This is a genomic window from Bacillus sp. FSL K6-1003, from assembly GCF_037964945.1.
Taxonomy (GTDB): domain Bacteria; phylum Bacillota; class Bacilli; order Bacillales; family Bacillaceae; genus Bacillus; species Bacillus mojavensis.
In genome coordinates, this window is record NZ_CP150176.1 from 1,494,589 (window position 1) to 1,552,259 (window position 57,671).

The window sequence follows — 57,671 nt, forward strand, 5'->3', positions numbered from 1 at the left end:
GATTATGGACCAATTTACAGCGTTAAACGAAGAGGGAACAACAATTGTACTTGTTACCCACGAGCCTGAAGTTGCAGATTGCACGAACCGGGTCATCATGGTGCGAGATGGAGAAATTGTTCCTCCGGGCTCCGGACAAAGGAGCGTGGGAGAATGAGTCTGTTAGAAAACATCAGAATGGCTTTGAGCTCTGTTCTTGCACATAAAATGCGTTCCATTTTAACGATGCTCGGAATCATCATTGGTGTTGGCTCTGTTATTGTTGTCGTTGCTGTAGGGCAGGGCGGCGAGCAGATGCTTAAGCAGTCCATCAGCGGTCCGGGGAATACGGTTGAACTATACTACATGCCGAGTGACGAAGAGCTTGCAAGCAATCCGAACGCCGTAACGGAGTCAACTTTCACAGAAAACGATATTAGCGGATTAAAAGAGATAGATGGGATAAGACAAGTAGTTGCATCCACTTCTGAAAGCATGAAGGCGCGTTATCATGAGGAAGAAACCGATGTAACCATTAACGGAATCAACGACGGATATATGAATGTGAATTCCTTAGAAATAGAAAGCGGGAGAACCTTTACTGATAATGACTTTCTTGCAGGAAAAAGGGCGGGCATTATATCACAAAAAATGGCCGAAGAGCTGTTTGATAAATCCTCTCCTCTCGGTGAAGTTGTCTGGGTAAACGGACAGCCTGTTGAAATTATTGGTGTACTGAAGAAGGAAACAGGTTTGCTGTCTTTCGGACTCAGTGAAATGTATGTGCCGTTTAATATGATGAAATCGTCTTTTGGTACAAGTGACTTCAGTAATGTGTCATTGCAGGTCGAATCGGCTGATGACATAAAATCTATCGGAAAAGAAGCGGCACAGCTGATGAATGACAATCACGGCACTGAGGATTCATATCAAGTAATGAACATGGAAGAGATTGCAGCAGGAATTGGAAAGATCACAACAATCATGACCACAATTATCGGCTCAATTGCAGGCATATCGCTTGTAGTCGGCGGAATCGGAGTCATGAATATTATGCTTGTGTCAGTGACAGAACGAACGCGGGAAATCGGAATTCGGAAGTCTCTCGGAGCGACTAGAGGACAAATTTTGACCCAGTTTTTAATTGAATCTGTGGTATTAACGCTCATCGGCGGACTAATTGGGATCGGGATCGGATATGGAGGGGCCGCGCTGGTTTCTGCCATCGCCGGCTGGCCGTCATTAGTATCCTGGCAGGTCGTATGCGTAGGCGTGCTGTTCAGTATGCTTATTGGCGTAGTGTTTGGAATGCTTCCTGCAAATAAAGCTGCTAAGCTCGATCCGATTGAAGCGCTGCGTTACGAGTAACCTCATGCATATGCATGAGGTTTTTTAATGCTTGGTGTTTTTTACTATGAATATAAAAGACTTTTTACATTAAGATAAGGAGAAAAAGTCATACAATTGTCCTTGTTTTTGTCGAATTTACAGTTTACAAACCCTATATACATACGTTAATATGGAGAAACGTGAAAGATTTTGATAGTTATTGAATGAATTTGAATGATTTCAGTTGCCTATTGTAAAAAAAGCGTTTACAATGAAATTGTATTCAAAATGAATACGTTTTCATTAGGAGGTGAAGCATGCTAACTCCTGAAAGATATCAATTGATTATTGATCAAATAGAAAAGCATGATGTGGTAAAGATTCAAGAGCTCATAAATCTAACAAATGCTTCTGAATCAACAATCAGAAGAGATTTATCGACGCTTGAAGAACGCGGTTTTTTAAAGCGTGTTCACGGGGGAGCTGCCAAGCTTTCCGATATCAGACTTGAACCCGATATGCTTGAAAAATCATCCAAAAACCTTCACGATAAGTTGAAGATTGCTGAAAAAGCCGCTTCACTTTTGGAGGATGGGGATTGCATTTATCTCGATGCGGGCACGACGACTTTGCACATGATTGATTTTATGGATAAAAGCAAAGATATCGTTGTGGTCACGAATGGGGTTATGCACATCGACGCATTGATAAGGAAAGAAATATCTTTTTATCTGCTTGGAGGATATGTAAAGCACAGAACAGGCGCGGTTATCGGGGGCACTTCACTGATTGCCATGGATCAGTACAGATTCGATAAGAGTTTTCTGGGGGCAAACGGTGTGCATACAGAGGCTGGCTTCACAACGCCTGACCCTGATGAAGCCCTTTTGAAAACGAAGGCTGTCAAACAGGCAAAACACGCTTACGTCTTAGCGGACCCTTCGAAATTTGGAGAAATTTCATTTTCGGCTTTTGCCGGCATAGGCGACGCAACAATCATTACGACTGACGCTGAAGAGCTTACATTCGATAATTACCAAGAAAAAACTGTCGTAAAGGTAGTGAAACCATGATTTATACTGTAACACTTAATCCATCTGTCGATTATATTGTTCACGTTGAAGATTTTACTGTAGGAGGCCTGAACCGTTCCGCATATGATACAAAGTATCCAGGGGGAAAAGGCATCAACGTATCGAGACTGCTGAAAAGACATCATGTTCAGTCAAAAGCGCTCGGATTTGTCGGCGGATTTACAGGAGAATATATCAAAACATTTTTGCGGGAGGAAAATCTGGAAACAGCTTTTTCTGAAGTAAAAGAAGATACCCGCATCAATGTAAAACTGAAAACTGGTGATGAAACGGAAATTAACGGTCAGGGACCAACGATTTCAGACGAAGATTTCAATGCCTTTTTAGAACAGTTTACATCTTTGCAAGAGGGGGATATTGTCGTTCTTGCTGGCAGCATTCCTTCTTCACTGCCTCAAGATACCTATGAAAAAATCGCAGAGGCTTGCAAACGGCAGAACGCGCGTGTTGTGTTAGATATCTCTGGCGAAGCGCTTATGAAAGCAACAGAAATGAAACCATTTTTGATGAAGCCGAACCATCACGAGCTTGGTGAAATGTTCGGAACGACAATTTCATCTGTTGAAGAAGCTGTTCCTTATGGGAAAAAGCTTGTAGAACAAGGCGCTGAGCATGTAATCGTATCCATGGCCGGTGACGGAGCGCTTCTGTTTACAAAGGATGCCGTCTACTTTGCAAACGTACCAAAGGGGAAATTGGTAAACTCTGTCGGAGCAGGAGATTCTGTTGTTGCAGGTTTTCTTGCCGGTGTTTCCAAGCAGCTGCCGCTTGAAGAGGCATTCCGCTTAGGAGTTACATCAGGCAGCGCTACCGCGTTTTCTGAGGAACTTGGTACAGAAGAATTTGTCCAGCAGCTTCTTCCTGAAGTTAAGGTCACACGTCTATAGAGGAGGAAACAAAAGTGAAAATAACTGAGCTTTTAACGAAGCATACGATAAAGCTTAATATTGAAAGCAAAGAAAAAGAAAACGTTATTGACGAGATGGTCACAGTTCTTGATAAGGCTGGTAAATTAAATGACAGACAAGCCTACAAAGAAGCCATTTTAAATCGTGAAAGCCAAAGTTCAACGGGTATCGGTGAAGGAATCGCTATTCCGCATGCGAAAACGGCAAGCGTTATCAACCCGGCGATTGCCTTTGGGCGTTCAAAAGACGGTGTCGATTATGAATCACTAGACGGCCAGCCGGCTCACTTGGTCTTCATGATTGCAGCGACTGAAGGCGCAAACAACACCCACCTTGAAGCGCTGTCAAGACTGTCTACTCTGTTAATGCGTGAAGAAATTCGCAAACAGCTGCTTGAAGCTGAATCAGAAGACGCAATTATTGACATTATCAATCAGCATGATAAAGATGATGATGAAGAGGAAGAAGAAGAAGAAGAAACGGCACCAGCACCAGCCGGAAAAGGAAAAATCCTAGCGGTCACAGCTTGTCCGACAGGTATCGCCCATACTTTCATGGCAGCGGATGCCCTTAAAGAAAAAGCAAAAGAGCTTGGTGTTGAGATTAAGGTTGAAACAAATGGTTCAAGCGGTATTAAGCACAAGCTAACTGCCCAAGAAATTGAAGATGCACCTGCAATCATTGTCGCAGCGGACAAGCAGGTTGAAATGGAGCGCTTCAAAGGCAAACGGGTGCTTCAAGTTCCGGTAACGGCAGGTATCAGACGCCCGCAAGAGCTTATCGAAAAAGCGGTGAACCAAGACGCACCGATTTATCAAGGCAGCGGCGGCGGTTCTTCTGCTCAGAGTGATGAAAATGAAGCAAAAGGCAGCTCCGGCGGTATTGGAAACGCGTTTTATAAGCACCTTATGAGCGGTGTCAGCAACATGCTTCCATTCGTAGTGGGCGGCGGTATACTCGTTGCAATTTCATTCTTCTGGGGGATCCATTCTTCAGATCCAAATGATCCTAGCTACAATACGTTTGCTGCAGCATTGAACTTTATCGGCGGCGACAACGCATTAAAACTGATTGTTGCAGTTCTGGCCGGTTTTATTGCGATGAGTATTGCAGATCGTCCGGGATTTGCTCCTGGTATGGTCGGCGGGTTTATGGCCACTCAAGCGAATGCGGGATTCTTAGGCGGCCTGATTGCCGGATTCCTTGCTGGTTATGTCGTAATTTTATTGAAAAAAGTATTTGTGTTTATCCCTCAGTCACTTGATGGATTGAAGCCTGTATTGATTTATCCGCTGTTTGGTATTTTTATCACTGGCGTATTAATGCAATTTGTAATCAATACACCTGTGGCAGCATTTATGAATTTCTTAACAGACTGGCTTCAAAGCCTTGGTACAGGAAACCTGGTGTTAATGGGTATTATTTTAGGCGGTATGATGGCGATCGACATGGGCGGTCCGCTTAATAAAGCAGCCTTCACGTTCGGTATCGCGATGATTGATGCAGGCAACTATGCGCCTCATGCAGCGATCATGGCCGGCGGTATGGTTCCTCCATTAGGTATCGCACTTGCAACAACAATTTTCAGAAACAAGTTCTCTCAGCGTGACCGTGAAGCAGGTATTACGTGCTACTTCATGGGTGCGGCTTTCGTAACAGAAGGCGCAATCCCGTTTGCTGCGGCTGATCCGCTTCGCGTCATTCCAGCTGCTGTGGTCGGTGCAGCGGTTGCCGGCGGATTAACTGAATTCTTCCGTGTAACCCTTCCTGCACCTCACGGAGGCATATTCGTAGCCTTTATTACAAACCATCCGCTCCTTTACTTATTAAGTATTGTAATTGGTGCTGTGGTTATGGCGATTATCCTAGGTATCGTGAAAAAACCTGTAACTGATAAATAAGGAAAAAAGCGTCCTGTTACTAAAGGACGCTTTTTCTCTATCTTCTTGCAGCAGCGCGGTTAAGTTATGTATTTTATAATAAATTATGATAAAGTAAAAGAAGGGAAACAACTGATATAGCAATCGTCTAGGAGGAAACACTTTGACCGAAGAAAATCAAATAAAAACTGAAAAAGCGGGGAAGAAAAAAACCAATACGTATTGGGAATGGGGAAAAGCGATTGTCATTGCTGTCCTGCTGGCACTCATTATCCGCCACTTCCTATTTGAACCGTATTTAGTCGAAGGTTCATCTATGTATCCCACTTTACATGACGGCGAAAGGCTGTTTGTCAATAAAACGGTACACTATATCGGTGAGCTGAAGCGGGGAGATATCGTCATTATCAATGGTGAGACTTCAAAAATCCATTACGTCAAACGATTGATCGGTAAGCCTGGAGAAACCGTGGAAATGAAGGATGACACGCTTTATATAAACGGAAAAAAAGTTGCCGAGCCTTATTTGTCTAAAAACAAAAAAGAGGCAGAAAAGCTTGGTGTCAGTCTTACAGGCGACTTTGGCCCGGTGAAAGTACCGAAAGGCAAATATTTCGTCATGGGGGATAACCGGCTAAACTCCATGGACAGCAGAAATGGCCTCGGACTGATTGCGGAAGATCGGATTGTGGGTACGTCGAAGTTTGTATTTTTCCCGTTTAATGAAATGCGCCAAACCAAATAAAAACGCCTTGCTGGCCTTTGGACAGCAGGCGTTTTTTAATTGGAAAAAGAAGCGACCAATGCAATGCATAATACAGTGACAAATACTGAACCGATAATGGCCAGCACACTGAAGAAAAGGTGCACTTGTTTGTTCTCTTTGCCGCGTTTTTCTAATAACCGTTTAGAGAAGATATGTGAGAAGATATAAATCAGGGCGATCCCGATATATAAGCCGATATCTTTGGCGGTAAAGCCAGTTACGGCAAGATAAAAGCCTGTAAAAAAGATCAATAAGCAATATTCAGTCAGTGTTAAAAGCCTCAATGTGTTCCTCCGAGTAAGAATGTATGATTTTCCATCTGGATGCATCCTCTTTGCCTTCAATTGTACCACAGCTTCTCCCCTTTAGTGTAGAAGTGTTTCTGCCTGCTTTTATCAGGGAAGCATTTCTCTTGTCTTCCATTCATGGTATACTTTTAATGATGATAGACATGATGGAGGATATTAAATGATTGCTGTAAATAATGTGAGCTTGCGGTTTGCGGATCGCAAGTTATTTGAAGATGTAAATATTAAATTTACCCCAGGCAACTGTTACGGGTTAATTGGTGCCAATGGTGCTGGTAAATCAACGTTTCTGAAAGTGTTATCAGGAGAAATTGAGCCTCAGACAGGCGATGTTCATATGAGTCCTGGCGAGCGTCTTGCCATTCTGAAACAGAACCACTTTGAGTACGAAGAGTATGAAGTGCTAAAAGTTGTGATTATGGGACATAAGCGTTTATACGAGGTCATGCAGGAGAAAGACGCAATTTACATGAAGCCTGATTTCTCGGATGAAGACGGAATTCGTGCGGCAGAGCTCGAAGGTGAATTTGCAGAGCTGAACGGATGGGAAGCAGAAAGTGAAGCTGCGATCCTCTTAAAAGGTCTCGGCATCTCAGAAGATCTTCACACGAAAAAGATGGAAGATATTGGAGGTTCCGAAAAAGTAAAGGTTCTCCTGGCCCAGGCATTATTCGGCAAGCCCGATGTCCTGCTTCTTGATGAGCCGACGAACCACTTGGACCTTCAGGCAATTCAGTGGCTGGAAGAGTTTCTGATTAACTTTGACAATACTGTGATTGTTGTATCCCATGACCGTCACTTTTTAAACAAAGTGTGCACACATATTGCTGACCTTGATTTTAACAAAATCCAAATCTACGTTGGAAACTATGATTTCTGGTATGAATCAAGCCAGCTTGCTTTGAAGCTTTCACAAGATGCGAACAAGAAAAAAGAAGAGCAAATTAAACAGCTGCAAGAGTTTGTGGCTAGATTCAGCGCGAATGCGTCTAAATCAAAACAGGCGACTTCAAGAAAGAAACTTCTTGATAAAATTTCTCTTGATGACATTAAACCGTCTTCACGCCGTTATCCTTACGTCAACTTCACACCGGAACGAGAAATTGGTAATGACGTTCTCCGGGTAGAAGGATTAACGAAAACAATTGATGGTGTAAAAATTCTCGACAATGTCAGCTTTATTATGAATAGAGAAGATAAAATTGCTTTTACAGGACGTAACGAATTGGCTGTTACTACTTTGTTCAAAATCATTTCCGGGGAAATGGAAGCTGACAGCGGAACGTTTAAATGGGGCGTGACGACATCTCAAGCGTACTTCCCTAAAGACAACAGTGAATATTTTGAAGGCAGTGATTTAAATCTTGTAGACTGGCTTCGCCAATATTCTCCTCATGATCAAAGTGAAAGCTTTTTACGTGGCTTCTTAGGTCGCATGCTGTTTTCCGGTGAAGAAGTACACAAAAAAGCAAATGTATTATCTGGGGGAGAAAAGGTTCGCTGCATGCTTTCGAAAGCAATGCTTTCTGGCGCCAATATTTTAATTTTGGATGAACCGACCAACCATTTAGACCTAGAATCCATTACAGCGCTCAATAACGGCTTAATCAGCTTTAAAGGCGCTATGTTGTTTACATCACATGACCACCAGTTTGTACAGACGATTGCCAACAGAATCATAGAAATTACGCCTAATGGCATCGTTGACAAGCAAATGAGCTATGACGAGTTCCTTGAAAATGCTGATGTGCAGAAAAAACTGGCTGAACTATACGCGTAATAAAAAAAGCAGAGAATTCTCTGCTTTTTTTTGTACATAGAAAAGAAAGGGGACATTCACTTGAAATTTTTAATTGTCGGAGCAGGTGGAGTAGGCGGTTATATTGGCGGACGGCTTGCAGAGAAAGGGAATGCGGTGACGTTTCTTGTCCGCCAAAAAAGAGCTGAACAGCTAAAACAAACGGGACTCGTTATTCATAGTGAAAAGGGTGACGTGTCCTTGGACCCAGCAGTAATCACTGCAGGAGAAAGAGGACAGTTTGATGTGATCATCATCGCTTCTAAAGCATATTCACTCGGTCAGGTGATTGACGATGTCAAACCTTTTGTCCACAGCGCATCAGTCTTTATTCCTTTCTTGAACGGTTATCGCCACTATGAGCAGCTGTTTACGGCATTTTCGAAAGATCAGGTGCTGGGCGGGCTGTGTTTCATAGAAAGTGCTTTAAACAAGCAGGGAGAAATCAACCATACAAGTGCGTCGCATCGTTTTGTGTTTGGTGAATGGAACGGTGAGCGTACGAAACGGATAAAAGAGCTTGAGAAAGCAATCACAGGAGTGAAGGCGGAGGTCATCATTAGCGAGCATATCGAGAAAGACATCTGGAAAAAATATCTGTTTATTGCAGCGCAAGCAGGAATGACAACCTTATTTCAAAGACCGCTTGGACCAATTCTTGAAACAGAAAGCGGACGGCACACTGCGCAAACACTCATTGGGGAAATCGGCATGATCTTGCGCAAGGAGGGGGTGCCCGCTGATCCAGAGCTTGAAGAAGATAGCTTCCGCACGATGACAAAAATGTCTTATCATATGAAATCCTCCATGCTCCGTGATATGGAAAATGGTCAAACGACTGAAGGTGATCATCTGCATGGCTTTTTGCTTGATAAAGCAAAGCGTTTATCTCTTTCAACACCAGTATTAGAAACGGTTTATGCCAATCTGCAAATGTATGAAGCAGAAAAATAAGAAGGAGGCGAAAGCCTCCTTCTTATTTTAAAAAGCCCAATTTCCATTTCTAAAGATCGGTTCTCTTTTTCCGTCTTCAGTAATTCCATCAATGTTCATATCCTTAGAACCAACCATAAAATCTACGTGGGTAATGCTTTCGTTTAAGCCTTCTTTGACAAGCTCTTCACGAGACATCTGTTTTCCGCCCTCAATGTTAAAAGCATAGGCACTGCCGATTGCCAGGTGATTTGATGCATTTTCATCAAATAAAGTGTTATAAAAAAGAATATTTGATTGTGAGATAGCTGAATCGTAAGGGACAAGAGCTACCTCACCAAGATAGTGAGAGCCTTCATCTGTTTCGACCAATTCTTTTAATATGTCTTCTCCTTTTTCAGCTTTGATATCAACAATACGGCCGTTTTTGAATGTGAGCGTGAAGTTTTCGATAATATTCCCGCCGTAGCTGAGCGGTTTTGTGCTCGATACAAACCCGTCAACCCCGTCTTTTTGCGGCAGCGTGAATACTTCTTCTGTCGGCATATTAGCCATAAATTCATGTCCGCTTTCATTTACGCTTCCGGCTCCTGCCCAAACGTGTTTTTTCGGAAGCTTGATTGTTAAATCAGTTCCTTCTGCTTGATAATGTAAAGCGGCGTAATGTTTTTGGTTCAAATGATCAACTTTTTCATGAAGGTTTTGATCATGATTGATCCACGCTTGGACCGGATTTTCTTCGTTTACGCGTGTTGCTTTAAAAATTTCTTCCCACAGAAGCTGTGTCGCTTCCTCTTCTGATTTGTCAGGGAACACTTTCTGAGCCCAACCTGCTGATGCAGCACCGACGACAGTCCAGCTCACTTTATCTGATTGAATGTATTGTCTGTATGTATGTAACGCTTTTCCTGCTGCTTTTTGGAAGGCGGCAATCCGTTTGGAATCTACACCTTGCAGTAAGTCTGGGTTTGAGGATACGACTGAAATAAAAGCAGCTCCTTTTTTGGCGAGCTCTTCTCTGCCTTTTGCTTCCCATTCAGGATACTCTTCAAAGGCTTCAAATGGCGCCAGTTCATATTTTAATCTGGCTACTTCATCATCCTGCCAATTCACTGTTACATTTTTTGCGCCTTTTTCATATGCATGTTTCACAATCAGACGGACGAAATCACGTACCTCCGTCGAAGCATTTACAACCACATACTGGCCTTTTTGGACATTAACGCCGACCTCAACCGCCAGCTGGGCATATGTATTTAATTTCTCTGAAAATGTATCCATCAATCTTTCCTCCTCGTGCTTTTTTCTCATCATATCAAATAATCTCCAATAAAGAAAAGAAAGGAGTGCAAAGAAAAACCCAACACAAAATTGTCTTGGGTTTTTCAATACTTATGGATGATTCATTTTTACAGGGCCTTCAGGCGCATGAGGCATGTTTGCCAGTGAAATGCTCATGCCTCCAAGAATGATTCCGCTCAAAATGGCTGCAATCGCTACCCGTCTTCCTAAATCTCTAAGCATCTGTTTCCTCCTTATCGTTTCTCCATTTCCCACAATATGAAGAGAGAGAGGAAAAAAGAAGCAGGAATTTCAATTACTTTCTGAGATTTTGCGAGAAAAGGATTATTTAACCGCTTTTTGGAGCTTATCAATCACCTCTAAGGAACGTCCGGTGCCGATTGCCACGGATTCAAGCGGGTTTTGCGCAACGTGTACGGGTACAACGATTTCTTCTGACAGCCATTCTTTTATTCCTTTAAGAAGCGCCCCGCCGCCTGTTAAAATGACACCGCGATCGACAATGTCTCCGCTTAATTCAGGAGGACAGTCCTCAAGTGTGGCTCTAATCGCTTCAAGAATATGAAGGAGAGATTCACGCATCGCATTTTGAATTTCATTTGATTGAAGCAGAATGGTTTTTGGTAGCCCTGTTACAAGGTCACGTCCGCGAATTTCCATTGCATCCGGCACATGCTCAATCAATGCATGGCCAATTTCCATTTTAACCTGCTCAGCTGTGCGTTCACCGATCAGCAAATTGTACTTTTTCCGCACAAAAGCAACGATATCCTCATCAAGCTGGTCTCCGCCGATTCTGATTGAATGGCAGGAGACAATGCCTCCAAAGGAAATAATCGCGACTTCCGTCGTGCCGCCGCCGATATCTACCACCACGTTAGCAACCGGCTCGTCAACCGGCAAATCCGCTCCAATCGCAGCTGCCACCGGTTCTTCGATTAAATGGACGTTTTTCGCTCCGCAATTTTTCACCGCGTCACTGATGGCGCGGCGTTCCACTGCAGTTGAGCCTGATGGTGTGCACACAACGACACTCGGCTTTCTAAACGACATGCCGATGCTCTTTCCGGCTTTTTTCATGATGTGCTTTAACAAATCAGTTGTCATGTCGTAGTCAGCGATAACGCCGTCTTTCATCGGTCTGACAGCGACAATTTTTCCTGGTGTTTTACCGATCATATTTTTCGCGTCAGTCCCGATCGCAAGCACTGCTTTCGTCGTTGTATCTACTGCGACAACAGAAGGTTCATTTAAGATGATTCCTTTATTTTTGCTGTAAACAAGTATATTAGCTGTTCCTAAGTCAATTCCAATTTCAGTTGATTGAAACATGTTTTCACCCAATCTTTATCCTGATTTAATATGATTCTACATTTAAAGTTTCTAAGAAAAGAAGTGATTTGTGGGGGTGTGCGTCGGGAAAGAAATGTTTTTGTAAAAAAATGCGGAAGGGTGTAACAGAAGTAATACATTTATCGGTTTTATGGGAAAAATTTCGAGCAATTCTTCAAGAAAGCGGGAAACTTTTTCTAAGTTTCGTACGTCTACGATATATTGAGGGACAACCTTTAATATTACATGAAAAAAGAAACGTTTAAGGAAGAAGGGTTTTTATGAAATCAATAGGTGTTGTAAGAAAAGTAGATGAATTAGGCCGTATTGTTATGCCGATCGAGTTAAGACGGGCACTGGACATTGCTATTAAAGACAGCATTGAGTTTTTTGTCGACGGTGATAAAATTATTTTGAAAAAGTACAAACCTCATGGCGTTTGTTTAATGACTGGGGAAATCACTTCAGAAAATAAAGAATACGGCAACGGTAAAATTACGTTAAGCCCTGAAGGTGCACAGCTGCTTCTCGAAGAAATCCAAGCCGCTTTAAAAGAATAATATATGTTAAAAGGCGGAATGTGTAATCTCCGCCTTTTTTTGCGTGCCGATTCCTGATTACCGCCGCCTAAGATATGACATCATGAACAAAAGGTAATGAATGATTTGGGATACTTTACATATTTTACTCAATTATTTGTCGAAGAATGGTACAATAAACAGAGAAACACAAGCGGCAGGTGGTCATATGAGAAAATATCAAGCACGTATCATTTCCATTATTTTGGCAATGATTTTTATTATGTTTTGGGATTATTTATTTTATTTTATAGGCAAAAACCCGATTAATTGGCCTGTTGACATTGTGTATACAGCAGTCACGATTTTCAGTGTCTGGATGCTGGCGTATTATGTCGATGAGAAGAAACAGCTGGTCAAGAAAATGAAAGATAATGAATGGAAGTATAAACAGCTTTCTGATGAGAAGAACCGCATCATGGATAATTTACAGGAGATCGTTTTCCAAACAAATGCAAAAGGCGAAATTACATACTTAAATCAAGCGTGGGCAGCGATCACAGGTTTTTCGATCAGTGAATGTATGGGAACAATGTATAATGATTACTTCATAAAAGAAAAGCATGTAGCTGATCACATTAATACTCAAATCAAAAACAAAGCGTCCTCGGGAATGTTTACGGCAAAATATGTGACAAAGACCGGGACGATCTTTTGGGGTGAGGTCCACTATAAACTTTACTATGACCGAGATGAGCAATTTACCGGAAGCTTAGGTACAATGTCAGACATCACTGAGCGAAAAGAGGCTGAAGATGAGCTTCTAGAGATTAATGAACGACTTGCGAGGGAGTCGCAGAAACTGTCGATCACGAGTGAACTGGCTGCCGGCATTGCCCATGAGGTCAGAAATCCCTTAACGTCCGTCAGCGGATTCCTTCAAATTATGAAAACATCATATCCGGATAGAAAAGATTATTTTGATATCATCTTTTCAGAGATTAAAAGAATTGATCTGGTGCTCGGCGAGCTTTTGCTGCTGGCGAAGCCGCAGGAAATTACATTTAAAACGCACCCAATTAATGAAATTTTGAAACAAGTCACAACATTGCTTGATACAAATGCCATATTGTCCAATATTGCTATAGAAAAGAATTTTGATGAGACGGAAACCTGTATGATTAAAGGGGACGAAAACCAGCTGAAGCAGGTTTTTATCAATATAATCAAAAATGGAATTGAAGCAATGCCAAAAGGCGGTGTCGTTACGATTTCCACTGCTAAAACAGCTTCACATGTGGTAATAAGCGTAAAAGACGAAGGGAACGGCATGTCACAGGAAAAACTTGAGCAAATCGGAAAACCTTTTTATTCAACAAAGGAGAAAGGCACAGGATTGGGGCTCGCGATTTGTTTGAGAATATTAAAGGAGCATAACGGGGAATTGAAGATTGAAAGTGAAGCTGGAAAAGGCAGCATCTTTCAAGTTGTTCTGCCTTTAAAATCTGACAGCTGAGAGGGGAAAAACAAGATGAACTCGCTTCTGTTTGTATATGGGACCTTAAGGAAGCATGAAAAAAATCATCATCTGTTATCACAGTCGGCTTGTATCAGTGAGCAGGCACGGACAAAGGGATGTCTTTTTGATACGGCAGCCGAGGAACCTGCGGCCGTCTTAGAGGCTGATGGCTATATTTGCGGTGAGATTTATGAAGCAGATGAATCATGTATACATAAGCTGGATCTTTTTTATCAAGGCTATTACAAGAAATCTGTACATGTAGAAACTGATGCTGGAATTAAGAAAGCACTTGTGTATGATATGAAAAAAGATGATTGTGCTGACTTTGTGAAAATAGGCAGCGGTGACTGGAAAGAACATCAGATGATCAGCAAATCTAAAGGACCCGTGTACTATTTTGCCTACGGATCTTGTATGGACAATGCCCGTTTTCAAAAAGCAGGGGTTGATCATTATTTTCAAGATCCAGTAGGAGGAGCTGTTTTAAAAGGGTATACAACCCGCTTTACGTTAAAAAGACAAGACGGCTCAAGAGCGGATATCACTGAAGACGGAGGCACGACAGAAGGGGTATTGTATCGTCTTCCTTTTTCAGCTGTCGCCTATTTGTATAAAAGAGAAGGGGTTGAATCTCTTACCTATCGGCCGGCATTTGTAGACGTTGAAGCAGGGGGAAAGCTCTATACCGATTGTTTAACCTTTCTCGTCCTCCGAAAAGAAGCAGAAACAGCACCTCCTCAGCATTATCAAACCGAGATTGAACGGGGAGCCGAGCTTTATTTGACCCCGGGCTTTACTGAACGGCTTAAGCAGCATATGAATTCGCTGCCAAAGGGTTGATGAAATTAACACTGCTTCAAAAGAATATGATAAAATTTGATCAATATGATGTTAGGTAAAGGAGCACCACTATGAAAAAAGAATTTGCGGTAATTGGACTCGGCCGTTTTGGTGGAAGTATTTGCAAAGCATTGAGCGAAGAGGGCGTCGAGGTCATGGCGATGGATATTGATGAAGATAAAGTCAACGAGTATGCCAAAATTGCATCACATGCCGTCATCGGAGATTCGACCGACGAATCTGTTCTGAAAAATTTAGGTTTGAGGAATTTTGACCACGTCATTGTTGCGATCGGTGAAAATATTCAGGCGAGTATATTAACAACTCTGATCCTCAAAGAACTGGGTGTCAATACGATTACAGTTAAGGCTCAGAACGATTATCATGAAAAAGTGCTGTCCAAAATCGGCGCGGATCACATTGTCCACCCGGAACGAGATATGGCGAAAAGAATTGCACATAATATCGTTTCCAACAATGTACTTGATTATTTGGAGCTGTCAGAAGAGCATAGTCTTGTCGAGATCGTAGCCAACAGCCGTCTTGCCGGAAACACTCTTCTCGATTTAGATATACGGGCGAAATACGGTATTAATATTGTAGCGATTAAAAGGGGCAAGGAAGTCATCGTGTCGCCGCTAGCAACTGAAGTGATACACCAAGAAGATATTCTCATCGTTATTGGATCGGTTACGGATATTTCACGTTTTGAGAAAAGAGTTCTTCATACGAAATAGAAGGAATATAAGCCGTCCTTAGGGGCGGTTTTTTCATATTATCAGAATATAACAACTTTAATGAACTGAGTGCCAATTTATTAAAATTTTATTGACTACGGATAAGCGTTCCGATAGCATATTGTACCATATAAATAAAAAAGAGGAGGGGGCCATTTGAATAAAGAAGCGCTGGTCAAAAGGCTGAATGCTTCAGCCCGCAGACAAAAAGCTGACATCGTCATTAAGAACGGGAAAATCATGGACGTATATAATCATGAGTGGATCTATGAAGATATTGCGATAACAGACGGAGTCATTGTAGGCCTCGGCCAGTATGAAGGTGAAGAAACCATTGATGCAGAGGGGCAAATCATTGTGCCGGGATTTATTGATGGTCATGTACATATTGAGTCATCAATGGTGACACCGATCGAGTTTGCCAAAGCCGTATTGCCGAATGGCGTGACGACCATTATTACCGATCCGCATGAAATAGCGAATGTGTCCGGTCAAGAAGGAATCAAATTTATGATTGAACAGGCCCGCCAAACACCGCTGAATATCCATTTTATGCTTCCCTCCAGTGTGCCTGCCGCCAGCTTTGAGCGATCCGGTGCAGTACTCCGGGCGGCCGATTTGAAGCCATTTTACGAAGAAAAAGAGGTATTGGGTCTGGCTGAAGTGATGGATTATGTATCGGTTGAGCAGGGTGAAGCAGACATGGTTAATAAGCTGTTAGATGCCCGGAGTGCCGGGAAACGGATTGATGGGCATTTAGCAGGCTTGTCAACTGATCTCATCAATATATACAGGACCGCTCTTGTCTTGACCGATCATGAGGTAACAACGAAGGAAGAAGCGCTTGATCGTATCAGAAGAGGGATGTATGTCATGATGCGAGAAGGGTCAGTGGCAAAAAACACATTGAAAGTGCTGCCGGCTGTTAATGAAAAGAATGCGCGCCGTTTCTTCTTCTGTACTGATGATAAACATGTAGATGATTTATTGTCAGAGGGAAGTGTGAATCATCAGGTGAAAATGGCCATTCAAGCAGGCCTCGACCCGTTTTTGGCATACCAATTGGGAAGCCTGAATGCAGCGGAATGTTACGGACTAGATACAAAGGGAGCAATTGCTCCGGGATTTGACGCCGACCTGCTCTTTATTTCAGATGTGGAAAATGTCACTGTCACAAAGACGATGGTAAAAGGACAAACTGTTGCTGAAGATAATAAAGCAGTCGGTCAGGCACAAGTTCATACGCTAACACCAGACCCGGCTCTGCTTGATTCCGTTAACCTTGCTGCTCCTCTTTCCGAACAGGATTTTCATATGCCAATTAATCCCCAGCAGCAGATGAATGTCATTCAAATCATACCAAATCAGCTTGAAACACGTCTTGTGAGTGTTCCGGCTCCAGAAGCACACATTTTTCAGCCTGACATTAAACTTGACTTGTTAAAGATTGCAGTCGTTGAACGGCATAAGGGATTAAAAGAAACGGGACTTGGTATTGTGAAAGGATTTGGTTTGAAAAGCGGAGCGATTGCAACAACCATTTCACACGATTCGCACAATATCATTGCTGTCGGGACAAATGACGCCGATATCGCAGCCGCAGTTAATAAGCTGCAGGAAATAGGCGGCGGATTAACAGTTATAAAAGATGGGGAAGAACTTCACTCTGTTCCTCTGCCGATTGCGGGATTATTATCCGACCAATCGGCAGAATTGGTGAATCAAAGTTTAATGACGCTTCATGAAAAGCTCTCATTTATTGGTTTCAAAGACCGCTTTAACCCATTTTTGACGCTTTCATTTTTGGCTTTGCCTGTCATTCCTGACATCAAAATGACGACAACAGGGTTGTTTGATGTAAAGTCATTTCAGCATATAGCACTGCAATAAAAAAGATGCACTCCTAAGTGAGTGCATCTTTTTTTAAACCTCCATAATGATCGGAAGGATCATTGGGCGGCGTTTCGTTTTTTCATATAAGAACGGAGCAAGCGTATCCGTAATCTCATTTTTGATTTCTGACCATTGAGTGGTTTTTCGTTCCATGACTTTTTGTAAGTGGTTTGAAATGAGCTCTTGGGCGTCATTGATCAAATCGCCCGATTCTCTCATGTAAACAAATCCTCTGGAAATCAAGTCAGGGCCCGCTGAAATCTTAAAGTCATCCATATCTATGCTGACAACGACGATCACAAGACCTTCTTCAGAAAGAATTCTGCGGTCGCGAAGCACGATATTTCCAATATCACCGATACCGCTGCCGTCGATGTATACTGAACCGGATGGAATTTTACCGGCAACTGAAGCTTCATCGCCTTTAAGCGCCAATACTTCACCATTATCCATGATAAAGCAGTTTTCTTCAGGGATGCCGCAATCTGTTGCAAGCTTGACATGCATCTTTTGCATTCTGTACTCACCGTGAATCGGCATGAAGAATTTAGGCTTGATTAAACGCAGCATCAGCTTTTGTTCTTCCTGTCCGCCGTGGCCTGATGTATGGATATCATTAAGAGGTCCGTGAATAACCTCAGCCCCCGCACGATACAGCTGGTTAATTGTACGGCTCACGCTGATAGTGTTGCCTGGGATAGGGGATGAAGAAAATACGACTGTATCCCCAGGATTGATAGAAATCTGCCGGTGTGTGCCGTTTGCAATTCTGGATAAAGCCGCCATCGGTTCCCCTTGGCTTCCTGTACACAGGATCGTTACTTTATTGGCAGGGATGCGATTGATTTCGTTATGTTCAATAAACGTATTTTTAGGACAGTTAATATAGCCGAGAGTTTGTCCGATTTCGATAGCCGATTCCATACTGCGTCCAAATACGGCAACTTTTCTTCCATTTAATACAGCAGCCTCAATTACCTGCTGCAAGCGGTGAATATTCGACGCAAATGTAGCGAAGATAACTCGGCCGTCCACCTTGCGGAAAATGTCATGAATGCTTTCTCCGACACGGCGTTCAGACATAGTGAACTCTGGGTTTTCACTGTTTGTGCTGTCTGAAAGGAGACACAGAACGCCTTCTTTGCCGATTTCGGCCATTTTCGTTAAGTTTGCCGGCTCGCCGACTGGAGTAAAGTCGAATTTGAAATCTCCAGTATGTACGATGTTTCCGGGCGGCGTTTTTACAACAATACCGTAGGAATCCGGAATACTGTGTGTTGTTCTAAAGAATGACACAGCCGTTTTGCGAAATTTTACGATATCATCCTCACCGATGATGTTAAGCTTGGTCTGTCTTAATAATCCATGCTCTTCAAGTTTATTCCGAAGTAAGCCGATCGCGAGTTTACCGCCGTAAACGGGAATATTGACTTGTCTAAGCAAGTACGGGATGCCGCCGATGTGGTCTTCGTGCCCGTGCGTAATAAAAAGCCCTTTAATTTTATCTTCGTTTTTGACTAAATACGTGTAATCGGGAATGACGTAATCAATACCGAGCAGTTCGTCCTCGGGAAACTTAATCCCCGCATCAATCAGCACAATTTCATCCTGAAACTGCACCGCATACGTATTTTTACCGATTTCGCCCAGTCCTCCGAGGGCGAAAACAGCAGTCTGATCATTTTTTACAAATTTCATACCGCTCATAACTCCAATACTTTAAAATTTTCACTCTGTTGTTCATATTCTAAAAAAGCACCGTCAACAGGTGTGATAAATTCAATATTAAATTTCTTGTCTTTCAGTTTTGTTCTGACGTCACGCTCTGATACGCCTTCAATATAAAGTGAATCTGTTTTTTCCCGAACAGGTACTTCCTCAGCTTTTTTTTGATAAAATACCTTATAAATCATCCAAATCTCTCCTTAAATGCCGTATGTTAGACTCGCCTTACTCTATTATATTCGAAAACGGAATATAAGGAAAGTCTTGAGCAAAATAAGGACCTTTGAAAAAGTGACAGATCCCTTATCAGGCAATGACTTTCCTGCGGAGCATTCCGTTCCATTGTCTTCTGAGCTTCTTTTTTAATTTCCTAAGCATAACGCAGGTCCCTCCTTCAATTGTTACTTGTCCAAGGTTGTTGTATACAAATAGTATACGGAGTTTAGCACGGACTTTTCGTGGATATTAATGGAATTTTATTTAGTTTTTGAGGGAAATGGTTTGCTGAACCGGAATCTTTTTGTATGATGAGTGTGGGAATTGCAGATTAAGACATAAAGGGGAATAACGATGGACTCAAAATTAATCTTTTTCGATATTGACGGCACGATATATGATCATGACAAAAAAATACCGGAAAGTACAAGAAAAGCGGTAGCAGAGCTTCAGCGGCAGGGACACCATGTGTTTATCGCCAGCGGGCGGTCCCCGTTTCTGGTGAAACCGATTTTAGAGGAGTTAGGCATTCACTCATTTATCTCCTACAATGGTCAGTATGTCGTCTTTGAAAAAGAAGTGATTTATAAGAATCCGCTGCCTGAAGAGGCTATCAGAAGATTGTTAAAGCAGGCGGGAGAAGGAAGCCACCCGGTTGTGTTTATGGCTGAAGATACAATGAAAGCAACTGTTGCAGACCATCCTCATGTCTTGGAGGGAATCGGCAGCCTGAAGACCGACTATCCTGAAACCGATGACCTCTTCTATGAAGGAAAAGACATTTTTCAGCTTCTGTTGTTTTGCCAGGATGAAGAAGAAAAAGTTTATGCGGCTTTTCCTGAATTCGATCTTGTGCGCTGGCATGAGCTTTCGACTGATGTTCTGCCGCGCGGCGGATCAAAGGCGGAGGGGATTAAAAAAGTAATCGAGCGTCTTCCGTTTGATATCAGCGATACATATGCCTTCGGCGACGGATTAAATGATCTGCAAATGATTCAGTTTGTCGGAACAGGCGTTGCCATGGGGAATGCCGTTCCTGAATTAAAAGAAGTTGCGGATTTTGTAACAAAGCCTGTAGACGAGGATGGAATTGCTCATGCTGTCAAAGAATTAGGCCTGCTAAAATAAAAAAGCGGCTGACACTTAGAGTGTCAGCCGCATATTTTCTTTTAGCGGTCTATCGCAATCGCATTTTCAGGTTCTTTAAAAGGATTTTCTTTATCGATATGATCATAAAACATAACGCCATTTAAATGGTCGATTTCATGCTGAAATACAATCGCCGGAAATCCTTTTAAACGAATATCAATTTGTTCACCCTCCAGTGTTGTTCCTTTCACTCTGATACGAGCATAGCGCGGAACAAAGCCGGGAATTGCCTCATCAACTGACAGGCAGCCTTCACCGCTAGTTAAGTAGCTTCTTTCAACGGAATGGCTGACGATCTTTGGATTAAACAATGCATAGCTGTATAACTTCCCGGAAGCATCTTCTGCATGGACTGCGATCATCCGTTTATTAATATTAATTTGAGGAGCCGCGAGTCCCACGCCGGGACGCAGCTTATATTTTTCGGCTAATTCCGGATTTTGGCTGTTTTTTACGAATTCAATCATATCTGCCAGCTGCTGTTTTTCTTCTTCTGTGGCAGGCAGCCCGACAGGCTCTGCTGTCACTCTTAGGGCAGGATGGCCGTCGCGCACGATGTTTTCCATAGTAATCAAGAAACTTCACTCCTAAAGCTTAATATGTAAATTATATCGGATTTCTTCGTAAAGGTGCAACGAAACAAATGACCAGCCGTAAATGGCTGGTCAGTGTTTTACTGTGTAATGATTAACAGCCTCCGCCTAAATAAGCAGCTCCGACAATGATTAACAGAATGAATAAAACAACAATCAACGCAAATGTGCGGCCATATCCTGCTCCGCCATATCCGTAACCATAACTGCAGCAGCCTCCGCCGTAACCATATCCATAACCGTACATGAACATAACCTCCTCTTTTAATTACGCCAGAGCCTTGTAGTAGGCATAGCGTCTACAATAACCTATGTAAAAACAAAAAAGTTGTATGGTCATCTGTCCTGATTTTTCACGATTTAGATTTGATTTTTTGTTCAGCAAACCATGAGATAACCATCTGGCTATTGTCAAATATCTTTATGGATTCTATAGTAGAAAATGTCAAGATTGGGGGATTTAACGTGAAAGACAGAATAAAACGGCGACACGGTGTGAAAATCGGAGCCTTTTGCGCTTTGAGTTTACTTTTAACCGGGTGTGTGGGACAGGATCCGCTGGACTCACTTCATGACTCATTAGAAAAAGTCGCTGATCTAGAAAAGCCGTTTCAAGAAGAACAGAAAACGCTCGAGGAATTAGAGAAAAAAGAACATGCTCTCTACAATGATGTCATCAAGCTTAATATGGATGATTATAAAAAAATCGTTTCTTTATCAAATGAAGCGCTAGAGAATGTAAATAAACGTGAAGAACATCTGAAGCTTGAAAATGAGAGCATCGAGAAATCCGAATCAGAATTTGAGGAAGCAAAAAAATCCGCTAAAACTATTAAGGATAGACACATAAAGAAAAAGGCTGAGACTGCGGCAGATCATATGGAAAAAAGATATGCAGCATACAGCTCTATGTCTGAAGAATATGAAAAAGCCATTAAACTTGATAAAAAACTGTATAAGCTTCTGAAAGACAAAGACTTGACGCTGGATAAGCTTGAACAGCAGATCGAAAAAGCAAATGCTTCTTATAAAAAAGTCCTTAAACAAAGCGGAGAATTTGATGTGCAAACGCAGAAATATAATAAAGCCCGTGAAGATTTATATGACGCCGCAGGCTATCACATAAAAAAGAGCTGACTATGATCAGCTCTTTTTTTAAATTCTATTCAAAATTTAAATTTCTATTGTAGTACAGTGTGATAGGTTATACTAGTACAGTTTGAGGTGCAGGTTGCATCTGTTTTTTTATAGAAAATGTAAAGCGAATACATTTATTGAAAATCAGCGATGAAAACGATTGACGGTTCTTCTTTATATGGTGTAAACTAATCCATGTTAAGCGGTGTTGTATTAGTTTTTTACAACTTCGAAATAATACAGTTCAAAGCAGAGTGTAACTATCCTACATAAATGGTTTCGGCAAACTGGGGATCGGCTAAAATATATACGACTTACTGCTGATACTTTAGGGTACCCTAAGTTTGTATGTATAAAAGGAATGCACGTCTAATGACTGTTTAAAAGAAAGGAAGAGGTGACTTAGTATGGCTGCAAAAACGAAAAAAGTAATCGTTGATAGTAAGAAGCAATTTGATGCCATTAAAAAGCAGTTCGAAACGTTCCAAATTTTAAATGAAAAGGGAGAAGTCGTGAATGAAGCGGCGATGCCTGATTTAACTGATGATCAATTGAAAGAGCTAATGCGCCGTATGGTATTTACGCGTGTGCTTGATCAGCGCTCTATCTCATTAAACCGTCAAGGACGTCTCGGATTCTACGCTCCTACTGCGGGCCAAGAAGCTTCTCAGATTGCTACGCATTTCGCGCTTGAAAAAGAAGACTTCGTTCTTCCGGGATACCGTGATGTGCCTCAGTTAATCTGGCACGGCCTTCCATTATATCAAGCGTTCCTGTTCTCTCGCGGACATTTCCGGGGTAACCAAATGCCTGATGATGTGAATGCCCTTTCTCCACAAATCATTATCGGTGCTCAATACATTCAAACGGCCGGTGTTGCGCTAGGTCTTAAAAAACGCGGTAAGAAAGCTGTCGCAATCACTTACACTGGTGACGGCGGAGCTTCACAAGGGGACTTCTACGAAGGAATTAACTTTGCCGGCGCTTATAAAGCACCTGCGATCTTCGTGGTACAAAACAACCGTTACGCGATTTCAACTCCAGTTGAAAAACAATCTGCAGCAGGCACAATTGCACAAAAAGCAGTAGCTGCCGGTATTGTGGGTGTACAAGTAGACGGAATGGATCCGCTTGCTGTATACGCTGCAACTGCTGAAGCACGCGAGCGCGCGATTAACGGCGAAGGCCCGACACTGATTGAAACACTGACATTCCGTTATGGCCCGCACACAATGGCTGGTGACGATCCGACTAAATATCGCACAAAAGAAATCGAAAACGAGTGGGAGCAAAAAGATCCGCTTGTACGCTTCCGTGCGTTCCTTGAAAACAAAGGCCTATGGTCTGAAGAAGAAGAAGCAAAAGTAATCGAGGATGCAAAAGAAGAAATTAAGCAGGCGATCAAAAAAGCGGATGCTGAGCCTAAGCAAAAAGTAACTGATTTAATGAAAATCATGTTCGAAAAAATGCCTCATAACCTTGAGGAGCAATTTGAAATTTATACACAGAAGGAGTCGAAGTAAGCCATGGCGCAAATGACAATGATTCAAGCAATCACGGATGCGTTACGCACAGAACTGAAAAATGACGAAAATGTCTTAGTTTTCGGAGAAGACGTTGGTGTTAACGGCGGCGTATTCCGTGCGACAGAAGGATTGCAAAAAGAATTCGGTGAAGACCGTGTGTTTGACACGCCTCTTGCTGAATCTGGTATCGGCGGTCTTGCCCTTGGTTTAGGCTTAAACGGCTTCCGTCCGGTAATGGAAATCCAATTCTTTGGATTTGTTTACGAAGTAATGGATTCAGTTTCTGGCCAAATGGCTCGTATGCGTTACCGTTCTGGCGGACGCTGGACTTCACCTGTAACCATTCGTTCTCCGTTCGGCGGCGGTGTTCATACTCCTGAGCTTCACGCTGACAGCTTAGAAGGTCTTGTTGCACAACAGCCTGGTATCAAAGTTGTTATTCCATCAACTCCTTACGATGCCAAAGGACTTTTGATTTCTGCGATCAGAGACAACGATCCTGTTGTTTTCTTAGAGCACATGAAGCTTTACCGTTCTTTCCGTCAGGAAGTTCCTGAAGAAGAATACACAATTGAGCTTGGCAAAGCTGACGTAAAACGTGAAGGTACTGACCTTTCAATCATCACTTACGGCGCAATGGTTCATGAATCATTAAAAGCAGCTGAAGAGCTTGAAAAAGACGGCATTTCTGCTGAAGTTGTTGACCTTCGCACAGTCAGCCCGCTTGATATCGACACAATCATTGCATCTGTGGAAAAAACAGGCCGCGCGATTGTTGTTCAAGAGGCTCAAAAACAAGCCGGCGTTGCTGCGAACGTAGTAGCTGAAATCAATGACCGTGCGATTTTGAGCTTGGAAGCGCCTGTACTTCGCGTTGCTGCGCCTGATACAGTATTTCCTTTCTCTCAAGCGGAGAGCGTATGGCTTCCAAACCATAAAGACGTTCTTGAAACAGCTAGAAAAGTACTTGAATTTTAATCAAATTGCATAATCGGGAGGGAGCTGAAACGCTTTCCCTCCATTATATATGTGTTTTCAATGCTTACGATGTAAACTTTAAAATTGCTTAATCAAACTAGGAGGTCGAGAACTGTGGCATTTGAATTTAAACTTCCAGATATCGGGGAAGGTATCCACGAAGGCGAAATCGTAAAATGGTTTGTCAAGCCTAACGATGAGGTAGACGAAGATGATGTACTGGCGGAAGTCCAAAATGATAAAGCAGTAGTAGAAATTCCTTCACCTGTTAAAGGAAAAGTATTAGAATTAAAAGTTGAAGAGGGAACAGTTGCAACTGTTGGACAAACGATCATTACGTTTGATGCACCTGGTTACGAAGACCTTCAATTTAAAGGCAGCGATGAGTCTGGCGACGCAAAAACTGAAGCGCAAGTTCAGTCTACTGGTGAAGCTGGACAAGATGTTGCGAAAGAAGAGCGTGCTGAAGAGCCTGCTAAAGAAACTGGCGCAGGACAGCAGGATCAAGCTGAAGTTGACCCGAACAAACGCGTGATCGCTATGCCTTCTGTACGTAAATACGCTCGTGAAAAAGGCGTAGATATTCGCAAAGTAACTGGTTCAGGCAACAACGGACGTGTTGTGAAAGAAGATATCGACAGCTTTGTAAACGGAGGAGCACAAGAAGCTGCGCCGCAAGAAACGGCTGCACCTCAAGAAACAGCTGCTAAACCGGCTGCTGCACCAGCTCCAGAAGGCGAATTCCCAGAAACTCGCGAAAAAATGAGCGGTATCCGTAAAGCAATTGCAAAAGCGATGGTTAACTCTAAACACACTGCTCCTCACGTAACACTAATGGACGAAGTGGACGTAACAAACCTTGTTGCACATCGTAAACAGTTCAAACAGGTTGCTGCTGATCAAGGCATCAAGCTGACATACTTGCCTTACGTTGTAAAAGCTCTTACATCTGCACTGAAAAAATTCCCTGTTTTAAACACGTCAATTGACGATAAAACAGATGAAGTAATCCAAAAACATTATTTCAACATCGGTATCGCTGCTGATACTGAAAAAGGCTTGCTTGTGCCGGTTGTAAAAAATGCAGATCGTAAAGCGATCTTTGAAATTTCTGATGAGATCAACAGCCTTGCAACAAAAGCTCGTGAAGGCAAGCTTGCTCCAGCTGAAATGAAAGGCGCATCTTGCACAATTACAAACATCGGTTCTGCCGGCGGACAATGGTTCACTCCGGTTATCAACCATCCAGAAGTTGCAATTCTTGGTATCGGACGCATTGCAGAAAAAGCGATTGTTCGTGATGGCGAAATCGTAGCAGCTCCAGTCTTAGCTCTTTCTCTCAGCTTCGACCACCGTATGATCGACGGAGCGACTGCGCAAAATGCACTCAATCACATCAAGCGTTTACTGAACGATCCACAATTAATTTTAATGGAGGCGTAATGTTATGGTAGTAGGAGATTTCCCTATTGAAACAGATACTCTTGTAATTGGTGCGGGACCTGGCGGCTATGTAGCTGCCATCCGCGCTGCACAGCTTGGACAAAAAGTAACAGTCGTTGAAAAAGGAACTCTTGGAGGCGTTTGTCTGAACGTTGGATGTATCCCTTCAAAAGCGCTGATCAATGCTGGCCACCGTTATGAGAATGCTAAGCATTCTGATGACATGGGAATCACTGCTGAGAACGTAACAGTTGATTTCACAAAAGTTCAAGAGTGGAAAACTTCTGTTGTTAACAAGCTTACTGGCGGTGTAGCAGGTCTTCTTAAAGGCAACAAAGTAGATGTAGTAAAAGGCGAAGCTTACTTCGTAGACAGCAATTCAGTTCGTGTAATGGATGAGAATTCTGCTCAAACATACACGTTCAAAAACGCAATCATTGCGACTGGTTCTCGTCCTATCGAATTGCCAAACTTCAAATATACTGAGCGTGTTTTAAATTCAACAGGCGCTTTGGCTCTTAAAGAAATTCCTAAAAAACTCGTTGTCATTGGCGGCGGATACATCGGAACTGAGCTTGGAACTGCGTATGCAAACTTCGGAACTGAGCTTGTCATTCTTGAAGGCGGAGATGAAATTCTCCCAGGCTTCGAAAAACAAATGAGTTCCCTTGTTACTCGCAGACTGAAGAAAAAAGGCAATGTTGAAATCCATACAAACGCGATGGCTAAAGGCGTTGAAGAAAAGGCTGACGGCGTAACAGTCACTTTCGAAGTAAAAGGTGAAGAAAAAACCGTTGATGCTGATTACGTATTGATCACTGTCGGACGCCGTCCAAATACTGATGAACTTGGTCTTGATCAAGTCGGTATTGAGATGACTGACCGCGGTATTATCAAAACTGACAAACAGTGCCGTACAAACGTCCCTAACATCTATGCAATCGGTGATATCATTGAAGGACCGCCGCTTGCTCACAAAGCATCTTACGAAGGTAAGATTGCTGCAGAAGCGATCGCTGGAGAGCCTGCAGAAATCGATTACCTTGGTATTCCTGCGGTTGTCTTCTCTGAGCCTGAGCTTGCATCAGTCGGTTACACTGAAGCACAGGCGAAAGAAGAAGGCCTTGACATTGTTGCTGCTAAATTCCCATTTGCAGCAAACGGCCGTGCGCTTTCTCTTAACGAAACAGACGGCTTCATGAAGCTGATCACTCGTAAAGAGGACGGCCTTGTGATCGGTGCGCAAATCGCCGGCGCAAGCGCTTCTGACATGATTTCTGAATTAAGCTTAGCTATCGAAGGCGGCATGACTGCTGAAGATATCGCTATGACAATTCATGCGCATCCAACATTGGGTGAAATCACAATGGAAGCTGCTGAAGTGGCAATCGGAAGCCCGATTCACATCGTAAAATAATAGAGATAACATAAAAAACAGCCCTGCTTTAAGCGAGGGCTGTTTTCCTTTATTTAGACAGTACATGCTGTAATGGCTTAATAATGTCTTCTTTCTTTTTCACACATCCCTCTATTTTCACAACGACATGCCGCTGATCAACTACCATGAGAGTAGGGACGGTTTCGATTTCATCTTCCCAGCCTTTCCTATTATCGTATACCTTCATTTTATCTATTTGATCAGGATAATCCTTTTCTAAATCAAGCAGAGCATCATAATATGACGCCTCTTGATCAATTTGATTTTCATCAGAAAAAAATAGGATTTGAGTATGATGAATGCTGTCAATTCGGCTTTTTTGTATTGGATTGATTGTGGAAAGGGTGCAGCCCGATAAAGCAAATATTATCATCAGTATGGGAAATACCGCGCGATATCGCATCTATCTTCTCCTCTGTATAAACCATAGTAAACTAGTTTTAGTTTATCACGAGTAACCGCGTCATCTGCTTCTTGTTACCTAATTGTTATATAATTGAAACCGTTTTTAAAGAGAGATAACATTCCTTTAAACCCAATACTCTGAACGCACATTTTATTCATCGCGAATCATTTGAAATTTCGTTACACGATTCAAAAAAAGTTCAAGAAAACATGAAATCACCATGTCTTTTCAGCATAAGTATCGAATGAAAGCGTTTGTTATGAAGATGATGATTCATATAACCGAAAAGAAAAAACATGTTACATTAAAAGTTTTTCCAAATAAATGTGTTATACAGTTTGTTGTTGACATTTTAAATGTGACATATTAATATAATACCAATAAAAGAAATTAAGCGTTTTCAAAATTAAAAGAAATGGGGAATGAGAGATGGGTACGATTGTTTGCCAAGATTGTAACGAAGCCATTCATTACTTCGAGGATGAGAAGGTTACAACGTTATACGGAACATGCTGCGGACAATGTCAGTGTCCTCTTGATGAAGAGTAAGAAAAAGCATGCGGCTTAGCCGCATGCTTTTTGTATTTATTGAATAGCTTTTTGCTCTTTTATAACTCGAATCATGCTTAGAGTAGAGTCCTCCGGTCCTTGAACTGGAAGTCCGGCATCAATGTTTTTGAAGATGTAGCTGATGTTTTCTTCTGTAATAATCTCTCCGGGGATAAAGATAGGAATTCCAGGCGGATACACCATTACAAATTCAGCGATAATCCGTCCTGCTGCTTCTTTTAATGGAACAACTTCTGTATTCGCATAGAAAGCGTCACGCGGCGTCATCGCCAGTAACGGGATTTCTGGAAGCAGTACCTTTGTCTGTTGATGGGTAACATCATTTGCTGACATTTGACGCGCAATCTCTTTTAAAGCTTCAACAAGGCGATCCGCATCGTTTTGGCTGTCACCAGGCGTGAAGATACACAAGATGTTATAAAGATCTGAAAGCTCTACTTCAATATTAAAGGATTCCCGCAGCCACTTCTCGACATCATGTCCTGTGAGCCCAAGATTTTTAACTGAAATAATTAATTTTGTCGGGTCATAATTGTAAGCTGCTTTAGAACCAAGAATTTCTGAACCGACACAGTAAATGCCCTCAATTTGGTTCAGACGTTCTCTCGTCTGGTTGGCAAGCTTCAACGTTTCTTCAGCAAGCTGGTAGCCCTCTGTCGCAAGGCGTTTTCTGGCGACGTCCAAAGAGGCTAGAAGCAAATAAGAAGTAGACGTGGTTGTCAGCATGCTGAGTATCGATTGCACTCTGTCTTTAGATACAAGGCCTTCTTTCATGTTTAGAATAGAGCTTTGTGTCAGTGATCCGCCTAGCTTATGCACACTTGTCGCGGCCATGTCTGCACCTGCCTGCATCGCTGAAAGCGGAAATTGGTCATGAAAATGAATATGAACGCCGTGTGCTTCATCGACCAGAACCGGCACATTAAAGGAATGGGCTAATTCTACGATGCTTTTTAAATCAGCAGCTACTCCGAAATATGTCGGGTTGATCACTAGAAGCCCCTTGGCATCAGGATGTTCACTCAGCGCCCGTTTAGCGGATTCAAGTGTAATGCCGTGAGAGATGCCCAGTTCATTGTCAATTTCAGGATGAATAAAGATTGGGACAGCTCCGGAAAATACAATAGCTGACATAATGGATTTGTGCACATTTCTTGGAATGATGATTTTATCTCCAGGTCCGCAGACAGCCATCACCATTGTCATGATTGCGCCGCTTGTGCCCTGAACAGAAAAAAAGGTGTGGTCCGCGCCGAAGGCTTCGGCCGCCAAATCCTGCGCTTCTTTAATAATGCCTTTAGGCGCATGCAGGTCATCTAATGGTTCAATATTAATCAAATCTATACTTAACGCGTTTTCACCGATAAATTGTCTAAACTCTGGATCCATTCCTGCCCCTTTTTTATGGCCGGGAATGTGGAATTGAACAGGCTGTCTGCTTGCGTGCTTTTTCAGGCCTGTGTATAAGGGTGTTTCATGTTGCGACAATTGTTTTCCCACCTTTGTAGTAATACCTATGCATATTAGTGTGTATTAAAATCAGTTTCTCAACCGTTTTTTAGACGTAAAACAAATGAATTATATTATGAACTTGAAAGAATGTAAAGAACAATTTATGATCAAATGAAGATGCTTTTTGTAAAAGGAAAGCGAATTTATAAGGAGTGAAGAAAATGGAATACCAATATCCCATGAATGAAGATTGGACAACCGAAGAAGCAGTGGATGTGATTGCATTTTTCCAGCAGGTTGAACAGGCTTATGAAAAGGGAGCCGATCGTGAAGAACTGCTTAAGGCGTACCGGCGTTTCAAAGAAATTGTGCCGGGAAAAGCTGAAGAAAAAAAGCTATGCGGCGAGTTTGAGGAACAAAGTACATACTCTCCTTATCGTACGGTCAAGCAGGCGAAGGAATCTGACCAGGCAAAGATTAAGATGTAAAAGGAAAAGAGCCGGATGAAAGATCCCGGCTCTTTTTTATGCTTGTGATACTTTTTGGGTTAAGCGATACAGAAATGCAAGCTGCTGGAAGGCATCGTCGATTCGCTGCAGAAATTCATCGTTATTCATACTCAGCACCTCATCTTTTGAAAGCTGTATACCGCATAACAGTTCGGCTTTCTTTATGGTCTGCAAACGTTCAAACAAAGTCTTGAGTTGTTCCTTGTCCATTTCTGACTGCTTATGGACCCCTGGCTTTGTGTGATCCGCAGACCAAACGAAGCTGTCTGGAATGTGATTTGTAACGCTGTCTTGATTCGCTTCAAGCAATTTGCCGTATTCTTCTTTTATAGGGGACTCATAAATGATCGCGAACCATACAAAAACATGGCTCTCCCACAAGCCGATTTGAAAATGCGGCAGTTTTTTATAGCCTCTTTTGCTATTGGCAAAAGCCACCCAGCTGTCTGCGGGAGGGTTGACTGATCTTCTTGCGTGCTTGGCCACATGGGGGAACATTTCATCTCCGGTTAAAGCAGATAATGTCGGGGTAAAGTGCTCGCCTAGAGCAGTCAGCTTCGGACGAACCCGCTCTTTTAACACCTCCATGCGCGCGTCTAAGCCGTCTATTGTAAATGTGTGAAAGTCTTCTTCAGTAAAACGCATTTGTGTCATGATTTTCCTCCTTCATGCTAAGTATACATATTTTATCACAGTTAGAACGCGCAGCAAAAAGATGAGCACGCGTTTGAAGAGAGGGGGAATGTGGTAATAAACGAATAGGTAAACACACAATTTTCAGAATCATGTTACAGGTAAATAGAAGAATCATAGGATATAAGAAGTATCATTGTTGAATGGCAAAATGGGATGCTTTTTTAAAACAAATGATCTCTGGAAGGGGCGAAAGACAATGAGGCAAGTTGTGAAAGAGGGATTTAGGGAAGAGAAAAACAACCGTGTAGCTGTCTGGAGACTAGAGGTTGATTATGAATTGGCAACCCTTTATGAGGCAATGCAGAAAGAAAATGACGAGCAGATTGAACTAAGCAAAAACAAACTTGAACGTCTCAGAAAAGAATGGATTCGCCTCAACGGGTAAAAAGCTATAGTGAAAACGAACCGCGTGAATGGTTCGTTTTTACGTGAGAAGGCATATTTTTCATTTTCCTTGCTTTTTCACTGCCGTTATCAGTATTCTATAAAATAAAGGTCTACATAGAAAAGAGGTACGCATGAATGACAAATTGGACGGAAATTGATGAGACTGCAAAGAAATGGATAAAAGAAGCAGGCGCAAGAATTAAACAGTCGATGCACGAAAGCCTGACAATTGAAACAAAATCAAATCCGAATGATTTAGTCACCAATATTGACAAGGAAACGGAAAAGTTTTTTATTGACCGCATTCAAGAAACCTTTCCGGGGCATCGCATACTTGGAGAAGAAGGACAAGGAGATAAAATCCACTCATTGGAGGGTGTCGTCTGGATTATCGATCCGATTGACGGCACGATGAATTTTGTGCACCAGCAAAGAAATTTTGCAATCTCAATTGGTATTTTTGAAAATGGAAAAGGCAAAATCGGTTTAATTTACGATGTGGTGCATGATGAACTGTATCACGCGTTTAGTGGTAAAGGTGCTTATATGAATGAAACGGAGCTGTCTCCTTTAAAGGAAACCATTATTGAAGAAGCGATTCTTGCCATTAATGCAACATGGGTGACGGAAAACAGAAGAATTGACCCGGGTGTGCTGGCGCCGCTTGTGAAAAGGGTGAGAGGAACACGCTCCTATGGCTCTGCCGCTTTAGAACTGGCAAACGTCGCTGCGGGAAGAATTGACGCTTACATTACGATGCGGCTTGCTCCTTGGGATTACGCAGCCGGGTGTGTGCTGTTAAACGAAGTAGGGGGCATCTATACAACGACTGAAGGTGAACCGTTCACCTTTTTAGAAAATCACTGTGTGCTGGCCGGAAACCCATCTATACATAAAACAATATTGGAAGAGTATCTTCATGCTGATAAATAGACCATTTGAACAGGATGACCTCAGTTGGTTTGAGGAAATTGCGGAGGCTCATCCTGTTTGGAAAAAGGAAGAGTTTGGGGAAAAAGATGCAGAAAGTTATATGATCTCCTACTCGATGTATAACGGATCATGGCTTGTATGGGAAAAAGACGGCCTGCCTGTTGCCGTCAGCTATCATCTCGAATGGGCTCCTTCCAACGGAAAGCCATGGCTGGGAACAGTGCTGGTTGATCCTGCTGAAGAAAGAAAAGGGCATGCCAGAGAGACCATTGAACAGATCGGCCAATCGCTGAAGGAAAAACACAGAGCGCTATTTACAGCGGTTCCGATTGACCGGAATGAATGGATCCGGTTTTTGAGCCAGTGCGGCTTTGAACAGCTCAAGACGGAGAAAGATGAGGCAGACAAGTCATACATGATCATGGTAAAGCCTTTAGTTTAAGCTGCCGTATACATGACGGCAGCTTATTTTCATGCACAAAAAACCTCCCAATCTTTAACCATCGATTGAGAGGCGAGCTTGGTGATGAACCAAGGGGTTTATTTTTTTACGGCGTGTATATAATGAATGGTTTCAAACGCTGACAAATAATCCGTTCGTTTCTTGAAGAAAAGGTCATTGATTTCAGCTGGTGTGACATGTTCATAGATGAGTAAACCAGCTGAATCTAATGCTTTTTCGATTTCATGATAAGTAAAACACGATTTCATCGGTTCACCGGCTGCTGAAGCCAACTTCACCATATGTTCAACTCTATTAGACATTCCTTTTGTTTCAAAGAGCGTTTCGTCTGCATAATCAAAAACGATAGAGCTTCCCGAGGGAACATGGGCAAATAAATGGTTAAGCAGGTTCTTATTTTCTGCTTTCGTCAAGTAATAAGAAACTCCTAAAAGGCTGAAGAACGTTTTTTTGTTATCAAAGCCTTCATCTAAGAGAGGCTGATATGAAAACGTTTTGGTAAAGTCCATAGGAACCAAATGAAGATTCGTTGGGATAGTCAGCTGTGCATGATCCAATCTTTTCTTTTTCAATTGCTGTGTAGCGAGGTAATCAATTTCAAATATATCTAAGCTGTTTTCCAGCTCTGGATGCCGAAAGCAGAAAGTATCTAACCCGGCGCCAAGAATGACATACTGTTTTGCCCCCAGCACCACTTCGTTGCGCAATACTTTCTCACAATATGCTGCTCGAGCTAAGGGCGTAGGGGAAAGCTGGACTTGTGTAATCCACTTCAGCATTTCCTCTGGGTCATCTTGAAACTTCAAGGCAATATCCTTATTGAAAAACTGTATGCCTTGTATCATATTTTGACTAATGTCGGAAAACTCTTTTTCAGAAATAAGGTCTTTTGCAATATAATCGTCAAAAATTTTAGGTGTGTCATATTGACTGTGATAGGCTCGGCTAAAAGCAGATAGTAAAGCTGTTAAACTGGACTCATTTTCCTTCATATCATGTCCTCCTGATAAACAAAAATAAGATTCCCCCGGCCAGGAGAATCTTATTATACACACAAAAATATTAATAGTAAATTATAGCATAAATAAAAAATTTCGTCAATATATTTGGGTTGGAAGAGTAAGATTTTTCTCTTTTATTTGTTAGCTATTACTTGTAATACATAACTGCAACATGACCTGCTTTTGTGAGAGTCTTATATTAATCCGCTTTGCTCATACGGAACAACGTCATCATGATCGCCGTGCATCATGAGCATCGGTGGCTCCTCGCGATGGAACTTAAGCGGCTTGAGCCTAGCTTTAAAATCTCATGTAAATTTGCTCTGACGCAGCAGTCGGGATTAGGATTTTCATGGTGTGGAAAAGGTCGCCTTCTACCCAATCGCCTTATAAATGTCGTAGAAATGACTTCTGCATCTTTTAATGGTAAGCCCCGCCGGCACCTCTTTTGACATCATTAAACCCGTTTTTTAAAACAATCGGCTGATTTGGCGGATAATGACCGGGTTTGTATGTGCGCAGTCTGCGATTTATTCAGAGGTAAGGTAGGCAGTCCGCACATTTGAACATTAACATATGTCCGGCTGTCGTGAAACAGCTGCTGATTTTCAAAAAAACTTGAAAATCAAGAAAAAGCCTGAGATATCTCAGGCTTTTCATTTAGAAATTACAAACCGACGGCATTCCAGGCTGCTTCAACTTTTGCGGCGTCAGTTGAGCCATAAAGGTCACGGGCAGACTGAATGAGGGCGGCCTTCGCATCTTTGAAAGTGGAATAAGGCGTAAGATACGTTGTTAACGCACGGTAATAAATCTGCTGTGATTTAGAAATGCCTAGTTTTGTAATAGTATTGTAAGCGGCTTTGTTTGGAATTCCGCTGTTTATGTGTACACCGCCGTAATCGCCTTCATCTGTATTCGGAAGGTTTTGATAGTTGGCGTAATTGTCAGGCTGGTCATATTTTGTCGGATTGGACAAGCTGCGGAGAGCCGGCTGGCTGACCGTAATGTCTTCACCGATATCCCAGTCTTCTGTATCAGTAAAGTAACCGAACACATCAGAGAACGACTCGTTTAATGCCCCAGGCTGATTTTCATAGACAAGGTTGGCTGTTTCTTGAGTGACACCGTGTGTCATTTCATGCGCTGTCACATCCAAGGAGCCGGAAAGCGGGGAGAAGAAGGAGCCGTCTCCGTCACCGTAAATCATTTGATCCCCTGTCCAAGCGGCGTTATTATACTGGCTGCCGTAGTGAACAGAAGAAACGATTTTACTGCCTTTGTTGTCATAGCTGTTCCGTTTAAACGTCGAGTAAAAATAATCGTACACTTTACCCAGGTTATAGTGGGCGTCTACAGCTGCGCGCTGTGATGAAGTTGTGAATTTATTTGTTGTGCTTGAGACTAGCGTTCCCGGAAGGCGGCTTTGTCTGTTTTGTAAATCATACGTGATAATCTGAGTGCCGGTTGGTTTTGACAGATCTCTTAAAACATATTTGCCGCTCTCATAAGAAATATTCAGAGGAACTGTTGCACCTTTTAGTGTGGTCCCTGATCCTGTTGCGGCTGCATGTTCTACTTTATTTTGCTGTTTTAAAATGCTGCCTGTTTCGGCATCCACTAAGACTTCCCAGTTCGCAGGTTCAGGTTCAATATAGCGAATCGTGACATCGTAAGCCAGACGATAGCTGCCGTCCTCTGTTTCTACCGCTTTTAACTCCGCTTTATCGCTGTTTTTTGCGCTTCCGTTAGAAACGGCGTCAGGTGATTTGCCAATGGCTTTAAAAGCGAGTGTCAATGCTTTGTCAGAGGATACCTTTTTGCTGTTTTTTGTATTTGAAGCAGACTGATTGTGCAATTCTCCATTGATCGCATAGACTTTGTCAGATTTATCGACGTGAACGATCACTTGGGAATCTTTAATAGGCACTCCGTTAATGACAGGCACGTATCGAAAGTGCTTGTACCCAAGAGCGTCAGTTGTGCTTTCCACAAGTTTCAGTCTTTTGGCGGGATCGCCTTTAAACACTTTGCTGTTCTTTTTCAAAAACTGTTTGACAGCTTTGTCATTTGGAGCAGAGAGCTCTGTTTGTGCAATGGCGCTTTTGGGAAGAAAGTTTGTTTGATTCTCCTTAAGCTGGTAATTCTCAGCAGCCTGAACACCCGGAAGGCCGATCGATAAACTCATAAACGAAGCAGCGACAACAACGGACAATTTTTTACCTAAACCCACAATAAATCCCCCTTTTTGAAAATACTGAAAAATCTTTATATCGTTATATTAAACGAGCAATCTAGCATTCTCAACAAAAACTAACATAACTAGACAAAATTGATAGAATTGTCCTGTGTTTATTTTTGTTGAATAATATCAAGATGAGTCAAGTGTCATGTGCTGGATGATTGCAAGAGTTATGCCGTCTTTTCATCAAAGGGGGGATGAGAAATTTTTGGTTTTTATTGAAACTTTTTAACAAGTGGCTTGTCTAACCGGATGAGGCCTTAATAAGAAGTAAAGGATTGTTGTACGTGTTGGAATTATTCAGTCATTATGTATTGCATTTTGAACAGATACACTGCAAGAGCTGCTGCAGCTAAAGGGTCAGCACCAATCCGTTTTGATTTTAAGAGAATGTCAAGAGCTTTCTTATGAAGAAATTTCCGAAATCTTAGGCTGGAGCCTTTCAAAAGTGAAAACCACACTTCACCGGGCAAGATTGGAGCTCAAGAAAAACATGACGAATAGAAGAGAGGAGGAGCGGATATGACCTGCTTTCTAGTAAGAGACCTTCTCCCTCTGTATATTGAAGGTGATTGCAAAAAAGAAACGGAAAACTTCATTGAAGAGCATATGAAAACCTGCGGCAGCTGCAGAGACATGTATAAACAGATGTCTGAGCCTTTTGAGTTTAAAGATGAACAAGCACCTCAAGATGCTTTTCTGCCTGAAGAAGAAATCCGTTTTAAACAAAGGTACTATGGTATGCTGATTATTAAAGCAGCCTTCTGGTTTGGAGCAGTGTTTGCTGTGATGCTAATCATCAAACTGCTGATCTAAAGGAAAAGCGCTTGCCGGATTGACGGACAAGCGCTTTTATTACATTAAGCCTGCGGATGAAGCATTTGGTAGATGGCTGCAAGCTGTTCTTGAGACAGAGCGCCAAAGAGCTTTTCATAAAAAATTGCCTGCTCCGTTGTCGCACCAGCTTCTAAAGCTGCATTTTTATCAAAGCTGTACGCTCCATCTTCTGAAACAATGGATGCCTGCAGAATATGAATCTTAAGGGAAACAGCGGCGAAAAATTGGTCAAGTGCGAGTGCTTCTTTTTCTGTGAAGCCGAGCTCAACAGCTTTTTCTGTATCAAATTTGTAGCTGCCGTCTTCAACATACACACATTGTGAAACAACATCAAAAAATTCAGAGGTCGATTCCCACAATTTCGCAATGATTTGAGCCTCTTCTTGTGTCATTCCTAACTCGACAGCTTTTTCACTGTCAAAATAATAAACCCCGTCTTCTTCATATATACATTGATTTAATAAATCTAAAAATGCATTCAGGTCTTTATGTGTGATTGTCTCCTGCAAAGCAGGTGTGCTGTGACTAACTGTTTTTGCGCTTGCGGCATCAGGTCCGAAAGTTAGCAGGGTGGCTGAGGTCAGTGCGGCGGTTGTAAGTATGGCTTTTTTTACAAATGTTTTTTTCATGTTTCGTCTCTCCCTTTTGTGAATTGTGGTGCAATTCCCATTATAGGGAGAGGCTGGTGTCAGGAAAATAGGCTTTATGGTAGTTTATGTATATCAATGTCGAACCACTTTTGTTTGGTTAAAGATGTCATATTTAGAACGAATGTCCATGAATGGATATCGTTTTGCTTCTTCCCGCCTAGGAAACAGGGGAGATAAGCCTTACGCCACCAAAAAACACCGCATTCATTTGCGGTGTTTTTGATTATAATGTCTTTAGCGAGGATAAGCTTTTAATCGAGCAATCCTTGCTCACGCATTTTCTTTTTTAACGTAAATCCGCTTCCCATCACGGCGCAAACGAGCACAATGCTGGCGATAATGCCCCACGCGCTTTTTTCGGCGATAAAGACGCCGATCAGCATTATGCTGAAAACCGCTGCAAATGCAAATAATAATAAAAGCCAATTCATTTTTTTCATATTTCCATCCCCTTTTACGTCTTATGATAAGTTTACAGAAAAACGTGACGCTTTTAAAGAGGATGTGTGGTATAATATGAAAGTTATCTAATTTTTTTAGGAGATGAAAAAGTGAAACTTCGAAATGATCTTCGCAACATCGCGATTATTGCCCACGTTGACCATGGGAAAACGACTCTAGTCGATCAGCTTTTACACCAGGCTGGTACATTCCGTGCCAACGAACAAGTTGCTGAACGCGCAATGGACTCAAACGATCTTGAACGCGAACGCGGCATTACAATTTTGGCGAAAAATACTGCGATTAACTATAAAGATACACGTATCAATATTTTGGATACCCCTGGACACGCAGACTTTGGGGGAGAGGTAGAACGGATTATGAAAATGGTTGACGGTGTACTGCTTGTCGTTGACGCATATGAAGGCTGTATGCCTCAAACTCGTTTCGTTCTGAAGAAAGCTCTTGAGCAAAACTTGAACCCGGTTGTTGTTGTGAACAAAATCGACCGTGATTTCGCACGTCCTGAAGAAGTGATCGATGAGGTTCTTGACCTGTTCATCGAGCTTGATGCAAATGAAGAACAGCTCGAATTCCCGGTGGTATATGCTTCCGCGATTAATGGAACAGCGAGCCTTGATCCGAAGCAGCAAGATGAAAACATGGAAGCTTTATATGAAACGATTATTAAGCATGTTCCGGCGCCTGTTGAGAATGCAGATGAGCCGCTTCAATTCCAAGTTGCACTTCTTGATTATAACGACTATGTAGGCCGTATCGGAATCGGACGCGTTTTCCGCGGTACGATGAAAGTCGGTCAGCAGGTTTCTCTTATGAAGCTTGACGGTACAGCTAAATCATTCCGTGTGACAAAAATCTTTGGTTTCCAAGGCTTAAAACGGGTGGAAATTGAAGAAGCAAAAGCGGGAGACCTCGTTGCGGTTTCCGGTATGGAAGATATCAACGTTGGTGAAACAGTCTGTCCTGTAGAGCATCAAGAACCGCTTCCGGTGCTTCGCATTGATGAACCGACACTTCAAATGACATTTGTCGTAAATAACAGCCCGTTTGCCGGCCGTGAAGGAAAATATGTGACTGCCCGCAAAATTGAAGAACGCCTTCAGTCACAGCTGCAGACTGATGTCAGCTTGCGTGTCGAGCCTACAGCTTCTCCGGATGCTTGGGTGGTTTCTGGCCGCGGTGAGCTTCACCTGTCTATTCTAATTGAAAACATGCGCCGTGAAGGCTATGAGCTTCAAGTATCAAAACCTGAAGTTATCATAAAAGAAATTGACGGTGTACGCTGTGAGCCTGTAGAGCGCGTGCAAATTGATGTTCCGGAAGAGCATACAGGCTCTGTAATGGAATCAATGGGAGCGCGCAAAGGTGAAATGATCGATATGATTAACAACGGTAACGGCCAAGTCCGTTTAATCTTTACAGTGCCTTCCCGCGGATTGATCGGTTACTCAACAGAGTTCCTGTCATTAACACGCGGTTTCGGTATCCTGAACCATACGTTTGACAGCTACCAGCCGATGCAGGCGGGCCAAGTCGGCGGACGCCGTCAAGGTGTGCTCGTGTCAATGGAAAACGGAAAAGCGACATCTTACGGAATTCAAGGGATTGAAGACCGCGGTGTGATTTTTGTTGAGCCTGGTACTGAAGTTTATGAAGGAATGATTGTTGGAGAGCATAACCGTGACAACGACCTTGTTGTCAATGTCAGCAAAATGAAACAGCAGACAAACGTCCGCTCTGCAACAAAAGATCAAACAACAACAATTAAAAAAGCGCGCATCATGTCTCTTGAAGAATCTTTAGAGTACTTAAACGAAGATGAATACTGCGAAGTAACGCCTGAATCCATCCGTTTAAGAAAGAAAATCCTCAACAAAAACGAACGTGAAAAAGCGGCTAAAAAGAAAAAAACAGCAGGATTGTCTTAATCCTTTGCAGAATTTGAAAAGATAGAACCCGTACGCTATAGGGGAGGGAATCTTTTTGAATGACGTAAGCGAACGCCTGTCGTTCTTCGCCGCTCTATACCAAGTGGATCGGCAGCCCGCAGCGGGCATGTGGCTGCTATACGGCACCATTTTTGTTTTAGCTGTTATTGTGTTTAAACTTGGATTTGCAAAACGGCTTCCGGTATTAAAATCAGCAGTGGTATACTTATTTCTGGCTTTAGGCTGCACTGTTTTGACTTTTCTCGGTGTATTTTTGCCTGTGGCAGAGGGATTGGTCATCGCTGCATTGATTTTAATCATTTACAAAATTCGGCTGTATCAGTCGAAAAAGGAACAGTCGGCAAAATCATGAAAAAAGACTCAGCATCTCGCTGAGTCTTTTTTTATTCTGTATGAATAGCTGCCGCTTTATTTTTTAACTTTTTCTTTCTTCTGCTGTCCCGGGTGAAACGTGAACTTTCCGGTTTTCAGCCGTTCTTCTGTTTTTTGGGCAATTCGGTCATGGCATTCCTGGCACATATATGTATGGATCGGACGGTTTCTCAGCCGTTTCGCGATCAGGGTTTCATCATCAATTGTTTCAATTTTATCACAAATAGAACATTGGACCCTCATCATATCACCTCTTTCACTCTACTATGTATTATATCATGGATCAGATGCTGTCCAAAATAAGAAAAAGCTAAAGCCCAAGGGCTATAGCTTAATCATTATTGTTCTTTTTCATATGATGATCAGATTGATCGTTTTGTTCCGTTTCCATTTCCTTCTCTTGCTTTTCGTTTAATTGATCGTTTTGCTGCTTGGTTTGCGGTTCATCTTCATCGTCAATCACATCGTTAGGCACTTCCGGAAGCACCCGTCCGACAATTGCGGCCAGTTCATCTAAAATCCCCGTAACAGGGCGGCCTTCACTGATCTCTCTTCCCATTTCATTGAGGCGGCTGACGGTATCAGGATCAGCAACCACGACTGCATTGGCTCCGTGCCGATCATTTTTTAAAGCCTGTGCCACAGAGTATTTAATGGTTTCGACTTTACTTCTATCCAGATTATCGTCAACGTCAATTCCTACTACAGCATATCCCCCGAGCACAATAGCTGTTGCATCCTTGACATCTGGCACTTTTTCAGCAACGCCGACAAGATGCTTGGCAATATCGGTTCTAGTTCCATTGTCTTTTGTTTCCTGAGATGTGTCCTTTACGTGAATCGGTTTTGTTTCCTGCTGTCTTGTTGATTCTTTTTCAATATTTTGCTCCTGTCTTCCCTGTTGAACAGCGCAGGCGGACAAAATGAGTGTGAGCTGTATGATAATGAAAAGAATTCGCACTTGCGGTTTCCCTCCTTGAAATGCATTCATTAATTTTATTGTTGAATTAACCTTCTATCTTTATTCACAAAAACATATATTTTAGCAGGCGTTCACCTTTTTCATCGTAAAAGAAGCAGGAAGAACTTTGACCCTTATATCAGGAGGCTGAGACTTGAGTAAAATTTATGTGTTAGATACGAATGTGTTATTACAGGATCCTAACGCTATTTTTTCTTTTGAAGAAAATGAAGTTGTCATCCCTGCTGTCGTTTTAGAAGAGGTTGATTCAAAGAAACGATATATGGACGAAGTTGGGAGGAATGCGAGGCACGTATCTAAGCTGATAGACGCGCTAAGACTGAAGGGGAGACTGCATGAGAAGGTTCCGCTTGATACGGGAGGAACGCTCAGAATTGAATTAAACCACCGTTCCTTTCACCAGCTTCAAGAAATTTTTATCGAAAAAACGAATGATAATCGTATATTAGCCGTTGCTAAAAACTTAAGCCTCGAAGAAGAGACGAAGGAAAACGGCAGGCCTGTGATCCTTGTTAGCAAGGATGTATTAGTCAGAGTCAAAGCGGATGCCATCGGCCTTCTTGCTGAAGATTTCTTAAATGACCGTGTTGTGGACAATGATGAGATGTACAGCGGTTATAAGGATTTATATATTAACCAGCAGTTATTTAGCTCTTTTTACGGAAAAAATCAAATTTCAGTTCAGGATATAAAGCAGCATGCTTTTTACCCAAACCAGTTCGCGTTAATGAAGGATGAATTAGGAGGATCCTCCTCAGCTGTCGGTATTGCGGATAAAACGGGTAAGGTCTTAAAAAGGCTTGTGTTTGATGATGAACACGTTTGGGGAATCAGACCGAGGAATGTTCAGCAGACCATGGCGTTAGAGCTTTTGCTGCGAGAAGATATTCCGCTGGTGACGCTGATCGGAAAAGCCGGAACCGGGAAAACATTGCTTGCTTTGGCAGCGGGGCTATTACAGACAGAAGATTTAGGGATATATAAAAAGCTGGTCGTGGCAAGGCCGATTGTACCTGTGGGCAAGGATATCGGATACTTGCCGGGTGAAAAAGAGGAGAAGCTAAAGCCTTGGATGCAGCCGATTTTTGATAACTTGGAGTTTCTGTTTAATGCCAAGAAACCGGGAGAGCTCGAGGCGATTTTGGCAGGGATCGGTTCAATCCAAGTAGAGGCGCTGACTTATATCAGAGGGAGAAGCATTCCCGATCAATTTATTATTATTGATGAGGCGCAAAATTTGACCAGGCATGAAGTGAAAACACTTCTTACAAGAGTGGGCGAAGGCAGTAAAATTGTCTTAATGGGCGATCCTGAACAAATTGATCACCCATATTTAGACAGTCTGAATAATGGTCTGGCATATGTCGTTGAGCGATTTAAAGGACAACCCATCTCAGGCAGTGTGAAGCTTTTAAAAGGTGAGAGATCCGGGCTTGCCCAGCTTGCCGCTGACTTGCTGTGATGATTTAAATGATTTCAATCTCTTTTATATTGGTGATTGGCTGGACGTGATCAACTGGATCTTCAAAATAAATATGAACCGGGCCGCCTTCCTGAATCGGCTTGCCTGCCTGGCTGAAATGGACAATACTGTTCAGCGCGGTATCAAGAGGAACGGCGGCTTTACCGGAACTTGTAATAAATACGCATTGTGATGCAGAGCTGAGCGGCTCAGCATTTTTCAGCACACTTCCCAATTTCATTGCGAAGCTGCCGTTCATCAATTTCTGTTTCTCAAATTGTTTTTCCGTCTTTAATGTAGGCGGCGCAATCTGTCCTTCTCTAATAACACGTTCAGTATCCAGACCAGATTCATTCCCAGCCGAATGTAAATTGATTTCTTGGCCGCCCCCTTTACGGTCAAATGAAAATTTACGATCATCAAAAATCCATACGCTCGGATCAATCGTAATTGGATATGTAACATTGCCTTTTACTTGTATAACGCTCATGGTATAACCCCCTTCTCTCAAAATTATAAAAGTTTTCGCATGAATTGTCACTTTGTGTAACAAATTATGTGTATTGAGATGCTCAGGGAGCGAGGGTGGTCGCATGGTATGCCGGCATAATGACGAACTGGAAGCGTTAGTGAAAGAAGCAAAAAAGGTGACAGACAAGGGAGAGGTGGCCAGCTACATTCCCGCTTTAGCAAAAGCTGATCAGCACGATCTCTCAGTAGCGATTTATTATTCCAATAATACTTGTCTGTCAGCGGGTGACGTAGAGAAAACATTTACCCTTCAAAGTATATCGAAAGTGCTCTCACTTGCCCTTGTGTTAATGGAATACGGCAAGGACAGAGTCTTCAGTTATGTCGGCCAGGAGCCGACCGGTGATCCGTTTAATTCAATTATTAAGCTTGAAACCATGAATCCGAGCAAGCCGCTAAATCCTATGATAAATGCCGGAGCACTGGTTGTAACCAGCTTGATTAAAGGACAAACGTCTAAAGAGAGACTCGATTATCTGCTTTCTTTTATCAGGAAACTGACAAACAACCAAGACATCACCTACTGCCAGGACGTAGCTGAGTCTGAATACAGCACATCAATGATTAATCGGGCAATGTGTTATTATATGAAGCAGTATGGGATTTTTGAGGATGATGTTGAAGCAGTAATGGATTTATATACGAAGCAATGTGCGATTGAGATGAACAGTCTTGATTTAGCGAAAATTGGGGCAGTGTTTGCGCTTAACGGCAGGCATCCAGAAACAGGAGAACAAGTCATTTCAAAAGATGTCGCAAGAATTTGCAAGACGTTTATGGTCACCTGCGGAATGTATAATGCAAGCGGAGAATTCGCGATTAAGGTCGGAATTCCTGCGAAAAGCGGCGTATCAGGAGGGATTATGGGCATTTCACCCTATGATTTTGGGATCGGCATTTTCGGCCCGGCTTTGGATGAAAAAGGGAACAGCATTGCAGGTGTAAAGCTTTTGAAAATAATGTCTGAAACGTATAGGCTGAGTATTTTTTAATTTATGTCATCTGTTTAAATCCTCTTGCATTTTCTGCTGATACCCTTTATGATAAATAGAAGAATTAGGTACTCGCCTGGGGAACGGAGGGATACTTTTGGCTTCAGAGATGATAGTTGACCATCGGCAAAAAGCTTTTGAGCTACTGAAAGTTGACGCTGAGAAGATTTTGAAGCTGATCCGAGTACAAATGGATAACTTAACGATGCCTCAATGTCCTCTATATGAAGAGGTATTAGATACTCAAATGTTCGGACTTTCGAGGGAAATCGATTTTGCTGTCCGCCTGGGATTGGTTGACGAAAAAGATGGAAAAGACCTTTTATACACATTAGAACGCGAATTGTCTGCTTTGCACGACGCGTTTACAGGTAAATAAATGATAAAACTCAAACTAATTAACAGTTTGGGTTTTTTTATAACCGCTTGCTTTTTCACCGTATAATGACGGTCTCTTTTTGTGCATTTCATCCGAATCGTATAGAGAATCTTCGTGTCATTTGATAAATTGTAGTAAAATAAAAAATATAAATACATAAAAACCATAGGTAATGGAAGTTGGAAGCAGGGAAGAGGATGTTATGTTAAAAAAAATGCTAAAATCTTATGACTACTCACTGATATTCGCAATTGTTTTACTATGCGGATTCGGTTTAGTGATGGTATACAGCTCAAGTATGATTACGGCTGTTTCTCGGTATGGGGTAAGCAGTAATTATTTCTTCATGCGTCAGCTGTTTGCTTTAATCGCAGGAGGCATCCTTTTTATTGTTATGGCCGTGTTTCCTTACAAAGCACTGGCTCATCAAAAATTTCAAAAGGTGATGCTGCTTGTTTCAGTGTTTGCGCTTATCTCACTGTTTGTATTCGGGCATGTTGCCGGAAATGCGCAAAGCTGGTTTAAAATCGGCGGAATGAGTATTCAGCCGGGTGAATTTGTCAAGCTGGTAGTGATTTTATATCTAGCAGCTGTCTATGCAAAAAAACAAAGCTATATTGATCACCTGTTAACAGGAGTTGCGCCTCCTGTGGTGATGACGGTTATTATCTGCGGTTTAATTGCCATGCAGCCTGACTTTGGTACAGCGATGATTATCGCCATCATCGCTACGTGTATGATCTTGTGCTCGGGTTTCAGCGGGAAGACGCTGGTAAGGCTTGTTTTGCTGGGTGGAATTGTCTTAATTCTGGTCAGTCCAATTATTTATTTTAATATGGATAACATTTTAACAGAAAAGCGTTTAGCTCGTTTTGAGAGTCTGGAAGATCCGTTTAAATATGCGAATACATCAGGTTTGCAAGTGATCAATTCTTATTATGCGATTGGGTCGGGAGGTATTTTCGGTCTTGGGCTCGGAGAAAGTATCCAGAAATACGGGTATCTTCCTGAGTCACATACTGACTTTATCATGGCCGTGATTGCTGAAGAACTCGGCATTTTTGGGGTATTGTTTGTTGTTTTCCTGTTGGGCTTTATCGTATTAAAAGGTTTCTATATTGCGAGAAAATGCGATGACCCGTTTGGAAGTCTTCTGGCAATCGGCATTTCAAGCATGATTGCCGTACAATCGTTTATTAACCTTGGCGGTGTCAGCGGGCTCATCCCGATTACGGGTGTTACGCTGCCATTCATCAGCTACGGAGGCTCTTCTTTACTGCTTTTATTGGGAAGTATGGGGATATTAATCAATATCAGCATGTTTGTGAAATATTCAGAGAATAAGAAGAAGAGAGAGTCCTTGGCGCCAAAGGGAATGAAAAAGAAACAGCTTGAAAAAACTGTTTATCTGTAAAAAACAAGTGTGTACACGTAAAGGGTATTCCGATATGATAGATTATATTCCATTCGGGTAAGGGGGAAAAAAGTTTGTCACAGCAATCGATACAAAAAGTGTTAGTAGCAAACAGGGGAGAAATTGCAATCCGTATATTCCGTGCTTGTACAGAATTGAATATTCGTACAGTTGCGGTTTATTCAAAAGAAGATTCCGGTTCCTATCATCGTTACAAAGCAGATGAAGCGTACCTGGTGGGCGAAGGGAAAAAACCAATTGATGCCTACCTGGATATTGAAGGTATTATTGATATTGCGAAAAGAAACAAGGTGGATGCGATCCATCCGGGATATGGTTTCTTATCTGAAAATATACATTTTGCAAGGCGCTGTGAAGAAGAAGGCATCGTGTTCATCGGTCCGACTTCTGAACATTTAGATATGTTTGGTGATAAGGTAAAAGCGCGTGAGCAGGCGGAAAAAGCCGGAATTCCTGTTATTCCAGGAAGCGATGGCCCTGCAGAAACGCTTGAAGCAGTCGAACAATTCGGACAAATTCACGGTTATCCGATTATTATTAAAGCTTCGCTTGGCGGCGGCGGACGCGGCATGAGAATTGTCAGAAGTGAAAGTGAAGTCAAAGAAGCATATGAACGTGCGAAATCAGAGGCAAAAGCAGCCTTTGGCAATGATGAAGTATATGTAGAGAAACTGATTGAAAACCCTAAGCATATTGAGGTTCAGGTGATTGGAGACAATCAGGGCAACGTGATTCATCTTTTTGAACGGGACTGTTCTGTTCAAAGACGCCACCAAAAGGTGATTGAAGTAGCGCCGAGCGTTTCGCTGTCAACTGAATTGAGAGATCAAATTTGTGAAGCGGCGGTTGCGCTTGCTAAAAACGTGAACTATATAAATGCTGGTACGGTTGAATTCCTTGTCGCGAACAACGAGTTTTATTTTATAGAAGTAAATCCGCGTGTTCAAGTTGAGCATACAATTACGGAAATGATTACCGGTGTTGATATTGTGCAGACACAGATCCTTGTTGCCCAAGGCCACAGCCTTCACAGCAAAAAAGTCAACATTCCGGAGCAGAAGGACATTTTTACAATCGGCTATGCGATTCAGTCACGGGTAACGACTGAGGATCCGCAAAATGATTTTATGCCTGACACAGGGAAAATCATGGCTTACCGCTCGGGTGGAGGCTTTGGTGTTCGTCTTGATACAGGAAACAGCTTCCAAGGCGCCGTTATTACGCCATATTACGATTCACTGCTCGTTAAGCTATCAACTTGGGCTTTAACGTTTGAACAGGCGGCGGCCAAAATGGTTCGAAACCTTCAGGAGTTTAGAATCAGAGGAATTAAAACAAACATTCCGTTCCTTGAAAATGTCGCAAAGCATGAAAAGTTTCTGACAGGGCGATATGATACGTCTTTCATTGATACAACGCCTGAGTTGTTCAATTTCCCTAAACAGAAAGACCGCGGAACAAAAATGCTTACTTACATTGGAAATGTAACAGTGAATGGTTTCCCTGGAATCGGCAAAAAAGAGAAACCGGCGTTTGACAAACCGTTAGCTATCAAAGTAGACGTCGACCAGCAGCCTGCTAGAGGAACAAAACAGATTCTAGATGAAAAAGGCGCTGAAGGGCTTGTAAATTGGGTTAAGGAACAGAAATCTGTTCTATTAACTGATACAACATTCAGAGATGCCCATCAGTCTTTACTGGCGACTAGATTCAGATCGCATGATTTGAAAAAAATCGCTAATCCGACGGCTGCGTTATGGCCGGAGCTGTTCAGTATGGAAATGTGGGGAGGCGCGACCTTCGATGTAGCCTACCGCTTCCTGAAGGAAGATCCATGGAAGCGTTTGGAGGACCTCCGCAAGGAAGTGCCGAACACGCTGTTCCAGATGCTGCTTCGTTCCTCAAACGCTGTCGGCTATACGAATTATCCAGATAATGTAATTAAAGAATTTGTAAAGCAATCCGCTCAATCCGGCATTGATGTTTTCCGTATTTTCGACAGCTTAAACTGGGTAAAAGGGATGACGTTAGCAATTGATGCCGTTCGGGATTCAGGTAAAGTGGCTGAAGCGGCAATTTGTTACACAGGTGATATTCTCGATAAAACCCGTACAAAATATGATCTTGCTTATTATACATCTATGGCGAAGGAGCTTGAGGCTGCAGGGGCCCATATTCTCGGTATTAAAGATATGGCAGGTCTGTTAAAACCGCAAGCCGCATATGAGCTGGTGTCTGCGTTGAAAGAAACGATCAATATTCCGGTTCACTTACATACGCATGATACGAGCGGTAACGGAATTTATATGTATGCAAAAGCAGTAGAAGCAGGCGTTGATATAGTAGACGTGGCGGTCAGCTCAATGGCTGGCTTAACATCACAGCCTAGTGCGAGCGGATTTTACCATGCGATGGAGGGAAACTCCCGCCGTCCGGAAATGAACGTGCAAGGCGTGGAATTACTATCCCAGTATTGGGAATCAGTTCGTAAATATTATAGTGAATTTGAAAGCGGGATGAAGTCTCCGCATACTGAAATTTATGAGCATGAAATGCCTGGTGGCCAATACAGCAACCTGCAGCAGCAGGCGAAAGGCGTAGGCCTGGGCGATCGCTGGAACGAAGTCAAAGAGATGTACAGACGCGTAAATGATATGTTTGGTGATATTGTGAAGGTTACGCCTTCCTCTAAAGTAGTCGGGGATATGGCGCTGTACATGGTGCAAAATAACCTGACTGAAAAGGACATTTACGAAAAAGGCGAATCATTAGATTTCCCTGATTCTGTTATTGAGCTTTTCAAAGGAAATATTGGACAGCCTCATGGCGGATTCCCGGAAGAGCTTCAAAAGCTCATTTTAAAAGGGCAGGAGCCGATCACAGTCAGACCGGGAGAACTGCTTGAGCCGGTATCCTTTGAAGCGATCAAACAGGAGTTTAAAGAGCAGTATAACCTAGAGATTTCAGACCAGGATGCTGTGGCGTACGCCCTTTATCCTAAAGTCTTCTCTGATTATGTGAAAACTGCTGAAAGCTATGGCAATATTTCAGTATTAGATACTCCGACCTTCTTCTATGGCATGACATTAGGAGAAGAAATAGAAGTGGAAATTGAACGCGGGAAAACGCTGATCGTCAAACTGATTTCAATCGGTGAACCTCGGCCGGATGCAACTCGCGTGATCTATTTCGAACTGAACGGCCAGCCGCGCGAAGTGGTCATAAAGGACGAAAGCATTAAGTCTTCCGTTCAGGAAAGATTAAAAGCAGACCGTTCAAATCCAAATCATATTGCGGCTTCTATGCCTGGAACTGTCATCAAGGTACTGACAGAAGCGGGTGCCAAAGTCAATAAAGGTGATCATTTGATGATCAACGAAGCCATGAAAATGGAAACAACGGTTCAGGCGCCATTCTCCGGAACAATCAAACAGATTCATGTGAAAAATGGAGAGCCGATTCAAACGGGAGATCTGCTTCTCGAAATTGAAAAAGCATAATCAAAAAGAGTGTATATCAGCTGATATACACTCTTTTTTAGTGAAGAACGAGATATGAAGACAGGAAAGTGCAGCAAATCGGGGGCTGATTCAAACGTGTGTAAAGGACGCATTGGTTGTCTGCTCACAGGTGCAGGAATGAGACAAGCTGAACAAGGAGGGATGCTTAATAAGATTCGTATGATGATGGCTTCTTTTCTGGTAAGAATGTTTGGTGAAAAGTTATTTTAATTAAGATCCTGTACATCGACTGAACAGCGCGTTTAGCATTCATCATCGGTCGAGATGTTCCAAACCTTATATTAATCATCAAGTTGGAAGGATAAAAAAGACCAAAGCGTATAAGAGCTTTGGTCCTGTGTCTTATGCCCGTTTTGATTCGTAACGAAAGCGTGCAATCAATAATAAGAAGTAGCATAAAACCCCAAACAGGCATGCAATAAAAAATGAGTGCGCAAGCGCAAAGCCCAGCGCCAGTTCAGAATATACGATCATAATGCCGGACAGTGCCTGTAACGTGATAAAAATAAGACACGAAATCCAGCCCCAAAAGATTTGCTTTTGTCCTTTATAGGAAGTAATCGCATGAACAGCGGCAACGATGATCCATACAAACAGGAGCAAGGCTGCAGCTCTGTGCCCCATTTGCACCCATTCGTGGAATTGGGTCGGAAGTCCATTGTTCAGCCGGCTGCACAGCGGCACATCAGGACACGCCAGACTGGATTCTGTATGTCTTACGTATGCGCCAGTATACACAACGATATAGGAATATATCAAAATACCTATCATGTGAAATTGCATTTTCTTGCCGATTTGAAGCGGTTTGACAAGTTTTCTGGCTGATTTATCAGCTTCAAATATCAGCAATGTTAATATTAGAACAGACGCAAAGGAAATCAGTGAAATCCCAAAATGAAGCGCCATAATAAGCGCGTTTGAACCGAATACAACAGCTAACGCGCCAAGCAGTGCCTGGAGAAACAAAAAGATAATGGACATGATGGCAAGAAACGTTGTCTCACGGAAAACAGGTGTGATTTTTCTCCATGACCAAAAGGCAAGGCTTAATACAAGAATAATTGAGATGCCGCTTGCGAATCTGTGGCTCCATTCAATAATAGAAGCGGGATTCAGTTCAGGGAAGAAGCGCCCGTGGCACAGCGGCCACTGTCTGCCGCATCCTTGGCCGGAACCTGTTTTTGTAACGAGGGCTCCCCCGATTAAAACAATAAGCATCACAAATGTAGTCAAAACACCGAGAGCTTTTAATGCTTTATTCATACAATATCCACCTTCTTAACAAACTGCTGCAATTTTTTATACGTACCAAGTGTAAGCGAATATGTGTTTTGTGGCAATTCTTAGAGCCCTTTGTTCACAAAAATATAATAGAATTACGACTTCTGGAAATGTATACTTGATTATTCATGCCGGGTCTGATAGAAATAAGGTAAACGCATTGGCGAATTGGCGATTGCCTTTTTCTCTGGTAAAATTCATAAAAAGTTCACAAATAAATTCCTGTTTCTCGTTTAATATTTAATAGGATGTTTTTTTACAAGTTGTTATCTTGTATGATAGAGTTGCAGGTTATTATGAACCTGCGTTAGGTTTGTAAGGGAGGTTTACGTTATGGCTAACTCCAGAATCTTAAATGATACAGCTATAGACGGACAAATTGAAGAAACAACGGCATGGAAAGATTTTCTGTCCCTCATTAAAATAGGGATCGTAAATTCTAATCTCATCACAACTTTTACTGGAATGTGGCTTGCTTTTCATATTTCCGGTTTAAGCTTTTTAGGCAATATAAACACCGTTCTTCTTACTTTATTTGGATCATCATTGATTATTGCGGGCTCCTGTGCGATCAATAACTGGTATGACCGGGACATTGATCATATCATGGAGCGTACAAAAGTAAGACCGACGGTTACGGGTAAAATTCAGCCGAATCAGGCTTTATGGTCTGGAATTTTGCTTGTTGCTTTAGGATTGATCATGCTGCTGATGACCACTGTGATGGCTGCTGTTATTGGTTTTATCGGAGTATTTACTTATGTTGTCCTGTACACAATGTGGACGAAACGCCGCTATACGATTAACACAGTAGTAGGGAGTGTTTCCGGAGCAGTGCCGCCTCTGATTGGATGGACGGCAGTAGAAGGAAATATCGGCGTCGTGGCATGGGTATTATTTATGATTTTATTCATTTGGCAGATTCCTCACTTCTTATCGCTTGCCATTAAGAAAACTGAGGACTACAGAGCCGCGAATATTCCAATGCTTCCAGTCGTATATGGATTTGAAGTGACGAAAAGACAAATTATTGTATGGGTTGCGTGCCTGATGCCGCTTCCATTCTTTTTAGGAAGCCTAGGTCTACCGATTGTGATTCTCGGATTGCTGTTAAATATCGGCTGGCTGATTCTTGGGTTGATGGGTTTCCGTTCAAAAAATATCATGAAGTGGGCGACTATGATGTTCGTTTACTCACTGAATTACATGACAATCTATTTCGTTGCAATGGTTGTCTTTACGCTTTTCTAAAAAATAGATACATTGCTTGTTTTATCGCTTCAAAATAACCGATGACAACTAGTGAATGCCGCCTTGACCTTTTGTTTAATCAGGCGGCTTTACTTTTATACATAGATGGCATTTTGAGTAAAAAAACTCATAATTTAAGAGAAGAGGAAATGTAAGTGCTTTATTGGGAGGCGGCCGGATTGCGATGGAATCAATCTATTTTCCGCCGCTGTATTGACCAGAAAAGGGGTTGGGTGAAATGGTAAAGCATTGGCGTCTTATCTTATTATTAGCCTTGGTGCCGCTTCTGTTAAGCGGATGTGGAAAACCTTTTTTATCCACGCTCAAGCCTGCTGGCGAGGTGGCTGATAAACAGTATGACCTGACAGTGCTCAGTACATTGATTATGGTTGTTGTCGTAGCAGTCGTATCTGTTATCTTCTTTTACGTGATTGTAAGATTCAGAAGGTCACGGGTTGGGGAAAACACGATACCAAAACAAGTGGAAGGGAATAAATTTTTAGAAATCACATGGACAGTAATCCCTATTTTGCTGCTCATCATTCTTGTTATCCCTGTCGTATTATATACGCTTGAACTCGCAGATACATCACCTATGGATAAGAAAAACCGCAAAGCCGAGGATGCTCTCGTTGTCAATGTCAGAGCGAATTTATATTGGTGGGAGTTTGAATATCCTGATTACGGCATTATCACAAGCCAGGAGCTGATCGTACCGACAGACCAGCGGGTTTATTTCAGTTTAAAAGCTTCTGATGTAAAACATTCTTTCTGGATTCCTTCAGCTGGAGGAAAAATTGATACCAATACTGATAACGAAAATACGTTCTTCTTAACGTTCGATTCAAAACGCAGCAAAGAGGCGGGAGATACGTTCTTTGGAAAGTGTGCTGAGCTTTGCGGGCCTTCACACGCACTCATGGATTTTAAAGTAAAGGCCCTTTCTGCGAAAGAGTTTCAGGCATGGACAAAAGATATGAAAAACTATAAGACGACAGCAGAAAATGATTTGGCTAAGCAGGGGGAAGAGCTGTTCAAAGAGAAAAACTGCCTGAGCTGCCATGCAGTGGAGCCGAATGATAAGCGTGCGGAGGCAGCAAGAACGGCACCAAATCTGGCGACTTTCGGTGAAAGGACAAAAGTGGCAGGGGTAAAGGATGCCAATGAAGAAAATGTGAAAGCCTGGCTGAAAGACCCTGAGAGCATAAAGCCGGGGAACAAAATGACAGGAACATATCCGAAGCTTTCAGACAGTGAAATGGACGCGCTTTATGAATACTTAAAAGGCTTGAAAGCAGAAAGCAAGTAGGGAAGAAAGGGAGATATTGGGGGAGGTCACATATGTTGAATGCGCTTACAGAAAAGCGGACGCGCGGATCTATGCTTTGGGATTATTTGACGACGGTGGACCACAAAAAAATTGCAATACTTTATTTAATCGCAGGAGGATTCTTCTTTCTTGTCGGGGGAATTGAAGCGATGTTTATCAGAATCCAGCTTGCAAAGCCGGAAAATGCTTTTCTCAGTGCTCAAGCGTACAATGAAGTGATGACGATGCACGGGACGACAATGATCTTTTTGGCTGCGATGCCGCTTTTATTTGCTTTGATGAATGCGGTTGTTCCATTGCAGATCGGAGCGCGGGATGTTTCGTTTCCATTTTTAAACTCGCTTGGTTTTTGGCTCTTCTTCTTCGGGGGCATTTTCTTAAACTTAAGCTGGTTTTTGGGAGGAGCGCCAGATGCGGGCTGGACGTCATATGCCTCGCTTTCGCTTCATTCCAAAGGGCACGGCATAGACTTTTTCGTCCTTGGGCTGCAAATATCCGGACTGGGGACGCTGATAGCTGGGATTAACTTTTTGGCCACGATTATTAACATGAGGGCTCCCGGCATGACGTACATGAGGCTGCCTTTGTTTACATGGACAACGTTTGTGGCGTCGGCATTGATTTTGTTTGCGTTTCCGCCGCTTACGGTTGGCTTGGCTCTTATGATGCTGGATCGGCTGTTCGGCACAAATTTCTTTAATCCTGAGCTTGGCGGTAACACGATTATTTGGGAACATTTATTTTGGATATTCGGACATCCGGAGGTTTATATTCTGATTTTGCCTGCTTTCGGAATTTTCTCAGAGGTCATCCCGGTGTTTTCCAGAAAGCGTTTGTTTGGATATTCTTCAATGGTTTTTGCGATCGTGCTTATCGGTTTTCTTGGCTTTATGGTTTGGGTGCACCACATGTTTACGACAGGCCTCGGACCGATTGCGAACGCAATCTTTGCAGTTGCTACAATGGCGATCGCTATTCCGACCGGGATTAAAATTTTCAACTGGCTGCTGACGATTTGGGGAGGAAATGTGAAATATACCACAGCCATGCTGTATGCCGTCTCATTTATCCCGTCCTTTGTGCTTGGCGGTGTGACAGGTGTCATGCTGGCGGCAGCAGCTGCTGATTACCAGTTCCATGATACGTATTTTGTTGTGGCGCACTTTCACTATGTCATTATAGGCGGAGTGGTATTCGGGCTATTAGCCGGTGTTCATTTCTGGTGGCCGAAAATGTTCGGTAAAATTCTGCATGAAACAATGGGGAAAATATCATTTGTCTTGTTTTTTATCGGCTTCCATCTTACTTTTTTCATCCAGCACTTTGTCGGTTTAATGGGCATGCCGCGCCGAGTGTATACCTTCTTGCCAGGCCAGGGGCTTGAAACCGGCAACTTGATCAGTACAATCGGGGCGTTTTTTATGGCAGCAGCCGTTATCCTCCTGCTTGTCAATGTCATCTGGACCTCGGTGAAGGGCGAATATGTCGGAGATGATCCATGGCACGACGGGCGTACGCTTGAATGGGCTGTTTCGTCACCGCCGCCAGAATATAATTTTAAACAGCTTCCATTTGTCAGAGGGCTTGACCCGCTGTGGATCGAGAAGCAGGCGGGACACAAATCAATGACACCGGCTGAACCGGTTGAAGATATCCATATGCCAAACGGTTCAATTCTGCCGCTGATCATTTCCTTTGGCCTCTTTGTCGCTGCCTTTGGTCTCTTGTATAGAACCGAGCACGCTTGGGGTCTGCCGGTGATCTTTATCGGACTTGGCATCACATTTTTTACAATGCTGCTCCGTTCATTGATTGATGATCACGGTTATCATATTCACAAAGAGGAACTGCCGAACGATGATAAAGGGGTGAAGGCGTAATGCAAATTGAAGAAAAATTCACCGCAGAGACCTTTCCAGCTTCTCCCGAAAAAGCAACACTGGAAGGGAAAAATAAATTTTTAGGTTTTTGGCTTTTTCTTGGGGGAGAGACTGTTTTGTTCGCGTCTCTCTTCGCCACTTTTCTTGCACTCCGGAATTCAAATGCCGGTGACCCGCCTACGACAGAAATGTTTGATGTCACACTCGTTTTTATCGCCACAATGCTCTTATTAACGAGCAGTTTAACGAGTGTATACGCGATGTATCATATGAAAAACTTTTCATTTGGGAAAATGCAGCTCTGGCTGGGGATTACCTTGTTATTGGGTGCGGGATTTTTAGGCTTGGAAATTTATGAATTTAAGCATTACACACATGAGTTTGGCTTTACCATCACAAGCTCGGCGCTTGGCTCATCGTTTTATACGCTTGTCGGCACACATGGTGCGCACGTGGCGTTTGGCCTCTTGTGGATCAGCGCGCTGATGATTCGCAATGCAAAGAGGGGCTTGAGCTTATATACAGCGCCTAAGTTTTACGTGGCCAGTCTTTACTGGCATTTTATTGATGTCGTGTGGGTCTTTATCTTTACCGTTGTATATTTAATGGGGATGGTGGGATAAACATGGTCGATAAAAAAAGCAGAGGACATATCAGCGGCGACCTTGAATATAAGAAAAAGAAGCATGCTCAGGAGATGAAATATCAAGTCATGTCTTTTGGCCTGATGATTGGCCTTACGCTCGTTGCGTTTCTGACTGTGGCAACAGACGGCATCGGCAGCTGGTTTACGATTCCTTTCATAATACTGCTTGCGGCTATTCAAGTGATATTTCAGCTGTATTACTTCATGCATATGAATCAGAAAGGGCATGAAGCGCCGGCATTGTTTCTGTATTCAGGTATGTTTGTCGCGTTCATTACGGTGCTTGCGTTTGTTACAATTATATGGTGGTAATTTGAGCAGCCGCCGGAGGTGAAGACATGAATCAGTTAGACGTGTTTGGGTTTCGCGCTATGTGGAGCCCTTATCTTTTTTGTATCCTTTTAGGCATCACGGTGCTTTACATCTTTTTTTACAGACGGATGTCTTCAAAGCCTGACCGTCTTACGGGTAAAGAAATGACCTGTTTTCTGTCGGCAATGCTGTTTTTATATGCAGCCGAAGGAAGCCCGATTGATCTGCTCGGACATATTATGTTCAGCGCCCATATGGTGCAGATGGCTGTTTTGTATTTAGTGGTTCCGCCTTTATTAATCGCAGGAATTCCTGCATGGGCCTGGGAAAAAATGATTTTTCGGCCTGCTATTAAGCCGTTTTTTACTTTTTTCTCAACACCCTTAATTGCATTGCTTTTATTTAACGGCATTTTTTCTCTTTATCATGTGCCGCTAATATTTGATACTGTCAAAACGGATACGCTTTACCATACGGTAATGACTTGGCTCATTTTCGTGTTAGCATTTTTTATGTGGTGGCCGCTCGTCCATAAGGTGGCTCGGCTTCCGCAGCTCAGCGGCTTGATGAAGCTGGGCTATATTATGGCGGACGGTATACTGCTGACGCCTGCTTGCGCCCTGATCATGTTTAGCGGAACGCCGTTATATGCCACCTATACAGATCCGTCTGCCTGGGCGGAAGCCATGAAGCTTTGTGTTCCTGCGGATATGCTGGGACAGGTTCCGTTAACAGGACCGGAAATGTTTAATACACTTCCTTTGTTAGAGGATCAGCAGCTCGGGGCAGTTATGATGAAAATCATTCAGGAAATTGTATACGGCGCTTTTTTGGCGATTGTCTTTTTTCAATGGGTGAAGAAGGAAAGGGAAAAGGATGGACAGGAGGAGACGCCTTATATTCAGCAGACGATATCATAAAAGGTACAGCGGCAATTGGCTGTACCTTTTTTATTACATCTGAACGGTTTTCAGCATGTCGGAGATGTCCTGGATGAGTGCCTTGCTTTTGGTCACAACCTGCACTGGAAACTCTTCTGTTTCTCCGTATTCCACTCCGTGCGGGTAATAGTGTTTTCCTAATAGAGGGGGCATTAATTGAATAACGGCGCGGCCGCTTCCGACATCGCCCTCTGTTGCATTGCCTTGAATCCGCAGGTAAAACGTTCCCTCAATCGTCGAAAACTTTCTGTCATAGGTCACTCTTTCATAATCCCATTGACCGGCTCTGATGAGTCCCTTGCTTTCCATCAAATCGTCCAAGAGGCTGAGCTCAGCCTTTACCCCTTCAAGTCCGCTATCAGTAAACTTCAACACTGACCCCTCCTTATAAAAATTACCTTTCCTGACAATCATAGTATGAAAGCGTTAAACTTTCAATGAATCTTCTTCTTTTG

The 57,671-nt window shown here is 42.6% G+C and carries 59 protein-coding genes and 1 pseudogene (1 of these 60 running past the window's edge); 40 read left to right on the forward strand and 20 right to left on the reverse strand.

Features of this window, described 5'->3' with window-relative positions; genetic code table 11:
* The 6 genes from NSU16_RS07765 to lepB form a co-directional block, all read left to right on the forward strand.
* On the forward strand, positions 1-157 hold the 3' portion of the coding sequence (locus NSU16_RS07765; protein WP_286058598.1) for an ABC transporter ATP-binding protein. 536 nt of this gene lie to the left of the window's left edge; the window shows 157 of its 693 coding nt (coding positions 537-693); its start codon lies beyond the left edge, outside the window; its stop codon occupies positions 155-157.
* Positions 154-1,347, forward strand: coding sequence for an ABC transporter permease (locus NSU16_RS07770; RefSeq protein ID WP_268450420.1), 1,194 nt, complete (start codon positions 154-156; stop codon positions 1,345-1,347). The genes NSU16_RS07765 and NSU16_RS07770 overlap by 4 nt, the downstream gene beginning before the upstream one ends.
* A gap of 278 nt (positions 1,348-1,625) precedes the next feature.
* Positions 1,626-2,381 carry a DeoR/GlpR family DNA-binding transcription regulator gene (locus tag NSU16_RS07775; RefSeq protein WP_010334083.1) on the forward strand — a complete coding sequence of 252 codons (756 nt, stop codon included), beginning with the start codon at positions 1,626-1,628 and terminating at the stop codon, positions 2,379-2,381.
* Positions 2,378-3,289 carry a 1-phosphofructokinase gene (pfkB, locus tag NSU16_RS07780; protein ID WP_010334084.1) on the forward strand — a complete coding sequence of 304 codons (912 nt, stop codon included), beginning with the start codon at positions 2,378-2,380 and terminating at the stop codon, positions 3,287-3,289. The genes NSU16_RS07775 and pfkB overlap by 4 nt, the downstream gene beginning before the upstream one ends.
* Positions 3,290-3,303: 14 nt before the next feature.
* Complete coding sequence (locus tag NSU16_RS07785) at positions 3,304-5,211, forward strand: fructose-specific PTS transporter subunit EIIC (protein WP_326226984.1); 1,908 nt, start codon at positions 3,304-3,306, stop codon at positions 5,209-5,211.
* 142 nt (positions 5,212-5,353) lie between these two features.
* Positions 5,354-5,935, forward strand: coding sequence for a signal peptidase I (gene lepB, locus NSU16_RS07790; RefSeq protein WP_339192473.1), 582 nt, complete (start codon positions 5,354-5,356; stop codon positions 5,933-5,935).
* Between the two features lie 35 nt (positions 5,936-5,970).
* Here the strand turns inward: lepB and NSU16_RS07795 are convergent, their stop codons facing one another.
* Positions 5,971-6,240 carry a hypothetical protein gene (locus NSU16_RS07795; protein WP_010334087.1) on the reverse strand — a complete coding sequence of 90 codons (270 nt, stop codon included), beginning with the start codon at positions 6,238-6,240 and terminating at the stop codon, positions 5,971-5,973.
* Positions 6,241-6,424: 184 nt separating this feature from the next.
* Here NSU16_RS07795 and NSU16_RS07800 point away from each other — a divergent pair, with 184 nt between their 5' ends.
* Positions 6,425-8,044, forward strand: a complete 1,620-nt coding sequence (locus NSU16_RS07800; protein WP_339192474.1) for an ATP-binding cassette domain-containing protein — start codon at positions 6,425-6,427, stop codon at positions 8,042-8,044.
* A gap of 60 nt (positions 8,045-8,104) precedes the next feature.
* Positions 8,105-9,016: a ketopantoate reductase family protein gene (locus tag NSU16_RS07805; protein ID WP_339192475.1), complete on the forward strand. Its 912-nt coding sequence runs from the start codon at positions 8,105-8,107 to the stop codon at positions 9,014-9,016.
* A gap of 27 nt (positions 9,017-9,043) precedes the next feature.
* Here NSU16_RS07805 and NSU16_RS07810 read toward each other — a convergent pair whose 3' ends face one another.
* The 3 genes from NSU16_RS07810 to mreBH all read right to left on the reverse strand — a co-directional run bounded on the left by NSU16_RS07810 (position 9,044) and on the right by mreBH (position 11,629).
* Complete coding sequence (locus NSU16_RS07810; protein WP_010334090.1) at positions 9,044-10,276, reverse strand: aminopeptidase; 1,233 nt, start codon at positions 10,274-10,276, stop codon at positions 9,044-9,046.
* 111 nt (positions 10,277-10,387) lie between these two features.
* On the reverse strand, positions 10,388-10,519 hold the full coding sequence (locus NSU16_RS07815; RefSeq protein ID WP_010334091.1) for a protein YkpC: 132 nt from the start codon (positions 10,517-10,519) through the stop codon (positions 10,388-10,390).
* A 102-nt stretch (positions 10,520-10,621) separates the two neighbouring features.
* Positions 10,622-11,629: a cell shape-determining protein MreBH gene (mreBH, locus tag NSU16_RS07820; protein WP_268451202.1), complete on the reverse strand. Its 1,008-nt coding sequence runs from the start codon at positions 11,627-11,629 to the stop codon at positions 10,622-10,624.
* Positions 11,630-11,910: 281 nt separating this feature from the next.
* Here mreBH and abhA point away from each other — a divergent pair, with 281 nt between their 5' ends.
* The 5 genes from abhA to ade all read left to right on the forward strand — a co-directional run bounded on the left by abhA (position 11,911) and on the right by ade (position 17,136).
* Positions 11,911-12,189 (forward strand): transcriptional regulator AbhA, encoded by a 279-nt coding sequence (gene abhA / locus NSU16_RS07825; RefSeq protein ID WP_003244728.1) that lies wholly within the window; start codon positions 11,911-11,913, stop codon positions 12,187-12,189.
* Positions 12,190-12,376: 187 nt separating this feature from the next.
* Positions 12,377-13,663 carry an ATP-binding protein gene (locus NSU16_RS07830; RefSeq protein ID WP_010334093.1) on the forward strand — a complete coding sequence of 429 codons (1,287 nt, stop codon included), beginning with the start codon at positions 12,377-12,379 and terminating at the stop codon, positions 13,661-13,663.
* A 15-nt stretch (positions 13,664-13,678) separates the two neighbouring features.
* On the forward strand, positions 13,679-14,509 hold the full coding sequence (locus NSU16_RS07835) for a gamma-glutamylcyclotransferase (RefSeq protein ID WP_168747682.1): 831 nt from the start codon (positions 13,679-13,681) through the stop codon (positions 14,507-14,509).
* 71 nt (positions 14,510-14,580) lie between these two features.
* The gene (ktrC, locus tag NSU16_RS07840; protein WP_010334094.1) at positions 14,581-15,246 is read left to right on the forward strand and encodes a Ktr system potassium transporter KtrC; all 666 of its coding nucleotides are present in this window, start codon (positions 14,581-14,583) and stop codon (positions 15,244-15,246) included.
* A gap of 156 nt (positions 15,247-15,402) precedes the next feature.
* The gene (gene ade, locus NSU16_RS07845; protein WP_339192476.1) at positions 15,403-17,136 is read left to right on the forward strand and encodes an adenine deaminase; all 1,734 of its coding nucleotides are present in this window, start codon (positions 15,403-15,405) and stop codon (positions 17,134-17,136) included.
* A gap of 33 nt (positions 17,137-17,169) precedes the next feature.
* Here the strand turns inward: ade and rnjA are convergent, their stop codons facing one another.
* Positions 17,170-18,837, reverse strand: coding sequence for a ribonuclease J1 (gene rnjA, locus NSU16_RS07850; protein ID WP_010334096.1), 1,668 nt, complete (start codon positions 18,835-18,837; stop codon positions 17,170-17,172).
* Positions 18,838-18,842: 5 nt separating this feature from the next.
* Positions 18,843-19,052 (reverse strand): RNA polymerase subunit omega 1, encoded by a 210-nt coding sequence (rnpZA, locus tag NSU16_RS07855; RefSeq protein WP_010334097.1) that lies wholly within the window; start codon positions 19,050-19,052, stop codon positions 18,843-18,845.
* Positions 19,053-19,434: 382 nt separating this feature from the next.
* Here rnpZA and NSU16_RS07860 point away from each other — a divergent pair, with 382 nt between their 5' ends.
* Positions 19,435-20,208 carry a Cof-type HAD-IIB family hydrolase gene (locus tag NSU16_RS07860; RefSeq protein WP_268505592.1) on the forward strand — a complete coding sequence of 258 codons (774 nt, stop codon included), beginning with the start codon at positions 19,435-19,437 and terminating at the stop codon, positions 20,206-20,208.
* 41 nt (positions 20,209-20,249) lie between these two features.
* Here NSU16_RS07860 and def read toward each other — a convergent pair whose 3' ends face one another.
* Positions 20,250-20,804 carry a peptide deformylase gene (gene def / locus NSU16_RS07865; protein ID WP_268446301.1) on the reverse strand — a complete coding sequence of 185 codons (555 nt, stop codon included), beginning with the start codon at positions 20,802-20,804 and terminating at the stop codon, positions 20,250-20,252.
* 112 nt (positions 20,805-20,916) lie between these two features.
* Complete coding sequence (locus NSU16_RS07870; RefSeq protein WP_010334100.1) at positions 20,917-21,069, reverse strand: YjcZ family sporulation protein; 153 nt, start codon at positions 21,067-21,069, stop codon at positions 20,917-20,919.
* Positions 21,070-21,287: 218 nt separating this feature from the next.
* Between NSU16_RS07870 and NSU16_RS07875 the strand changes: the two genes are divergently transcribed.
* The 5 genes from NSU16_RS07875 to lpdA all read left to right on the forward strand — a co-directional run bounded on the left by NSU16_RS07875 (position 21,288) and on the right by lpdA (position 27,323).
* Entirely contained in the window at positions 21,288-21,959 is a 672-nt protein-coding gene (locus tag NSU16_RS07875; RefSeq protein WP_339192477.1) for a YkyA family protein, read from the forward strand.
* 407 nt (positions 21,960-22,366) lie between these two features.
* Positions 22,367-23,482, forward strand: a complete 1,116-nt coding sequence (pdhA, locus tag NSU16_RS07880) for a pyruvate dehydrogenase (acetyl-transferring) E1 component subunit alpha (RefSeq protein ID WP_326128912.1) — start codon at positions 22,367-22,369, stop codon at positions 23,480-23,482.
* A gap of 3 nt (positions 23,483-23,485) precedes the next feature.
* A complete protein-coding gene (gene pdhB / locus NSU16_RS07885; RefSeq protein ID WP_029441235.1) occupies positions 23,486-24,463 on the forward strand; it encodes a pyruvate dehydrogenase complex E1 component subunit beta in 978 nt (325 codons plus the stop codon).
* 114 nt (positions 24,464-24,577) lie between these two features.
* The gene (gene pdhC / locus NSU16_RS07890; RefSeq protein WP_024121262.1) at positions 24,578-25,906 is read left to right on the forward strand and encodes a pyruvate dehydrogenase complex dihydrolipoyllysine-residue acetyltransferase; all 1,329 of its coding nucleotides are present in this window, start codon (positions 24,578-24,580) and stop codon (positions 25,904-25,906) included.
* A 4-nt stretch (positions 25,907-25,910) separates the two neighbouring features.
* Positions 25,911-27,323, forward strand: a complete 1,413-nt coding sequence (gene lpdA, locus NSU16_RS07895) for a dihydrolipoyl dehydrogenase (protein ID WP_168747692.1) — start codon at positions 25,911-25,913, stop codon at positions 27,321-27,323.
* A 49-nt stretch (positions 27,324-27,372) separates the two neighbouring features.
* On the opposite strand, the gene slp is transcribed toward lpdA, so the two are convergent.
* Positions 27,373-27,747, reverse strand: a complete 375-nt coding sequence (gene slp, locus NSU16_RS07900) for a peptidoglycan-associated lipoprotein Slp (RefSeq protein ID WP_168747694.1) — start codon at positions 27,745-27,747, stop codon at positions 27,373-27,375.
* 432 nt (positions 27,748-28,179) lie between these two features.
* Between slp and NSU16_RS07905 the strand changes: the two genes are divergently transcribed.
* Positions 28,180-28,299, forward strand: coding sequence for a GapA-binding peptide SR1P (locus NSU16_RS07905; protein ID WP_010334106.1), 120 nt, complete (start codon positions 28,180-28,182; stop codon positions 28,297-28,299).
* 36 nt (positions 28,300-28,335) lie between these two features.
* Here the strand turns inward: NSU16_RS07905 and speA are convergent, their stop codons facing one another.
* On the reverse strand, positions 28,336-29,808 hold the full coding sequence (gene speA, locus NSU16_RS07910) for an arginine decarboxylase (RefSeq protein ID WP_326128910.1): 1,473 nt from the start codon (positions 29,806-29,808) through the stop codon (positions 28,336-28,338).
* 185 nt (positions 29,809-29,993) lie between these two features.
* Between speA and NSU16_RS07915 the strand changes: the two genes are divergently transcribed.
* Positions 29,994-30,260: a UPF0223 family protein gene (locus NSU16_RS07915; protein WP_268446296.1), complete on the forward strand. Its 267-nt coding sequence runs from the start codon at positions 29,994-29,996 to the stop codon at positions 30,258-30,260.
* 36 nt (positions 30,261-30,296) lie between these two features.
* On the opposite strand, the gene NSU16_RS07920 is transcribed toward NSU16_RS07915, so the two are convergent.
* Positions 30,297-30,935, reverse strand: coding sequence for a DUF1054 domain-containing protein (locus tag NSU16_RS07920; RefSeq protein WP_339192478.1), 639 nt, complete (start codon positions 30,933-30,935; stop codon positions 30,297-30,299).
* Between the two features lie 238 nt (positions 30,936-31,173).
* Between NSU16_RS07920 and NSU16_RS07925 the strand changes: the two genes are divergently transcribed.
* The 3 genes from NSU16_RS07925 (at position 31,174) to NSU16_RS07935 (ending at position 32,739) form a co-directional block, all read left to right on the forward strand.
* The gene (locus NSU16_RS07925; RefSeq protein WP_010334110.1) at positions 31,174-31,362 is read left to right on the forward strand and encodes a hypothetical protein; all 189 of its coding nucleotides are present in this window, start codon (positions 31,174-31,176) and stop codon (positions 31,360-31,362) included.
* A gap of 137 nt (positions 31,363-31,499) precedes the next feature.
* Positions 31,500-32,297, forward strand: a complete 798-nt coding sequence (gene suhB / locus NSU16_RS07930) for an inositol-1-monophosphatase (RefSeq protein ID WP_339192479.1) — start codon at positions 31,500-31,502, stop codon at positions 32,295-32,297.
* The gene (locus NSU16_RS07935) at positions 32,284-32,739 is read left to right on the forward strand and encodes a GNAT family N-acetyltransferase (protein ID WP_339192480.1); all 456 of its coding nucleotides are present in this window, start codon (positions 32,284-32,286) and stop codon (positions 32,737-32,739) included. The genes suhB and NSU16_RS07935 overlap by 14 nt, the downstream gene beginning before the upstream one ends.
* Before the next feature lie 98 nt (positions 32,740-32,837).
* Here NSU16_RS07935 and NSU16_RS07940 read toward each other — a convergent pair whose 3' ends face one another.
* Together NSU16_RS07940 and NSU16_RS07945 are read right to left on the reverse strand one after the other, a co-directional pair.
* Positions 32,838-33,752 carry a class I SAM-dependent methyltransferase gene (locus NSU16_RS07940; protein WP_339192481.1) on the reverse strand — a complete coding sequence of 305 codons (915 nt, stop codon included), beginning with the start codon at positions 33,750-33,752 and terminating at the stop codon, positions 32,838-32,840.
* A gap of 676 nt (positions 33,753-34,428) precedes the next feature.
* Positions 34,429-35,994 carry a M4 family metallopeptidase gene (locus NSU16_RS07945; protein WP_339192482.1) on the reverse strand — a complete coding sequence of 522 codons (1,566 nt, stop codon included), beginning with the start codon at positions 35,992-35,994 and terminating at the stop codon, positions 34,429-34,431.
* A gap of 334 nt (positions 35,995-36,328) precedes the next feature.
* Here NSU16_RS07945 and NSU16_RS07950 point away from each other — a divergent pair.
* Positions 36,329-36,529 (forward strand): annotated as a pseudogene (locus NSU16_RS07950) (sigma factor-like helix-turn-helix DNA-binding protein); the annotation flags it as partial.
* Positions 36,526-36,819, forward strand: coding sequence for a zf-HC2 domain-containing protein (locus tag NSU16_RS07955; RefSeq protein WP_268505602.1), 294 nt, complete (start codon positions 36,526-36,528; stop codon positions 36,817-36,819). The pseudogene NSU16_RS07950 and the gene NSU16_RS07955, both read left to right, overlap by 4 nt.
* Positions 36,820-36,863: 44 nt before the next feature.
* On the opposite strand, the gene NSU16_RS07960 is transcribed toward NSU16_RS07955, so the two are convergent.
* Both NSU16_RS07960 and NSU16_RS07965 read right to left on the reverse strand, forming a co-directional pair.
* Positions 36,864-37,469: a hypothetical protein gene (locus NSU16_RS07960; RefSeq protein WP_029441237.1), complete on the reverse strand. Its 606-nt coding sequence runs from the start codon at positions 37,467-37,469 to the stop codon at positions 36,864-36,866.
* Between the two features lie 272 nt (positions 37,470-37,741).
* On the reverse strand, positions 37,742-37,930 hold the full coding sequence (locus NSU16_RS07965) for a YlaF family protein (protein ID WP_010334117.1): 189 nt from the start codon (positions 37,928-37,930) through the stop codon (positions 37,742-37,744).
* A 111-nt stretch (positions 37,931-38,041) separates the two neighbouring features.
* Here NSU16_RS07965 and typA point away from each other — a divergent pair, with 111 nt between their 5' ends.
* Both typA and NSU16_RS07975 read left to right on the forward strand, forming a co-directional pair.
* Positions 38,042-39,880 (forward strand): translational GTPase TypA, encoded by a 1,839-nt coding sequence (gene typA, locus NSU16_RS07970; RefSeq protein ID WP_010334118.1) that lies wholly within the window; start codon positions 38,042-38,044, stop codon positions 39,878-39,880.
* Positions 39,881-39,935: 55 nt separating this feature from the next.
* Positions 39,936-40,253, forward strand: a complete 318-nt coding sequence (locus NSU16_RS07975; protein ID WP_339192483.1) for a YlaH-like family protein — start codon at positions 39,936-39,938, stop codon at positions 40,251-40,253.
* A gap of 56 nt (positions 40,254-40,309) precedes the next feature.
* On the opposite strand, the gene NSU16_RS07980 is transcribed toward NSU16_RS07975, so the two are convergent.
* Entirely contained in the window at positions 40,310-40,519 is a 210-nt protein-coding gene (locus NSU16_RS07980) for a YlaI family protein (RefSeq protein WP_105954170.1), read from the reverse strand.
* 85 nt (positions 40,520-40,604) lie between these two features.
* Positions 40,605-41,234 (reverse strand): YhcN/YlaJ family sporulation lipoprotein, encoded by a 630-nt coding sequence (locus NSU16_RS07985; RefSeq protein ID WP_339192484.1) that lies wholly within the window; start codon positions 41,232-41,234, stop codon positions 40,605-40,607.
* 154 nt (positions 41,235-41,388) lie between these two features.
* On the opposite strand from NSU16_RS07985, the gene NSU16_RS07990 reads away from it, so the two are divergent.
* Positions 41,389-42,717, forward strand: a complete 1,329-nt coding sequence (locus NSU16_RS07990) for a PhoH family protein (RefSeq protein WP_268446285.1) — start codon at positions 41,389-41,391, stop codon at positions 42,715-42,717.
* 4 nt (positions 42,718-42,721) lie between these two features.
* Here NSU16_RS07990 and NSU16_RS07995 read toward each other — a convergent pair whose 3' ends face one another.
* Positions 42,722-43,207 carry a peptidyl-prolyl cis-trans isomerase gene (locus NSU16_RS07995; protein WP_339192485.1) on the reverse strand — a complete coding sequence of 162 codons (486 nt, stop codon included), beginning with the start codon at positions 43,205-43,207 and terminating at the stop codon, positions 42,722-42,724.
* A gap of 103 nt (positions 43,208-43,310) precedes the next feature.
* On the opposite strand from NSU16_RS07995, the gene glsA reads away from it, so the two are divergent.
* The 5 genes from glsA (at position 43,311) to NSU16_RS08020 (ending at position 49,785) form a co-directional block, all read left to right on the forward strand.
* A complete protein-coding gene (glsA, locus tag NSU16_RS08000) occupies positions 43,311-44,240 on the forward strand; it encodes a glutaminase A (protein WP_010334124.1) in 930 nt (309 codons plus the stop codon).
* Positions 44,241-44,337: 97 nt separating this feature from the next.
* A complete protein-coding gene (locus NSU16_RS08005; RefSeq protein ID WP_003221339.1) occupies positions 44,338-44,619 on the forward strand; it encodes a YlaN family protein in 282 nt (93 codons plus the stop codon).
* A gap of 202 nt (positions 44,620-44,821) precedes the next feature.
* The gene (locus NSU16_RS08010) at positions 44,822-46,033 is read left to right on the forward strand and encodes an FtsW/RodA/SpoVE family cell cycle protein (protein WP_168747719.1); all 1,212 of its coding nucleotides are present in this window, start codon (positions 44,822-44,824) and stop codon (positions 46,031-46,033) included.
* Positions 46,034-46,107: 74 nt separating this feature from the next.
* A complete protein-coding gene (pyc, locus tag NSU16_RS08015; protein ID WP_339192486.1) occupies positions 46,108-49,554 on the forward strand; it encodes a pyruvate carboxylase in 3,447 nt (1,148 codons plus the stop codon).
* A 54-nt stretch (positions 49,555-49,608) separates the two neighbouring features.
* Positions 49,609-49,785 (forward strand): hypothetical protein, encoded by a 177-nt coding sequence (locus tag NSU16_RS08020; RefSeq protein WP_339192487.1) that lies wholly within the window; start codon positions 49,609-49,611, stop codon positions 49,783-49,785.
* A gap of 132 nt (positions 49,786-49,917) precedes the next feature.
* Here the strand turns inward: NSU16_RS08020 and ctaA are convergent, their stop codons facing one another.
* On the reverse strand, positions 49,918-50,838 hold the full coding sequence (gene ctaA / locus NSU16_RS08025; protein ID WP_168747720.1) for a heme A synthase CtaA: 921 nt from the start codon (positions 50,836-50,838) through the stop codon (positions 49,918-49,920).
* A 351-nt stretch (positions 50,839-51,189) separates the two neighbouring features.
* On the opposite strand from ctaA, the gene cyoE reads away from it, so the two are divergent.
* The 6 genes from cyoE to ctaG all read left to right on the forward strand — a co-directional run bounded on the left by cyoE (position 51,190) and on the right by ctaG (position 57,195).
* Entirely contained in the window at positions 51,190-52,107 is a 918-nt protein-coding gene (gene cyoE, locus NSU16_RS08030) for a heme o synthase (protein WP_010334129.1), read from the forward strand.
* Positions 52,108-52,345: 238 nt separating this feature from the next.
* Complete coding sequence (coxB, locus tag NSU16_RS08035) at positions 52,346-53,416, forward strand: cytochrome c oxidase subunit II (protein WP_010334130.1); 1,071 nt, start codon at positions 52,346-52,348, stop codon at positions 53,414-53,416.
* 32 nt (positions 53,417-53,448) lie between these two features.
* On the forward strand, positions 53,449-55,317 hold the full coding sequence (gene ctaD, locus NSU16_RS08040) for a cytochrome c oxidase subunit I (RefSeq protein WP_026014704.1): 1,869 nt from the start codon (positions 53,449-53,451) through the stop codon (positions 55,315-55,317).
* Positions 55,317-55,940 carry a cytochrome c oxidase subunit III gene (gene ctaE, locus NSU16_RS08045; protein WP_059352864.1) on the forward strand — a complete coding sequence of 208 codons (624 nt, stop codon included), beginning with the start codon at positions 55,317-55,319 and terminating at the stop codon, positions 55,938-55,940. The genes ctaD and ctaE overlap by 1 nt, the downstream gene beginning before the upstream one ends.
* A gap of 2 nt (positions 55,941-55,942) precedes the next feature.
* Entirely contained in the window at positions 55,943-56,275 is a 333-nt protein-coding gene (gene ctaF, locus NSU16_RS08050) for a cytochrome c oxidase subunit IVB (protein ID WP_010334133.1), read from the forward strand.
* Between the two features lie 26 nt (positions 56,276-56,301).
* Entirely contained in the window at positions 56,302-57,195 is an 894-nt protein-coding gene (gene ctaG, locus NSU16_RS08055; protein WP_339192488.1) for a cytochrome c oxidase assembly factor CtaG, read from the forward strand.
* A gap of 33 nt (positions 57,196-57,228) precedes the next feature.
* Here ctaG and NSU16_RS08060 read toward each other — a convergent pair whose 3' ends face one another.
* Positions 57,229-57,591, reverse strand: coding sequence for a YugN family protein (locus tag NSU16_RS08060; RefSeq protein WP_081720783.1), 363 nt, complete (start codon positions 57,589-57,591; stop codon positions 57,229-57,231).
* Positions 57,592-57,671 lie beyond the last annotated feature (80 nt).

Bases quoted from the DNA above. Each gene is read 5' to 3' on its own strand.
- NSU16_RS07770 (WP_268450420.1), top strand. From the start codon at position 154: ATGAGTCTGTTAGAAAACATCAGAATGGCTTTGAGCTCTGTTCTTGCA.
- NSU16_RS07775 (WP_010334083.1), top strand. From the start codon at position 1,626: ATGCTAACTCCTGAAAGATATCAATTGATTATTGATCAAATAGAAAAG.
- pfkB (WP_010334084.1), top strand. From the start codon at position 2,378: ATGATTTATACTGTAACACTTAATCCATCTGTCGATTATATTGTTCAC.
- NSU16_RS07800 (WP_339192474.1), top strand. From the start codon at position 6,425: ATGATTGCTGTAAATAATGTGAGCTTGCGGTTTGCGGATCGCAAGTTA.
- NSU16_RS07810 (WP_010334090.1), bottom strand. From the start codon at position 10,276: ATGGATACATTTTCAGAGAAATTAAATACATATGCCCAGCTGGCGGTT.
- NSU16_RS07815 (WP_010334091.1), bottom strand. From the start codon at position 10,519: ATGCTTAGAGATTTAGGAAGACGGGTAGCGATTGCAGCCATTTTGAGC.
- mreBH (WP_268451202.1), bottom strand. From the start codon at position 11,629: ATGTTTCAATCAACTGAAATTGGAATTGACTTAGGAACAGCTAATATA.
- abhA (WP_003244728.1), top strand. From the start codon at position 11,911: ATGAAATCAATAGGTGTTGTAAGAAAAGTAGATGAATTAGGCCGTATT.
- NSU16_RS07830 (WP_010334093.1), top strand. From the start codon at position 12,377: ATGAGAAAATATCAAGCACGTATCATTTCCATTATTTTGGCAATGATT.
- NSU16_RS07835 (WP_168747682.1), top strand. From the start codon at position 13,679: ATGAACTCGCTTCTGTTTGTATATGGGACCTTAAGGAAGCATGAAAAA.
- ktrC (WP_010334094.1), top strand. From the start codon at position 14,581: ATGAAAAAAGAATTTGCGGTAATTGGACTCGGCCGTTTTGGTGGAAGT.
- rnjA (WP_010334096.1), bottom strand. From the start codon at position 18,837: ATGAAATTTGTAAAAAATGATCAGACTGCTGTTTTCGCCCTCGGAGGA.
- rnpZA (WP_010334097.1), bottom strand. From the start codon at position 19,052: ATGATTTATAAGGTATTTTATCAAAAAAAAGCTGAGGAAGTACCTGTT.
- NSU16_RS07860 (WP_268505592.1), top strand. From the start codon at position 19,435: ATGGACTCAAAATTAATCTTTTTCGATATTGACGGCACGATATATGAT.
- NSU16_RS07870 (WP_010334100.1), bottom strand. From the start codon at position 21,069: ATGTACGGTTATGGATATGGTTACGGCGGAGGCTGCTGCAGTTATGGT.
- pdhA (WP_326128912.1), top strand. From the start codon at position 22,367: ATGGCTGCAAAAACGAAAAAAGTAATCGTTGATAGTAAGAAGCAATTT.
- pdhB (WP_029441235.1), top strand. From the start codon at position 23,486: ATGGCGCAAATGACAATGATTCAAGCAATCACGGATGCGTTACGCACA.
- lpdA (WP_168747692.1), top strand. From the start codon at position 25,911: ATGGTAGTAGGAGATTTCCCTATTGAAACAGATACTCTTGTAATTGGT.
- slp (WP_168747694.1), bottom strand. From the start codon at position 27,747: ATGCGATATCGCGCGGTATTTCCCATACTGATGATAATATTTGCTTTA.
- NSU16_RS07905 (WP_010334106.1), top strand. From the start codon at position 28,180: ATGGGTACGATTGTTTGCCAAGATTGTAACGAAGCCATTCATTACTTC.
- NSU16_RS07915 (WP_268446296.1), top strand. From the start codon at position 29,994: ATGGAATACCAATATCCCATGAATGAAGATTGGACAACCGAAGAAGCA.
- NSU16_RS07920 (WP_339192478.1), bottom strand. From the start codon at position 30,935: ATGACACAAATGCGTTTTACTGAAGAAGACTTTCACACATTTACAATA.
- NSU16_RS07925 (WP_010334110.1), top strand. From the start codon at position 31,174: ATGAGGCAAGTTGTGAAAGAGGGATTTAGGGAAGAGAAAAACAACCGT.
- suhB (WP_339192479.1), top strand. From the start codon at position 31,500: ATGACAAATTGGACGGAAATTGATGAGACTGCAAAGAAATGGATAAAA.
- NSU16_RS07935 (WP_339192480.1), top strand. From the start codon at position 32,284: ATGCTGATAAATAGACCATTTGAACAGGATGACCTCAGTTGGTTTGAG.
- NSU16_RS07940 (WP_339192481.1), bottom strand. From the start codon at position 33,752: ATGAAGGAAAATGAGTCCAGTTTAACAGCTTTACTATCTGCTTTTAGC.
- NSU16_RS07955 (WP_268505602.1), top strand. From the start codon at position 36,526: ATGACCTGCTTTCTAGTAAGAGACCTTCTCCCTCTGTATATTGAAGGT.
- NSU16_RS07960 (WP_029441237.1), bottom strand. From the start codon at position 37,469: ATGAAAAAAACATTTGTAAAAAAAGCCATACTTACAACCGCCGCACTG.
- NSU16_RS07965 (WP_010334117.1), bottom strand. From the start codon at position 37,930: ATGAAAAAAATGAATTGGCTTTTATTATTATTTGCATTTGCAGCGGTT.
- NSU16_RS07980 (WP_105954170.1), bottom strand. From the start codon at position 40,519: ATGATGAGGGTCCAATGTTCTATTTGTGATAAAATTGAAACAATTGAT.
- NSU16_RS07995 (WP_339192485.1), bottom strand. From the start codon at position 43,207: ATGAGCGTTATACAAGTAAAAGGCAATGTTACATATCCAATTACGATT.
- glsA (WP_010334124.1), top strand. From the start codon at position 43,311: ATGGTATGCCGGCATAATGACGAACTGGAAGCGTTAGTGAAAGAAGCA.
- NSU16_RS08010 (WP_168747719.1), top strand. From the start codon at position 44,822: ATGTTAAAAAAAATGCTAAAATCTTATGACTACTCACTGATATTCGCA.
- NSU16_RS08020 (WP_339192487.1), top strand. From the start codon at position 49,609: ATGAAGACAGGAAAGTGCAGCAAATCGGGGGCTGATTCAAACGTGTGT.
- ctaA (WP_168747720.1), bottom strand. From the start codon at position 50,838: ATGAATAAAGCATTAAAAGCTCTCGGTGTTTTGACTACATTTGTGATG.
- cyoE (WP_010334129.1), top strand. From the start codon at position 51,190: ATGGCTAACTCCAGAATCTTAAATGATACAGCTATAGACGGACAAATT.
- coxB (WP_010334130.1), top strand. From the start codon at position 52,346: ATGGTAAAGCATTGGCGTCTTATCTTATTATTAGCCTTGGTGCCGCTT.
- ctaD (WP_026014704.1), top strand. From the start codon at position 53,449: ATGTTGAATGCGCTTACAGAAAAGCGGACGCGCGGATCTATGCTTTGG.
- ctaE (WP_059352864.1), top strand. From the start codon at position 55,317: ATGCAAATTGAAGAAAAATTCACCGCAGAGACCTTTCCAGCTTCTCCC.
- ctaF (WP_010334133.1), top strand. From the start codon at position 55,943: ATGGTCGATAAAAAAAGCAGAGGACATATCAGCGGCGACCTTGAATAT.
- ctaG (WP_339192488.1), top strand. From the start codon at position 56,302: ATGAATCAGTTAGACGTGTTTGGGTTTCGCGCTATGTGGAGCCCTTAT.